The following is a 53743-nucleotide window of genomic DNA, read 5'->3' on the forward strand; positions in this document are numbered from 1 at the left end:
AGTTGTAAAGGATAATAAAACGTATTTTGTTATTAGAGATTACGCTAAATTAAGAGTTTTATTTGGCGATTTATTGCGTGAAATTCAACGTATAAAATCTGAAGGAGATTTTGAAGCTGGAAAAGCGTTGATTGAAACCTACGGAGTAAAAGTAGATCAAGCAATTCATAAAGAAGTTTTAGATAGAAATGCGAAATTTAAATCGGCTCCTTATAGTGGTTTTGTAAACCCAGTTTTAACTCCTGTAACTGACGCTGACGGAAATATTACTGATATTAAAGTAGTGCAACCAACTGATTTTGTTGAACAAATGTTAGATTATGCACAAAGATTTACAACGCTTCCAAACGAAAATTAAAAAATAGAATTTATCAATTTTTAAAATCCGTTTCAATTCTTTTTGAAGCGGATTTTTTTTTAGTGTAATGAAAAGGTTATTAACGTAAAAATGGCAATAATTAAAAACATTGCAATAATAACTATAAAGCTGTTTTTATAATACTTTTTATGAATTTTAATATCCTTTCTATAACTCCAAATCATTGCAATTGTAAAAGCAATTACAAATAAACCTGCAAAAATAAGTTGTCCTTTGCTAAACATTTTTATTGTGTATATTTACAGTAAAAGTACAAATTTTTTGTTATGAAAAGAGCATTAATTATAGGAGCTTCTTCTGGAATTGGAAAAGAATTAGCTAAAGTTTTAGTAACTAAAGGTTATAACGTTATTATCACAGGAAGAAGACGTACTTTATTAGAAGAAATAAAAAAATCAAATCCAGAAAATTACATAGTTAAAGAACAGGATGTTACTAATTTAGAAGGAAACATTCAGTTTTTTAACGAATTAAAAACTCAATTTAAACATATAGATTTAATAGTGTATAGCTCAGGAATTGGTGACGCTAACTACACATTAAATTGGGAACAAGAAAATAATGTTATTCAAACAAATGTAGTTGCGGCAACTCAAATTTATGGATTAGCCTATAATTTTTTCAGAAAGCAAGGTTATGGTCATTTGGTAGGTATTTCATCTATCGCATCAATAAGAGGAAACAGACACGCACCTTGCTATTTTGCCTCTAAAGCATTTCAAGCTAATTATTTAGAATCCTTATACATGAAGGGCAAAAGAAGTAAAGCTAAAATTATGGTTACCGATATTCAGCCAGGTTTTGTGGATACAGCAATGGCATTGGGCGAAACTTTTTGGATGGCTTCGGTAAATAAAGCAACAACACAAATTTATTCGGCAATAAAAAAGAAAAAAAGAAAAGCATATATTACTAAAAGATGGGCTTTAATAGCTTGGGTTTTAAAATTTGCACCAACATCATTACTCTATAAATTTTCTTAGAAAAAAAATCTACTCACAAAAAATATAATTTAAATGAAGAATAAAATAAAAGCTGTACAAGAATTTCATGAAGCGTTTGGTTTAGGAGTTCAACAAAAACCAATTGCAAATTTGGATGAAAACAAACTTCAATTGCGGTTTGATTTAATGGCTGAAGAAAATGAGGAATACCTTGAAGCTGCTAAAAATAATGATATTGTTGAAGTTGCCGATGCTTTGGGTGATATGTTGTATATTTTATGTGGAACAATTTTGGAGCACGGAATGCAACATAAAATTGAAGCGGTTTTTAATGAAATTCAACGTAGCAATATGAGCAAACTAGGTGCAGACGGAAAACCTATTTATAGAGAAGACGGAAAAGTAATGAAAGGCCCAAATTATTTTAAACCTAATATTTCTGATATTATTTATAAATAATAAAAATGTATTACAGAAAATCTATATTGTAAAATCCTCCTCTATTTTCTTTCCTAAATTTTGAAAATTGAGTAATTAAATATGCTGTTGTAATTAAATTACGAAGTTCACATAAATCTACTGAAAGTTCAGAGTGATCGTATAATCGTTTGTTATCTTCATATAAAACGCGCAATTTTCTTTCTGCTCTTAATAAACGTTCATCAGAACGAACAATTCCAACATAATTGCTCATAATAGTTTTTACTTCATTTCTATCGTGAGTAATTAATACTTTTTCCATATTTTTTACAACACCGCTATCATTCCATACTGGTACGCTTGTAGGTGCTTTAATTTTAGAAAATCGTTTTGATAAATTTTCAACTGCTCTATGAGAAAACACAAGACCTTCTAATAATGAGTTGGAAGCCAATCTATTTGCGCCATGAAGCCCTGTTCTGGTTACTTCACCACAAGCATATAAATTTTTAATAGAAGTTTTTGCTTTTTTATTCACGTTTACACCTCCACAAATGTAATGTTGCGCTGGACAAACCGGAATAAAATCCTTTCTTACATCAATTCCTAAACTTTTACACTTTTCAGTAATATTAGGAAAATGTTTTTTAAAAGCCTTATAATCAATATGTGTACAATCTAAATAAACATTTGATGTTCCACTTTTTTTAAGTTCACTATCAATAGCTCTTGCAACAATATCTCTTGATGCTAATTCCTCACGTTCATCATATTTATGCATAAAGCGTTCCCCATAATAATCTCTTAAAATAGCACCTTCACCTCTTACGGCTTCAGATATTAAAAATGCAGGATATTCTCCAGGGTTGTATAACGCTGTTGGGTGAAATTGTATAAATTCAACATCAGAAATTTCAGCTTTAGCTCTATACGCCATTGCAATTCCATCACCCGTCGCAATTACTGGATTTGTTGTAGTTACATACACTTGACCGTTTCCTCCAGTAGCAAGCATTGTTACTTTTGCTGAAAAAGTTTTAACAATGTTTTTCTTTTCATCTAAAACATACGCTCCAAAACAAGTAATTTTTTCTTTTCTTTTTGTCTCTTGCTTTTTTACTTGGTGCTCAGTAATTAAGTCAATTGCATAATGATACGTTAAAAAATTAATATTTTCAGCTTTCTCAACTTGTTCAATTAAGGTTCTTTCTATTTCTGCTCCGGTTATATCTTTATGATGTAAAACTCTATCTTGTGAATGTCCACCTTCTCTTCCTAATGAATAATTACCATCTGCGTCTTTATCAAATTGTGTTCCCCAATTTATTAATTCTTGAAGCCTTTCAGGAGCATCTTTAACTACCATTTTAACTACTTCTTCATCGCAAATTCCATCCCCAGCAATTAATGTGTCTTTTATGTGTTGTTCAAATGAATCGACTGTTTTATCCCAAACTGTAGAAATTCCACCTTGTGCATACTTTGTATTACACTCGTTTTTTTCATTTTTAGTAACTATAGTAATTCTCGCATTTTTAAATTTATTTGCAGTTTTTAATGCAAATGATAATCCTGCAATTCCAGACCCTATTACTAAAAAATCTGTTTTGTGAATTTTTTTTTCAGCGTTCATTTATTTTTTATTTAGATAGCTCTAGCATTCTTTCAATTGAAACTAGCGCTTTTTTGCTTAATTCTTTATCTACTTCAACAAAAGGAAGTTCATGTTTTAAGCATAAGTATAATTTTTTCATAGTGTTCATTTTCATATAAAAACATTCACTACAATTACAACTATCGTCTTCAACAGGTGCAGGAATTAATATTTTATCTGGAGATTCTTGTCGCATTTTATGTAAAATACCTACTTCAGTGGCTACAATAAAAGTTGTTGCTTTACTTGTTTTTACATAGTTTAATAATCCTGAAGTTGATCCAACATATTTTGCAACTTTTAATAAGTGTGCTTCAGATTCTGGGTGTGCAATAATTTCGGCTCCTGGATTTTCAGCATATAACGTTAATATTTTATCAATAGAAAATGCCTCGTGAACCATACAAGCACCATCCCACAATACCATATCTCTTCCGGTTTTTTTAACTAACCAAGCTCCCAAATTTCTATCTGGAGCAAAAATAATTGGCTGGTCTTTTGGTATAGAGTTTATAATTTTTTCGGCGTTTGATGAAGTACAAACAATATCAGTTAATGCCTTAATTTCTGCCGAAGTATTTACATAAGAAACTACTATATGATTTGGATGTTTCTTTTTGAAAGCTGCAAATTCTGAAGGTGGACAAGAATCTGCCAAAGAACAACCCGCTTTTAAATCTGGCAATAATACTTTTTTAGTTGGATTTAAAATTTTAGCGGTTTCTGCCATAAAATGTACACCAGCAAACACAATAATATCAGCGTTTGTAGTGGCTGCTTTTTGTGCCAATGCTAAACTATCTCCTACAAAATCTGCAATATCCTGAATTGCATCTTCTTGATAATAATGTGCAAGAATTATTGCATTTTTTTCCTTTCTTAATCTGTTAATTTCCTCAACATAATTTATGTTTTTTGGTGTTTCAACATCTAAGAATCCCTTTTCCTGTAAGTTTTTTTTAGCTTTTTCAAGTAGTGTCATAAATTATTTTTATTTGATGAGGACAAATAATATGCCAAACAATCGGATTATGAGTCCGATTGTTTAAGCAGGTGCAATTTATAAAAAGTTATAGTTATAGACAAACAATACTTGATTGTTGAGTTTTATTGAATTTTATATCTCCAACCAAATTTATCTTCAGCTAAATTTCTTTGTATATCTGTAATACTTTTTTTAATAAAAGATGCGTAACTATTTTCAACTTTAGGAAGTTCAAATTTTTCGCCTTTATGTGCAAATCCTAAAATTGGGCTTATTACAGCAGCTGTGCCAGCTCCAAACATTTCAAGTAATTCACCTTTTTTAGCTGCTTCAACTATTTCTGAAACTTTTACTGGTCTAACTTCAACTTTAATTCCTTTGTCTTCAGCAAATTGAATGATACTTTTACGAGTAACTCCATCTAAAATACGCTCACTTGTTGGTGCTGTTAATAACGTGTCATTTACTCTAAAAAATACGTTCATTGTCCCAGCCTCTTCTAAATATTCGTGGGTAGAAGCATCTGTCCATAAAACTTGTTGGTAACCTTGTTGTGCGGCTAATTTTGCTGGATAAAATGATGCTGCATAATTTCCAGCAGCTTTTGCATAACCAACTCCACCATTAGCAGAACGGCTATATTTATCAGCAATTTCAACACGAACTTCACCTGCATAATATGCTTGAACTGGTGAACAAATAATCATAAACTTATAATTTGTTGACGATGATGCTGAAACACAATTTTCAGTTGCAATTACAAATGGACGAATGTATAACGAATTTCCTTCTCCTTTTTGTACCCAATCTTTATCTAATTTTAATAATTCTGTCAATCCTTCAAAGAAATATTCTTTTGGAAAAGCAGGCATATCCAATCTTTCAGCAGACTTATTAATACGTTCTTGATTTTGATCTGGTCTAAACAACCAAACGTCATTATTATCATCTTTATAAGCTTTCATTCCTTCAAAAACAGCTTGTCCATAATGAAAAACTTTTGCGGAAGGATCAAATGCAATTGGCTGATATGGTCTAATTTTTGGCGTTTGCCATTGTCCATTTTCATAATCACATTCAAACATATGATCTGTAAATATTTGACCAAATTTTAAATTGTTAAAATCAACAGATGATATCTTTGATTTTGTAGTTTTTTCAATATGTAAAGCCATAATTCATCTTATTTTAATTTAAACAAAATTACTTAATTTTTTTTATCCGTAATTTTGCTTTGTTGTAAGTGTACTACCTTATTTTTAATATATTTGGGTAAAAATATTCAATAAAATAATAAGATTAAAATAAAATTACATTATTAGTAGGTTTTAAATCTCTTTTTTTGATTTTAATATAAAAATTACATACATAAAAATAATTAAAAACCCTAATAATTAGTTAATTATAAATTTTACACTATTGGAAAGAAAAGTAATAATTACTGACGATGGATCTTCAACAATTTATTTAAGTGAATGGAATGAAAATTACCATTCTAAACACGGTGCAATTCAAGAAGCAAAACACGTTTTTATAAAAAGTGGTTTATCACTATTTTCAAATGCAGATGTTTCAATTTTAGAAATTGGCTTTGGAACTGGTTTAAATAGTTTTATTACTTTTTTAGAAGCTCCAACATTTAATTTAAAAATTGATTATATTGGCGTTGAAGCTTATCCTGTTTCAACTGAAGAAATAAGTTGTTTAAATTATGTAGAACAGTTAGAAGCAAAAGAATTTGAAACTGTTTTTGAGCAAATGCATCAACAAAATTGGGAAATTAAAAATGAAATTTCTTCTGATTTTTCACTCACCAAAAGGCAACAATTTTTTAATGAAATTGATGATATAAATACATTTAATTTAATTTATTTTGATGCTTTTGGAGCGAGAGTTCAACCAGAATTATGGACTGAAGAAATTTTTCAAAAAATGTATAATTCATTAAAAACTGATGGTATTTTAGTTACTTACAGCGCTAAAGGTAGCGTTAGAAGAGCCTTGCAAACTGTTGGCTTTTTAGTTGAAAAATTACCAGGCCCTCCAGGAAAAAGAGAAATGTTACGTGCAACCAAAAAATAATAAAGCAGTATGGAAAATAGATTTAAAAAACGTAAAAAACCGAATTACAAACGTGGTATAATTTTAGTATTGGCACTTTTTTTAATATTATACTTATGGCTAAATGCAGAAACTATAATTACTGCTTTGTTTGATAAAAAATAGCTATTTTTTATAGACTCGTCCTTTCCATTCATATTTTTTAAAGGTTGAAAAAAGACTAACAAAAAGGATATAAAAAGGATATAACAAACTTGTAATTGGAACAAAAATTAGCGATTTCCTATTTTTTAAAAATTTTGATGTCTTTTCAATTAATAAAAAATCAACAAACATTTTTTGGATAAAAATGATAAAGAAAGCTTTCCAATGAATTGGATTTATTAATGTTGTAATTATAACAGTAAAAATCATTAAGTTTTCTAAAAAAACCATAATTCCAACAAATTTAGCAAAATTGTTTTTGTAAGATGTTGATTTTGAAGCCCAACGTATTTGCTGATTAAAAAACTGTTTCCAAGTTAGCGCTGAGTTTGTTAAAACAACACTTTCTTCCGATTTTAAAAAGAGCGTTTTATTAGGGTGTTTTTCAATCATTTTTTCTAATAAAAAAATATCGTCACCGCTTGCAATAGTTTCATTTCCAACAAAACCATTAATTTCATTAAATATTTTTTTTGAGTAACATAAATTTGCTCCGTTGCACATAAAAGGTTTTTTTATTCCAAAACCACCAATGGTACTTCCAATTAAACTTATAAAATTTAAGTTTTGAAAATGAAATAAAAAGGAAGCTTTCTGTTTAAATGAAACTGGAGCACTTATAAATAACGGTTTTTTATCTTCAATAAATTCATTAAAAAGAGTCAACCAATTTTTTGGCACTTCACAATCAGCATCAGTTGTCACAATCCAATCAAATTTTGACTGCTGAATTCCTACTGAAATAGCATCTTTTTTAGGAGAATTTGATGTTCTTTTATTGTTTAATAAAACAATTGTAAGTTGTGGATATTGTTTTTTAAAACCTGCAATAATTGGTTCAAATGCATCGGTAGAATTATCATTAACTAAAAGTATTTCAAACAAATTAGCTGGATAATTTAAATTGGATAGCGATTGTAATAATTTGGGTAAATTTTCAACTTCATTTCTAAAAGCAACAACAATTGTAAAGGTGTTTTTTGGTGAAGTTTCACGACTTTTAAAATTTTTAAGATAATTGAAACCGCTAATAAAAGCTATAATTAATATTGTATAAATAACAGATATTACAATAACAATGTAAATCATTCGCTTTTTTTAAGTTTAAAATTCAACACAAATATACTGCCAATAATTGCTGGAATCGCAAAATTCAACAGCCACATTATTGTTGTAATCGTCAAAATAGTAATTTCATTTACACCAACAAAACTAAACAACCAAACTGCAATTGATCCTTTTATTGCCCAGTCAAAAATGGCGATACTTGGTATTATTGAAGCTAAAAAATACAGGCAAAACAATAAATTTAAAGCTGTGAAATAATCAATCTCAACAGAAAATAAATGTAATAAATATATAAATTGATGCGAGAAAAACACATACCGCAAAAATGAAAGTCCAACTATTTCAACATATATTTTCTTTGAAATACTTTTAAAATACGCTCCAATTTTATATAGCTTCAACTTTTTTCTGAATAAAATGGCGATTACCAAAATACCAACAATCAAAACTATTTTTAAAACATTAATTTCTGGATATTGAAAACTGTAATTTTTTATTAAAAAAAACAATCCAAAAACTCCAAAAGTAATAGTAATTAGTAGTTGACTTAAATTTCCGATAAGGTTTAAAAGCATTATTTGCTTTCTTTTCCCTTTTTCGAAATAAATAGATTTTGCGCCATATTCTCCAATTCTATTAGGCGTAATTATGGATGAAGTTAACGATGCAAAACATTGCTGATAAGCTTCAAAAAATGATATTTTATTTTCAATACTTGCTAATTTTTTCCATTTAAAAATTTCTAACAACCAATTGGCATCTGTAAAAAGCAATAAAATTAAAATAACAAATATTCCTTTAGAACCAACTATTGAAAGTTGTTCCAAAAATGCTTGAAAAGGCAAACCCTTATTATTGGCTATTTTTATATATAAAAAATAAAAAGCACCGACAACTATTACTAGCTTAGTAAGTAAAAAAAAGATGCGTTTATATTTGTTCAAGATATTGTACATTTGGTTTTACAAATAAACAACTTATTGAGTTCAGAAAAAATCATATTAGGCATAGATCCTGGAACCACAATTATGGGTTTTGGTTTGATAAAAGTGGCAAATAAAAAAATGGAATTAATTGTTTTAGACGAATTAATTCTAAAAAATTATGATGATCATTATATAAAATTAAAATTAATTTTTGAACGTACCATTCAATTAATTGAAACATACCATCCAGATGAAATTGCAATTGAAGCTCCTTTTTTTGGTAAAAATGTACAATCCATGTTAAAATTAGGACGCGCACAAGGTGTTGCAATGGCTGCAGGATTATCTCGTGAAGTTCCAATTACTGAATATTCGCCAAAAAAAATTAAAATGGCAATTACTGGCAACGGAAATGCTAGTAAAGAACAAGTGGCAAAAATGCTTCAAAATTTATTAAAAATTAAAGAATTACCTACAAATTTAGATGCAACAGATGGTTTAGCCGCTGCTGTTTGTCATTTTTATAACAGCGGAAATGTTACCTTAGGAAAAAGTTATACCGGTTGGTCGGCCTTTGTAAAGCAAAATGGAGATAGAGTAAAAAAGTAATTAAATTACCACATCACACTCATAAAATTCATATTTTTTCTCAATTATTAATTGACGGTGTTCTCTAAATAAATGGTATTCTTTAGAGTTTTCCATTTTAACTCTATCTTCTTTAGAATTCCAAAATTCTACTAAAAAATATCTATTTGGCTCATTTCTATCTTTAAAAATATGAAAATGATCTAATCCCGCAGGCTTAGCTTCTGTCAATTCTTCAAATTTTTGAAGTTCAACAAACGTTATCCCTTCCCCTTCCTTAACTTTAAAAGAAACAATATAAGTATACATAATAGCTGTCGTTTTATCAAATTTACAACACCATATTGGTAAAAAAGGTAACAAAAATCACCTTTCATGTTTTTTTTTAAATGTGTACATTTATAACACTCAAATTTTTTTATTTTGGCTGGAATATATTTACATATACCGTTTTGTAAACAAGCATGTTACTACTGCGATTTTCATTTTTCTACTTCTTTAAAAAGAAAAGACGAAATGATTCTGGCTTTAAAAAATGAATTACTTTTAAGAAAAGATGAACTAAAAAATGAGTTTGTTGAAACTATTTATTTTGGAGGCGGAACACCTTCCCTTCTTAACACAGAAGAATTACAGTTACTACTTAATACTATTTATTGTAATTATAATGTAAATTCTAATCCTGAAATTACGTTGGAAGCAAATCCTGATGATTTATCGGAAGAAAAAATCATTGAATTATCAAAAACGCCTATAAATAGATTAAGCATTGGAATTCAATCTTTTTTTGATGATGATTTAAAATTTATGAATCGTGCGCATTCTGCAGAAGAATCTAAAAAATGTTTAAAGGTTGCGTTACAATATTTTAATAATATTACAATTGATCTTATTTATGGAGTACCAAATATGACAAACAAAAAATGGGTAAAAAACCTAAAAATTGCTTTTGATTTTGGTGTGCCTCATATATCTAGTTACGCTTTAACAGTTGAGGAAAAAACAGCATTAGATACTTTTATTAAAAAAGGAAAAGTTCCTCCAGTTGATGAAAACTTAGCTCTAGAACATTTTAATATTTTAACTGAAGAAACTGAAAAACAAGGATTTATACAGTATGAAATTTCAAATTTTGGCAAACCAAACTTTTTTTCAAAACATAACACTTCATATTGGTTGGGCGAAAATTATTTAGGAATTGGTCCATCGGCACATTCATTTAATGGAGCAGAAAGAGCTTGGAATGTTTCAAACAATGCAAAATATATAAACTCAATAAACGAAAATAAATTACCAATTGAAATAGAAAAGTTAACTGGAAACAATAGATTTAATGAATATATTATGACTGGTTTAAGAACCATTTGGGGCGTTTCATTTGAAAAAGTTGAAAAGGAATTTGGTGCTTTACGATTAGAATTATTGAAAAAAAATAGTGAACCATTTATTAATAAAGGTCTGTTAGAAGTTCAATTAAGCACGTTTGCAAGTCCAACGTTAGTAACTACAAAAAAAGGTAAATTTTTGGCTGATGGAATTGCAAGCGACTTGTTTATTATTTAAAATACTTAAAATGAACATTGAAGAATTTAGAGAATATTGCTTGTCAAAAAAACATGTAACCGAATGTTTTCCTTTTGATGAACAAACCTTGGTATTTAAAGTAGCTGGTAAAATGTTTGCTTTATCTGGTTTAGAAAAACATCCATCTACAGTTAATTTAAAATGCGATCCTGAAAAAGCTATCGAATTACGTGATGCACATCACGACATTATTGAAGGTTTTCATATGAGCAAAAAACATTGGAATACCATCATTATTGAAGGAGGTTTATCTAACCTATTTATTAAAGAATTAATAGATCATTCATACAATTTAGTAGTACAAGGACTCACAAAAAAATTGCAAAAAGAACTTGGTTTTATATAAATTAAATTAGTGTTTCTTTTTATATTCCGAGGGTGTTACACCTTTAACTGCTTTAAATTTTCTATTAAAATTTGCCAAATTATTAAACCCCGATTTGTATGAAATTTCAGTAATACTTAAATCGTTATTTTTTGCTAACAATTTACATGCGTTTCCAATTCTAACGTCAATTAAAAAATTAACAAAAGTTTTTGTAGTTCGTTGTTTAAAATACCTGCAAAATGCATTCGGAGTCATATTTGCAATGTCAGCAACTTCATTTAGGGTAATTTCTTTATGAAAATTATCCATTGTGTATTTAAAAATATCACTCATTCTTTTCCCTTCATCACCAGCATACTTTTTTAAATTTATCATTGATGATAATTTTCTTTTTTGTGCAGAAGAAATGATATTTAAAATTTCTAAAAATGAAGTAAACTGTTCGTATTTAGATAGTGATTTAATATTATACAGCAATAAATTCAATTCTTCTTTATTACTTAATACTTCATACCCTAAAATAGCATTATTAAAAAAATTTTGGAAATGTTCAAATTCAGGTAAATCAAAAAAGTGTTCACCATAAGAATTTTTAGAAAAAAACACAGTACTCATTTCACACTGCTGCTCAAATGCATCATCTCTTTTAAAAACGTGCGGTAAATTTTCACCAATCACAAAAATATCGCCTTCTTTAAATTCACCAACACAATCGCCAATTATATAAGTACCTTCCCCAACAATTACTGAACTTATTTGAATTTCTTTATGTTGATGTAATTTTTCGTAAAAAGTTTCACCTTTATATTGTTCCGTATATAAAGTAACATTTTCAGGTTTTGGTATTGTAAATGGTAAAACTTTCATTCAAAAAAAATATAAATCAAAATTAATCATTTTTTTTCAAAAAAATCAACAATTAAGGTAAAATAATACTATTATAAGTTAGAAATACTGATAAATTCATTAAAAACTTCTTATAAATTTGTATAAATCGAAAATTATGAAAATAAATTGGGAGGGCGTTATGCCAGCAGTTACTACTAAATTTAAAGATAATGACACACTAGATATCAACACTTTTAAAAAAAATATTAATGCTCAATTGGCCGCAGGTGTGAGCGGAATAATTTTAGGAGGAACACTTGGTGAAGCAAGTACCCTTACAAGTGAAGAGAAAAAAACTTTAATTTTAACCACCGTTAAATTAGTAAAGGGTAAAATACCTGTAATAATTAATATTGCCGAACAATCTACAACCAATGCCATTGAGGCTGCAAAAAAAGCAGCAGAATATGGAGCAAACGGTTTAATGATGTTACCTCCTATGCGATATAAAGCTGATGCCAGAGAAACTGTCACTTATTTTAAAAAAGTTGCCAACAGCACTTCGCTGCCAATTATGATCTATAACAATCCCATAGATTATGGAATTGAAGTAACCATTGATATGTTTGAAGAATTGTCCGAATGCAAAAATATTGAAGCGGTAAAAGAATCAACCAGAGATATTTCTAATGTTACAAGAATGAGAAACCGTTTCGGAAACCGTTTCGCTATTTTATGTGGCGTTGACACCTTAGCTTTAGAAAGTATTTTAATGGGTGCTAATGGTTGGGTTGCTGGTTTAGTTTGTGCATTCCCTGCAGAAACTGTTGCAATTTACAAACTTGCTAAAGCAGGTAAAATTAATGAAGCTCAAAAAATATACAGTTGGTTTTTGCCTTTGTTAGAATTAGATATAAGTACTAAATTAGTACAAAATATTAAATTGGCCGAAGTTGCAACAGGTCTTGGAACAGAAAATGTAAGAGAGCCTCGTTTACGTTTAATTGGCGAGGAACGCAAACGTGTATTAGCTATAATAAAAGATAGTTTAAAAACCCGACCAACTTTACCAAATTATAAAAATTTATAAATAGTTAATTTGGGTGTTTCCGCTAGCGGTCGTGCTTTCGGTTAAATCTTTTTTTGCAAAAATGCAAAAAAAGGATACCACCTCAATCACTAACACAAAACAAAAAAATCAAGAATGATTACAGGAAAAAATTATATTGGAAACCTTCTTTCTTCAATTGGAGATATCACTTTTCAAACATTTAATCCAAAAACCAATACCGAAAATACAGCTGTTTTTTATGAAGCATCTACAATAGAAATTGAAAAAGCAGCAGAATTAGCAACTAAAGCATTTCAAACATTTAAAAATACTTCTGGCTTAAAAAAAGCAGCATTTTTAAATGAAATTGCAAATGAAATTGAAGCTTTAGGAAACGAATTAATTGAAACATACTGTGCCGAAACAGGCTTACCAGAAGCAAGAGCAATGGGCGAACGAGGAAGAACACTATTTCAATTGCGTAGCTTTGCAAATTTAGTAAGCGAAGGCTCATGGCTAGAAGCCACCATAGACACCGAAGATTTAAACCGTCTCCCTATTCCCAAAGTAGATCTTCGAAAAATGTTAGTACCCATTGGTCCAGTTGTAGTTTTTGGAGCAAGTAATTTTCCTTTAGCATACTCTACAGCTGGTGGAGATACAGCTGCAGCTTTTGCAGCTGGTTGCCCGGTTATTGTAAAATCACATCCAATGCATGCTGGAACAGGAGAATTAGTAGCTTCTGCAATTATTAAAGCTGCCGAAAAAACAAATATGCCAAATGGTGTTTTTTCAAATTTAAATAGTAGCGGAATTGAAGTTGGTGCTACATTGGTTAAAAACCCTAATGTTAAAGCTGTTGGATTTACCGGAAGCATTATTGGCGGAAGAGCCTTATATAATATGGCAGCCGAACGACCTGAACCAATTCCAGTTTTTGCTGAAATGGGAAGTGTAAATCCAGTTATAATTTTACCAAATGCCGCCAAAAATAATGGTATAAATTGGGCAAAAACCTATGCAAGTTCTATAACTATGGGAGCTGGACAATTTTGCACAAATCCTGGTTTAATTTTAGGAATTAAAGGAACAGATTTAACAAATTTTATAAAAAAATTATCCGAAGAAATTTTACAAATTGAACCAACGTGTATGTTGCATCCTAAAATTATTGGCGCTTATGAAACAAACAAAGTAAAAATGCAAAATCAGAAAGGGCTGCAAACAACTGCCAATTTTGAAAATGAAACTTCACAAAATTATGGAAAGCAAATAATAACAACAGTTGAAGGAAATACTTTTTTAAATAATACAACATTACATCAAGAAGTTTTTGGTCCATTTTCAATGGTTGTTCAATGTGAAAATTTTCACCAATTAGAAGAAATTATTTCAAAATTAGAAGGACAATTAACTGGTACTATTTTAGCTGAAAATGGAGAATTAATGGCATACTCTAACATTATAAATGCACTTCAAAATAGAGTTGGACGTATTATATTTAATGGAGTTCCAACAGGTGTTGAAGTTTGTCCCGCAATGACTCATGGAGGTCCTTACCCTGCTTCAACGGATAGCCGATTTACTGCTGTTGGAGTTAACTCTATAAAACGTTGGGTTCGTCCGTTTAGTTTCCAAAATTGGCCTAATGAATTGTTACCTAGCGAACTTAAAAACGAAAACCCTTTAGGAATTTCGCGTTTAATAAATGGAGAAAATACCCGTAAACCAATAAACTAATTAATGAGTAAAAAAACATTTTTTTGCATTGACGCTCACACTTGCGGAAATCCAGTTAGGTTGGTAGCTGGAGGAATTCCTAATTTATTAGGCAAAAACATGAGTGAAAAACGTCAAAATTTTCTAAAAGAATTTGACTGGATTCGGAAAGGATTAATGTTTGAACCTCGCGGACATGATATGATGAGTGGTAGCATATTATATCCGCCAAATGATCCCGAAAATGATTTTTCTATTTTATTTATTGAAACTTCAGGATGTTTACCAATGTGCGGACATGGAACAATAGGAACGGTAACTATTGCGGTAGAAGAAGGTTTAATTACACCTAAAATTCCTGGAAAAATTAAAATGGAAGCGCCCGCTGGCATTATAGAAATTGAATATCAACAAACAGAAAAAAAGGTTGATTGGGTAAAATTAACCAATGTAAAAAGTTATTTAGCAGCAGAAAAATTAACTATAAATTGTCAGGAATTAGGAGAACTTAGTTTTGATGTTGCTTATGGCGGTAATTTCTATGCTATAATTGATCCACAAGAAAACTTTAGTGGAATTCAAGATTTCACTGCAAGTAAAATAATTCAATATTCTAACATTATTAGAAATCGCATTAACAAAAAGTATCCAAACTTGTTTATCCACCCAGAAAATGAAACTATTAGAGATGTAAGTCATATTATGTGGACAGGAAAACCAATTAATGCAACATCATCAGGTAGAAATGCAGTTTTTTATGGAGATAAAGCTATTGACCGATCACCCTGTGGTACTGGAACTTCGGCTCGTATGGCTCAACTATACGCAAAAGGAAAATTAAATATAGGTGAAGAATTTATTCACGAAAGTTATATTGGATCAATTTTTATTGGAAAAATTGAAAAAGAAACTACTATCAATGGAAATTTAGCAATTATTCCGAGTATTAAAGGTTGGGCAAAAATTTATGGCTATAACACCATAATTATTGATGATGACGATCCTTACGCACACGGTTTTCAAGTTTTATAAATTATGAGTAAAAAAGTTGTTGTAATTGGTGGCGGAATTATTGGATTATGTTCTGCTTATTTTTTAGCTAAAGAAGGAAATGAAGTTGTTATTGTTGATAAATCTGACATGTTAGATGGAGCTTCCTACGGAAATGCAGGTATGATTGTTCCAAGCCATATTATTCCTTTAGCGCAACCTGGAGTTATTCATAAAGGTATAAAATGGATGTTTAATCCAAAAAGTCCATTTTATATTAAACCAAGCGCTAATTCAGAATTGGTTAAATGGCTTTATAATTTCTATAAAAATTCAAATCAAACGCATGTAAACAATTCAATAAATCATCTAAAAAACATTTCATTTCTAAGTAAAGAATTGTATCAAGGTTTTGCAAATGAAAACAATTCTTTTCAATATGATGAAAAAGGTTTGTTAATGTTATTTCAAAATGAAAGAATTGCCGAAGAAGAAATTAAAGTTGCAGAAATTTCAAAAAAATTAGGCATTCATGTTGATTTTTTAGATAAAAATGGCATTAAAAACTTAGAAAAATCAACAACAATCAACGCAATTGGGGCTGTACATTATAAATCTGATGCACATTTATCACCCAATCTTTTTATAAGTTTTTTGAAAAAAGAACTCTTAAAAATGAATGTTCAATTATTAACAAATACTGAAATATTAAATTTTAAATTCGCTAATAATACTATAAAAGAAATCATCACTAACAATGGCATTATAAAAGCCGATTCATTTATTGTTTCCGCAGGTTCTTGGAGTGCTAAAATATTAAAAAAATTAGATATAAAACTGTTACTATTACCGGGAAAAGGCTACAGTTTTAATGTGCCAAAACAAGCCGAATCACCTTCTATTCCGTCAATTTTATGCGAAGGGAAAGTTGCAGTTACACCATTTAACACAAACATACGCTTTGGTGGAACTTTAGAAATCACCAACACTGATGACACTAAAATTAATTTTAAAAGATTGAATGGAATTGTTGAACATATCAATAGTTTTTACCCAAATTTAAAAATTGAAAATCCTAAACAAGAAAATGTTTGGCTTGGTTTTAGACCTTGCACTCCAACAGGACTTCCAATTATTGAAAGATCTAATAAATTTAATAATTTAGTTATTGCAACAGGCCATGCAATGATGGGTTTAAGTTTGGCTCCCGCAACGGGTAAATTAGTAAGTGAAATAGTTTCAAATAAAAAAACTACCATTGATATTTTGGCTTTTAAAACAAGTAATTAATTTTTATGTAATTTTGACACATGACTTTTAGTGATATTTTAATAAAATTACGCAAAATTGTTCGATCAATAAATTTAGAAAGTAAACGAGTTGAAAAAGAACAAGGAGTTAGCATTCCTCAATTATTATGTTTACAATTTTTAGCAGAGCAAAAAGATTATAGGACAAATGCTGCAAAACTTAAAACGTTTTTAAATTTAAACGCTAGTACTATTTCTGGAATTTTAAGACGTTTAGAAAAAAAAGGATTAGTTGCAAAACTACCTAAAACATTGGACAAAAGAGTTACGCTCATTTCTTTAACTGCAAACGGAATGGAGTTACTACAGTCTGCCCCTATTACTTTTCAACAAAAATTAAGTGAAAAATTACAAGCACTACCACCAGAAAAATTACAAATAATTACTGAAGGAATTGATTTGTTAACAAAACTAATGGAAGTTGAAGAAATTGATGCTTCACCAATTATTACAGCCGAAGAATTTGAATCAGAATAACTTCAAAATAACTTTTTAAATCATTCAATTTTATTTTTCATAATTCAATATGTTTCTGCAGAAACTAATTAAATATATTGAATTAAATAGCTATTAAACATATAAATTTATAAATAAATACGTATTTATGAGTTTTATCTATAATTTATTAAACACTGCATTAATTGTTTCTATAGAAACTATTTCGTATTTTAGCAAAAAACATACTAATTTAAAATACATAGATGCTAATAATACAAGTAAAAGATGGTGAAAATATTGAAAGAGCTTTAAAACGCTATAAAAGAAAAACCAGAAATACAAAACTTTTAAATCAATTAAAAGATAATAAACACTACACTAAAAAATCTATTAAAAAAAGAAAGCTAATAGACAAAGCTTCTTATAAACAATTTTTACAAGATCAGGAAAATAAATAAAATGAATAATTTTAAAGTATTTAATACTATAAACAAACCTCAAAAACAAGAAAAAGAAGAAATTGTAAACTTTTTATATCAACACTTAGATGAATATGGCGACACAAAAAGCGACATTTTAAAATGTTTAGACTTTGCTGTTCAAGATTCTGAAAATGCTTTAGGAGGTTTTGCTCTAATTTTAGAAGAAAACCAAGAAATTTTAGGCATAACTATTATAAACAAAACTGGAATGAAAGGTTATATTCCAGAGAACATTCTTGTTTACATTGCCGTACATAATAAAGCCAGAGGAAAAGGTGTTGGAAAAAGACTAATGAATAAAGCTATTGAATTAGCTGATGGCGATATTGCTTTACATGTAGAGCCAAACAATCCTGCAAAAAAATTATATGAAAAATTAGGTTTTGAGAACAAATACCTAGAAATGCGACTTAAAAAACAACACTAAAAAGTATGGCTTTTTTAGACATCATTGTTTTTGCTGTATATATGATTACAGTATTAGGAATAGGATTTTATTTCTTTAAAAAAAATAAAACTGTAACCGACTATTATATTGGTGGTGGCGAAATGAAAAGCTTGCACGTAGGGTTATCTGTTGTAGCAACTGATGTTGGTGGCGGGTTTTCAATTGGTTTAGGTGGATTAGGATTTATGATGGGTTTATCTGGATCCTGGATGCTATTTACAGGACTTATTGGGGCTTGGTTAAGCGCTGTTTTTTTAATTCCAAAAGTGGTAAAACAAGGTAATTTACTTGGTTTTTTAACATTTCCCGAATTTTTAAAACACAGTTATGGAAGAACGGTTGCTATGGCAGCTGGTATTATTTCATTTATTGGATATTTAGGTTTTACATCCTCTCAATTTTTAGCAGGTGCAAAATTAGCCGTTGGTACATTTCCATCACTTGATTTGAATCAAGCTTTGTTAATAATGGGTGGTATTGCACTTGTTTATACTGCATTTGGAGGTATGAAAGCAGTAATTTATACAGATACTTTTCAATGGATAATTTTAATGGCAGGCTTAATATTTGTTGGAATTCCATTTGCATACAGTTATTTAGGAGGTTATAAAGCTATCGTTGAAACACTTCCTCAAAAATATTTTTCATTACAAAATGTTTCATGGATTCAAATAGTAAACTGGTTTGTAATTATAGTTCCTATTTGGTTTGTTGGAATGACACTTTACCAAAGAATATACGCTTGTAAAGATGAAAAAACCGCAAAAAAAGCTTGGTTTATTGCAGGTATTTTTGAATATCCAATTATGGCATTTATGGGAGTAATTTTAGGATTATTTTCAAGAGTTGCAGCTGCAAAAGGAGTTTTTATTTCTGATGGATTTGAAACGGAATTAGGGATGGATCCTGAAATGGGAATGCCCTTGCTTTTAAAACATGTATTACCTATAGGACTTATGGGATTAATGTTATCGGCATATTTTTCAGCAATAATGTCTACAGCAGATAGCTGTTTGTTGGCAGCATCAGGTAATTTTGTAACAGATATTTTAGGCATTAAACATCTTAATAAAAAGAATATAACAATTTCACAAATTATCACTTTTATAGTTGGAGGAGTTGCAATAATTATTGCAACTACCATGAAAAGTGTATTAGAATTAATGTTATTATCATATTCATTTATGGTTTCAGGGCTTTTAATTCCAGTTTTAGGAATATTAATATCTAAAAAATCAAAGCCAAAAGCAGCTTTATCTTCAATGATTGTAGGAGGATCTTCTACATTAATTTTAACATTCATTGGAGTGGAAATTCCATATGGTTTTGACCCGATATTAATAGGAATTTCATTGTCTTTATTAACATATTTAGTCGTAAAAAAATAAGCGACAACAAAATTATCATGGAAAAAATAGTGACTATTGAGGAACTAAATTATTTAACAAATTTTAGAAAAAAATTACATCAATCTCCTGAACTATCCGGTTTTGAAAAACAAACAGTGCAAGCCGTTGTTGATGAATTAAAATTATGCAATCCAACAACTATTATAACCGAACTTGGAGGGCATGGAGTTGCTGCTGTTTTTAAAGGCAATTTAAAGGGAAAAACGGTACTTTTTAGAGCAGAATTAGATGCCTTACCAATTCAAGAAGAAAATACTTTTAATCATAAATCTAAATATTCTGGAATTTCACATAAATGTGGGCACGATGGTCATACTACAATATTAATAGGTTTAGCCAGAACGTTAAAAAACAATCCACTTTTAAAAGGTGAAATTATTTTATTATTTCAACCAGCAGAAGAAAATGGAGCTGGTGCAAAAGCAGTTTTAGAAGATGAAAAATTTAAATCGCTTCAACCCGATTTTGTTTTTGCATTACACAATGTACCAGATTATGATAATGGCACAATTATAATAAAAAACAATTCATTTACACCATCTGTTACAAGTTTAAAAATTACTTTAAAAGGAAAAACGGCTCATGCTGCAGAACCAGAAAACGGTATCAATCCAGATTTAGCTTTGCAAGAGTTAATTTTTGCTATTAAATCTATGGGAGATAATAATTTAGAAAGTGAAACATTTTCAGTAATTACAACGGTATATGCTACATTAGGTTCTAAAGATTATGGTATTTCAGCAGATTATGCTGAACTGCATTTTACAATTCGATGCTGGACAGCTAATCAATTAAATGATTTAAAAAAAATAATTTCTGCTAAAATAAAAAGTATCAGTGAAAAACATCAGCTTAAACATACGTTAGAGTGGATTTTTGAATTTGATTCAAATAAAAATAATGATGAAGCTGTTGCATCTATATTAAAAGCCGCAGAATCTAACTCATTTAAAGTTATAAAAAAACAAACACCTTTTAAATGGGGTGAGGATTTTGGCACATTTACCCAACAATATAAAGGCGCCATGTTTGCACTGGGTTCAGGAAAACAAACACCAGCATTGCATAACCCTGACTATGATTTTCCTGACGAAATAACACCTTATGGAATACAAATGTTTAACACAATAATTAAATTAATGTATGTATAATTCTGTTATTCAAATAAATAAATCAGCATTAAAAAACAATATAGATTTTATAAAATCATTAATTGATAAATCTGTAACCTTATCATCAGTTGTAAAAGGCAATGCATATGGTCATAGTATTTTAAAAATGATTCCTTTATTACAAAAATTAGAAGTAAATCACTTTTCTGTATATAGTTCTTTTGAAGCAAAACAAGTATTTAAAGTTGCAAAAAACAATTTTACAATACTAATTATGGGAGATATCAATAATACTGATGAAGATTGGATAATTGACAACGCTATAGAGTTCTTTGTTTTTAATATTAGCAGATTAAATCAAATGCTGTCAAAAGCAAAACAAAAAAAGAAAACTATAATTATTCATATTGAGATTGAAACTGGAATGAACCGAACTGGATTTAATGAAGAAGATTGGATTCAGATTATTCAGTTAGTAAATGCAAATAAAAACTTTATTAAAGTAAAAGGCTTGTGCACACATTTTGCCGGTGCGGAAAGTTTAAATAACTATGTTAGAGTTAAACAGCAACAAAAAAAATTTAAAAAGGCAATTAAGTTTTTTAAAACTCATGAAATTGTACCACAACAAATTCACTGTTCTTGTAGCGCTGCAGTTTTAGCATTTCCAACTAAAAATTATGATATGGTTAGAGTGGGAATTTTACAATATGGTTTGTGGCCAAGCAGAGAATCGTTTATTAAATATATATCTAAATTGAATATTAGCACCAATCCATTAAAACCTGTATTAAGTTGGAAATCATATATTATGGATATCAAACGTGTACCAAAAGGCGAATTTATTGGCTATGGAAGCTCTTTTTTGGCAGAAAACGAAACTGTTGTTGCATCTGTTCCAATTGGCTATGGTTATGGTTACAGCAGAAGTTTAAGTAACTTAGGAAGAGTTATAATTAATAACGTCAGATATAGTGTAATTGGCACTATTAATATGAATATGTTTCTGGTAGATATAACTTCAAGTAATACAATTGCTATAAATGATGAAGTTATTTTAATTGGGTCAAGTACAGATTTAGACATTCCATTATCTTCATTTTGTAATAATACCGATCAACTTAATTACGAGGTTTTATCAAGAATTGACAAGGATATTCCACGAACTATTACTTTATAATTATTACACAACAGAGCTAAAAAAGGGAAATGACAAAAAGAAAATTAATATTATTTAAATATGGCGGAAATGCCATGACAAATCAAAACCTAAAATCAAAGATATTAGAAAATATATGCGCTTTAAAAAATAAAGGGTTTCAAATTATAATTATCCACGGCGGAGGTCCTTTTATTAAAGAAACTCTTAAAGTTGCCAATATAAAATCCGATTTTATTGATGGGTTACGCAAAACTACCCCTGAAGCAATGGAATATGTAGAAATGGCTTTAAAAGGAAAAGTAAACGGAAACCTTGTTTCAATTATAAATAAAATGGGACATAAAGCTGTGGGATTATCAGGAAAAGATGGGCAAACTGTATTAGCTAAAAAACACCTACATACACACAAAAAAAACGGTAAAAAAGAACTTGTAGATTTAGGACAAGTTGGCGATGTAGAAAGCATTGACACAACTTTAATAGATTTATTATTAGAAAATGATTTTATCCCAGTAATCACTTGTATTGCTTCTGATAAAAGTGGAAATAATTATAATATTAACGGTGATATTTTTGCAGGAAATATTGCCGGAGCACTTTCCGCAGAACAGTATATTATTTTAACAGATGTTGATGGATTAATGCTTGATAAGGATAACCCTACTTCCATTATTCATGAACTTAAAGTAGCCGAAATAAATCATTTAAAAGAAATAAAATGTATTCAAGGAGGAATGATTCCTAAAATTGACTCTTGTGAAATTGCGCTAGAAAAAGGAGCAAAACTGGCAAGAATTATCAATGGAACTGTTCCTGAGCAGATTTCAGCACTTTTTGAACATCAAAAAATAGGAACTATTATTTCTGCATAATTTAAGAACTTAAAACATGATACAAAAAAATAATAAAACATATAATCAACTTGATCAAAACTATTATTTACAAACTTTTAAACGTTATCCAATAACATTTGACTACGGAAAAGGTGCAAATATTTGGGATGTTGAGGGTAATAAATATATAGATATGCTTGCTGGTATTGCTGTTAATAGCGTTGGTCATTGCCATCCAAAAGTGGTAAAAGCAATTCAAGATCAGGCAGCAAAATTAGTACATATTTCAAATTTTTATTTAAGTGAACCACAAGTAATGCTCTCAAAAAAACTGGTTGAATTATCAGGTCTGAATCGAGTGTTTTTAACAAATAGTGGAGCAGAATCAGTTGAAGGCGCCATTAAAATAGCACGTAAATATGCACATAGTATTGGACGCGGAGGAAATATCATTTCATTTGAAAACTCTTTTCACGGACGTACTTTAGCAACAATTGCTACAGGAAAAAAAGCCTATCAAAAAGGGTTTGAGCCAATTCCGAAGGGGTTTTTACAAGTGCCTTTTAACAGTATGGAATCTGTAGAAAAAGTGGTTGATAACAATACGGCTGCAATCATTATAGAACCAATTCAAGGGGAAGGTGGTATAAATATAGCTAACAAAACCTTTCTTAAAGCATTAAGAACTTTTTGTGATGAAAAACTTATTGTACTAATTTTTGATGAAATTCAGACTGGTATTGGTAGAACCGGAAAAATGTTTTCCAAAGAACATTTTGGAGTTGAACCAGATATTATGACGTTGGCTAAAGCATTAGGAAGTGGTGTTCCAATTGGCGCCATTCTTTCAAATGAAAAAGTAAGTTCGGCAATAGAATTTGGTGATCACGGAACCACTTTTGGAGGAAATCCATTAGTATGCGCAGCAGCACTGGCAACTATAGACGTTATTGAAACAGAAAGTCTTATGGAGCAGGCTGAAGAAAAAGGCGCTTGGCTAAAATCGGAAATTGCAGCAATGAAAAACCCAGCTATTAAAGATATTCGTGGAAAAGGATTGATGATAGGTGTAGAATTTAATTTTGGAACAAAACCTTTGGTATTAAAAATGCTTGAAAAAGGTGTGTTGGCAAATGCTACTTCCGATACTGTATTACGTTTAGTACCACCTTTAAATATAAGCTATAAAGATTTAGAAAAGGTAATGGAAGTATTAAAAAAATCATTAAAAGAACTAAAAAACAATGGCTAAAAAGAAAATAGGAATTATTGGCGCAACAGGTTATACTGGATCAGAATTGGTGCGTATTTTAACTAACCATCCGGATATTGAAATTACCATGATTACTTCTGAAACTAGAAAAGGAGAATTATTTTCTGATGTACATCCTTTTTTACAAGGAATTGCCAATCAAAAATTGGTATCAATCAATGACATAGATAAATACGAACTCGATCTTGTTTTTCTTGCATTGCCACATGGTGTTTCAATGGATTTTGTAAAACGCTTTAAAGACAGTTCTTTTAAAATTATTGATCTTTCTGGCGATTTTCGTTTAAATTCAAAAGAAGTTTATGAAAAATGGTATAAACTAAGTCATATTTTTCCTGAAGGTATTGAAAAAGCAGTTTTTGGTTGTCCTGAATTATATTTCGATAAAATTAAAGATGCAAATTTAATTGCAAATCCAGGTTGTTTTCCAACAACAGCTATTTTAGGGCTAGCACCTTTATTAAAAGCAAATCTAATTGAAGAAAATCAAATTATTGTAGATTCAAAAACAGGAGTTACAGGCGCTGGAATAAAAGCAAAAAATGTAAATCTTTATTCCAATGTAAATGATAATTTTAAGGCATACGGACTTAAATATCACAGACATACTGTAGAAATTCAAGGAATATTAGATGATGTTTCAGGGAAAGAAACACTTATACAATTTACACCGCATTTATTACCTGTAGATAGAGGAATTTTAACCACTATATACATACGCCCTAAAGAAAAAATGAACGAAATAAAACTTAAAGAACTTTACAAAACTTTTTATGCAAAAGCACCTTTTGTGCGTTTAAGGAAACAAGAACCAGCAATAAAAGATGTTAGGGGTACTAATTATTGTGATTTATTTGTAACTTATGACAAGCGAACCAATATGGTAATAGTTATTAGTGTAATTGATAATCTTATAAAAGGAGCAGCAGGACAAGCAGTTCAAAATATGAATATTATGTTTGGACTTGATGAAACAACTGGGCTTAATTTAATACCGTTAAACCCATAATTTAGAATAAAATTAATAAGCAATACTATAGATTGAAATGATTAAAAATATAACAAACGTAAGAGGAATAACTTGTTGGGGAGCACATACTGGTGTTAAATCTATGAAAAGAGATTTAGCCATTATTTATTCAAAAGTACCAGCAAGTGCGGCAGCAGTGTTTACACAAAACCAAGTTGTTGCAGCTCCAGTTACGGTATCAAGAAAACATATTGCAGATGGCAAAGCACAAGCTATTGTAATTAATGCTGGTAATGCAAATGCCGCAACAGGAAAACAAGGAATGGAAGGTGCTGAAGCTATGACAGAATCGTTAGCTGAAGAATTAAATATTGATAAAAATTTAGTGTTAGTTGCTTCCACTGGAATTATTGGTGTAAAATTCCCAACTACTGAAATTGTAAAAGGTATTCAAGAAAACGCAAAAAACTTAACCAACAGATCCAATGCAGGCTCTTTTGTTGCAAACGCAATTTTAACCACTGACACCTTTGCAAAAGAAGGTTTTATTGAATTTGAAGTAGACGGTCGTGAAATTAATATGGGAGGAGTAGCAAAAGGATCCGGTATGATTCATCCAAATATGGCTACAATGTTGGCGTTTATTGTTACTGATATTGCAATTGAACCTAAATTTTTAAAAACAATTGTGAAAGAAACCGTTGATAAATCATTTAACATGATTACAGTGGATGGAGATACATCTACCAATGATATGGTTATTGTATTAGCTAATGGTTTGGCTCAAAACGATATTATTAAATCAAAAAAAGATAAAGGCTACACTGTTTTTAAAAAGAATCTTGAAGAAATGATGGTGCATTTAGCACAACTTATTGTTTCAGATGGTGAAGGCGCTTCAAAGTTTATTGAATATGAAATAGTGAATGCTCCAACTGAAACTTATGCAAGAACAATGATTCGAAAAATTTCAGATTCTGCACTTGTTAAAACAGCTATGTTTGGGCGCGATCCAAATTGGGGAAGAATTATTAGTGCAGCTGGTAATGCTGGACTTCCGTTTGAATATGAAAAAATTGATTTATACATTGGTTCTGAAGTAAAAACCATAAAGGTTTTAGAAAAAGGAATTCCATTGGAATACGATCCATATTATATAAAGAAATTATTAAAGGAATCACACCTTAAAATTGTTTTGGATCTTCATAATGGCAAAGCCAAATCTAAAGGTTGGGGAACAGATTTAACTACAGATTATGTGTTATTTAATTCGGTATATACAACGTAATAACTTAAAGTGTTTAATATTTTTAAAGATTAAATAATTATGGCATATATTACTTTAAACAGAAAATCATTAAAAATAAATTACAATTATCTTCAACAATTGTTTAAAAAAAACAATATTGAATGGGCTCCTGTATTGAAAATGCTTTGTGGAAATAAAACCTATTTAGAATATGTTTTATCCTTAGGAGATGAACAAGTTTGTGATGCTAGATTATCAAATTTAATAAATATAAAATCTATAAATCCAAACAAAGAAACTATTTACATAAAACCACCCGCAAAAAGAAGTATTTCTAAAGTGGTAAAATATGCCGATGTTAGTTTTAATACCGAGTTTACAACCATAAAATGGTTATCTGAAGAAGCCGTAAAACAAGGTAAAGTTCATCGTATTATTATTATGATAGAATTAGGAGATTTACGAGAAGGTATTTTAGGAGAACATTTATTAGATTTTTATCATAAAGTTTTTGAATTACCAAACATTAATGTCACAGGAATTGGTGCAAATTTAAATTGCTTAAGTGGTATAATGCCTAGCAAAGACAAGCTAATTCAGTTAAGTTTATATGCGCAATTGATTGAAGCTAGATTTGGAAAAAAAATTGATTATGTTACTGGAGGTTCTTCGGTTATGATTCCTCTTTTACTAAAAAAACAAATTCCTAAAGGTATTAATCACTTTAGAATTGGTGAAACATTGTTTTTTGGTATAGATTTATTTAGCAATAAAACCATCACAAAAATGAAAGATGATGTTTTTTTATTGAATGCTGAAATAATTGAAATTACAGAAAAACCAATAGTTCCTTATGGTGAGATAGAAAAAAATCCATCAGGCGAAATTCTTGAAATTAATCCTGAAGATTATGGAACTACACATAAAAGAGGAATTTTAGATATTGGTTTGTTAGACATTGCTACAACTGATTTTTTAGAACCCGTTGATAAAAAAATTACATTTATTGGAGCTAGTTCGGATATGTTAGTAGTAGATTTAAGTGAATCATCAAAAAAGTATCAAATTGGAGGTGTTGTTTCATTTAAAATGAAATATATGGGAGCTTTGCGAATTATGAATTCTAAATATATAGATAAAAAACTTCATTAAATAACAACGCTTGATTTTAATGCATCAACTTTACACAAATACAAAGTATATTTTAAAAAATTCATTAAATTTAAACTTCTTTAATTATAGAAAATTTTAAATAAAAAAATGAAATTTTACAAATCCCTACTTCTATTTGTTGCAATTACTTTTTCGGTTACTGGTTGTAAAACTATTAAATTAGAACCTGTAGAAATATTAACTTTTAAACAAAAGTTAGAACAACTTTTTCCAAACTCAGAAATAACTGCATTAAGTGAAACTGAACATTTTAAAAAAGCATATCAAATTGTTTTAGAACAACCTTTAGATCATAAAAAACCAGAAGCTGGTACTTTTAAACAATATGTTTATCTTTCTCATATTGATGAAACTAAACCAACAATTTTAGTAACAGAGGGCTATAATGCAATTCCAAAAACATATGAATTAACTGAAATTTTTAAAGGAAATCAGGTTCAGGTAGAATATCGTTTTTATGGAAAATCGCGTCCAGATTCTATTCCATGGCAATATTTAAAAAATAATCAAGCCATCGAAGATTATCATAAAATTGTAACAAAATTAAAACGTATATATACTGGAAAATGGATTGCTACAGGAATTAGTAAAGGAGGTGAAACAGTTTTAATTTACAAAAGTAAATATCCTTGGGATGTTGATGTTGCAGTTCCTTATGTGGCACCATTAATTAACTCTCAAGAAGATCCTAGAACACAAATACACATTAACACCATTGGCAGCAAGGAATGCAGAGAAAAAATAACCAACTTTCAACGGCTTCTATTAAAAAACCGAACAACAGTTTTAAGTGAAATATCTAATTATGCAAATGCAAAAAAAATGAATTTCACAGAACTTTCCACAGAAGAGGCTTTAGAATATGCTACATTAGAGTTTCCGTTTTCTTTTTGGCAATGGGGAGGTTTATGTGAAGAAATTCCAAACGAAACAGCCACTCCAAAAGAATTATTTAATTATTTAAATAAAATTGTTGGCATTAGCTTTTATAATGATATTACATATTATGATTTATTACCATCATACTACCAACATATGACAGAATTAGGTTATTACGGTTTTGACATTACTCCTGTAAAAGATTTATTACAAATTGTTCATAAACCAACTAACTTACGCTTTGCTCCAAAAAATGTAGATTTAACTTACAATCCAAATTACATAAAAGAAGTACAAGATTTTGTGGAAAATAAAGGAAAAAAAATATTATATATTTATGGAGAATACGACACTTGGGGCGCTTGTGCTCCAAACCCAAAACCACATGTTGATGCTTTAAAAATGATTTTAAAAGGTGGCTCACATAGTACAAGAATTAAAAATTTTTCAACTGAAGACCAACAAATAATATACAATAAATTACAAAACTGGTTAGGTTACAGTGTTACAATTTATCCTTTAGAAAACTAGCTAATTATTTTTTGCTGACTTTTATAAAATGCATCAGCTTGCATTTGTAAAATTTCTCGAGCTTTTTGTTTTTTATAATTATACAATGCTTCTTCTTTAGACAACTCATTGTAAATAACTTTATTTAATTCAGAGTCTGTATTTACTACATTTTTTCTCTGATTTTCTTTTTGAGTAACCCAAGTTTTTACAGCATTTTCAATATCCTGAATTTTATAATCGTACTCACCTTTTGGCGCTATTAATTTTGAAAAAATTGGAGAAGTTTCAATAGCTAAAAATAATAGAAATATAAAAAATGAAGGTAACCAAGGTAACTCATTTAAAGCATTTATTCTTGCCATTAAACCATCAAAACCATCTATTATTGGTTGTGATTTAACAACTTGGTTGTTTTGCTGTTTTACTAATGCTGCAATTTGAGTTTCTTTTTCATTAATTTTTATTTTATTGTCAATTTTTAATTGTTGTAACTCTAATAAAGTGGCATCATGTTTTTCCCTTTTTTCTTTATAAACAGGTCCTTTTCCTAATAATTTTGTTCCAGCTGTTCCTTCCGCTTCAGAAATATACGTATCATACAAAGCATTTGATTCGGTTTCTTTTGCGTCAATTTCTTGTTTTAATTGACTGATTTCATTTTGTAAAGCAGTAATTTCAGGAGAAAATTGATTTGCTATTTGATTTTTATTAGCGAGTGTTAATTCATTTTTTTGAGTTAGTAAAACCTGATTAATTTCCTTTTCAAATATTTTCATTTCTAAAGGTTTAGATATAACTATGGCAATAATAATTGCTAAAATTATACGTGGTGTAGCCTGCCAAATTTCTTTCCATTTATTATCTTGCTTTTTTATTGTTGAAACAATAAACCTATCTAAATTAAAAATTAACAGTCCCCAAATTAACCCAAAAAAAACAGCGGTATAATAATTATCAAAAACGGTATACAGCGCATAACTTGATGCAATAAAAGCCATAACAGCAGTAAAAAATACGGTACCTCCTATTCCTACAAATTTAATTTGTTCGGACTTTGAACTTGTTTTTAAAACATCGGTATCTGCACCAGAGCACATCCAAAAGAAATTTTTAAGCATAACATAGTAGTTTGTTATGCAAATAACGGAACTATTTAAAGTTTATTATATTAAAATATTCTTAATTTAACATAAAACTTACAGTACCATATTTTATTGCGTTAGGGATAAAAGTGAAAAGCCCGCAGCAATAGCGAGGACTTAAAACGTATAGCCCGACCGAAGGTAACGCCCAAATTATTGAAATTAAAAGAAGTTGTGATACCAAATTTTAAATGTATTTTTGCATTTCTAAAAAACAAATAATGAGTTTATCAAAAGAATTATTAGTACGCAGTGAAAATAAATGTGAATTATGTGGCGCTACTGAAAACTTAAATGCCTTTGAAGTTGCACCAACTACAGAAAACATTGTTGCTTGTGCTACCTGTATTGACCAGATTGAAAATGAAGAAAATGTAGATGCAAATCACTGGAGATGCTTAAATGACAGTATGTGGAGCCAAGTTCCTGCTGTTCAGGTAATGGCTTGGAGAATGTTAACACGTTTACGCTCTGAAGGTTGGCCTCAAGATTTATTGGACATGTTGTATTTAGATGATGAAACGTTAACTTGGGCAAAAGCAACGGGCGTTGGAGAAGACACATCGAATAAAGTTGTACACCGAGATAGTAATGGTGTAATTTTAGAAGCTGGAGATTCGGTTGTATTAATTAAAGATTTACCTGTAAAAGGTTCAAGCATGATTGCAAAAAGAGGAACTGCTGTTAGAAGAATTTCATTAGACCACGAAAATGAAGAATATATTGAAGGAAAAGTAGATGGACAACAAATTGTAATTATTACAAAATTTGTTAAGAAAATTGGATAATTTAATTTTTAAATATAAAAAAAGGCTCAAAATTAATTTTGAGCCTTTTTTTATACTTCTTGATATCTAAAACAGTCTTTTATATGATCATTTACCATACCTGTTGCTTGCATATGAGCATAAATTACCGTTGAACCAACAAACTTAAATCCTCTTTTTTTTAAATCTTTTGAAATAGTGTCAGACAAAACTGTTGTTGCTGGAACATCACTCATTGAATTCCAACTATTTTTAATCGGCACATTATTTACAAAACTCCATATATAAGTTGAAAATGATCCAAATTCATTTTGAATTTGCATAAATGCCTGAGCATTTGTTATGGTTGCTTTAATTTTTAACTTATTTCTTATAATCCCTGCATTCAGCAATAATTCATCAATTTTAGTTTGATTGTAATTTGAAATTAATTTGTAATCAAAATTATCAAGTGCTGCTCTAAAATTTTCTCTTTTTCGCAATATGGTAATCCAACTTAAACCTGCTTGGAATGTTTCTAAAATTAAAAATTCAAATAATTTAGCATCTTCATAAATTGGAACGCCCCATTCAGTATCATGATATTCTATATAAAGTGGATCTGTTCCACACCAATTACAACGCTTTTTTTCCATTATTTTATAATTTAATTGCCTACTAAAATACTTAAATTACAACAAATAATGGTATAGTTTTTGTATCTTTAAAAGTATAAAAACCAATTAATTATGAAAAACACACTTTATTTTATTGTATTTTCACTATTTGTAATTAGTTGTGGATCTTCAATAAAACCAGTTACAAATCAAACCTCAGATTTACCCGAAGGGGCTGTAAGAATAGCTAATGATAGTCTAGAATATGAAATTATTATTTTAGATATTGGCTTTGAAACATATTTAAATACAATTGCAAAACCTGCTAATTTTTATTCACAACAGTTTTATGAAACAAAAAATAAATATTACGTGACACAATGGAATATTAGAGCCAGCAATCCTTTAAAATATAATAGTTCAATTTACGAAAATATCATAAATTATGATTTTAATATAGATTATGGATTAGATGTAAATTACAAATTGTATAATTATTTCAAATTTGTAGAGTACAAATACAAACAACATTTTTAAACAAAAAGGTTAGCTGTAAAGCTAACTTTTTTTGTTTGCTAACTGCCCACAAGCAGCATCAATATCTTTACCTCTACTCCGTCTAACATTCACAATAATATCATTCATTTCAAGAATGCTAATATAATCGCTTATAGCTTGTTGATTTGCTTGTTGAAAATCTCCATCATCAATAGGATTATATTCTATTAAATTTACTTTACAAGGTATGTATTTACAAAATTTAACCAAAGCATTTATTGCTTCTTTACTATCGTTAATACCTTTCCAAACAACATATTCATAGGTTACCCTGCTTTCAGTTTTTGCGTACCAATATTCTAAAGATTCTTTTAAATCTTTTAATGGAAAAGCTTTACTAAATGGCATAATTTCAGAACGCACTTCATCAATTGCTGAATGTAACGAAACGGCCAAATTAAATTTCACCTCATCATCGGCTAATTTTTTAATCATTTTTGGCAATCCAGAAGTTGAAACGGTAATTCTTCTTGGTGAAATTCCCAAACCTTCAGGTGATGTAATTTTTTCAATGGCCTTTAATACATTATTATAATTCATTAAAGGTTCACCCATTCCCATAAAAACTATGTTGGATAATTTATGATTGTAGTACAATAAACTTTCCTGATTTATGGCTGCAACCTGATCAAAAATTTCATCAGGATTTAAATTTCGCATCTTTTTTAAACGAGCTGTAGCGCAAAAATTACAATCTAAACTACAACCAACCTGACTAGAAACACACGCTGTTGTTCTGGATTCTGTTGGAATTAAAACCGATTCTACAATTAATCCATCGTGCAATTTTACAGCGTTTTTTACAGTTCCATCAGAGCTGCGCTGCATATGATCTACTTTTATATGATTGATTACAAAATTATCTTCCAGCATTTTACGCGTTTCTAAAGAAATATTTGTCATATCTTCAAATGAATGCGCGCTTTTACTCCACAACCATTCATAAACTTGGTTTCCTCTAAAAGCCTTGTCGCCTTCGGAAACAAAAAATTCTCTAAGTTCTGTTTTTGTTAAAGCTCTTATGTCTTTTTTTTCACTCATAATTTAGATTCAAGTTTATAAAAAGATTCCCGCATTGGCGGGAATCAAACTTTAAAATATTTTGTTTTTTATTAGATGATTAACATCGCATCACCATACGAATAGAATTTGTATTTTTCTTTTACAGCTTCTTCATACGCTTTCATTAAAAAGTCGTAATCAGCAAATGCGGCAACCATCATCATTAATGTAGATTTTGGTGTATGAAAATTTGTAATCATACAGTTTGCAATACTAAAATCGTAAGGAGGGAAAATAAATTTATTTGTCCAACCATTAAATGAATTTAAACGATTATTTGATGACACAGAACTTTCAACAGCACGCATTACAGTTGTTCCAACAGCACAAACTCTTCTTTTTTTATCAATAGCATTATTAACAATTTCTGTAGTTTCTTCAGTAATTATTGCTTGTTCAGAATCCATTTTATGTTTTGATAAATCTTCTACTTCCACTGGACTAAAAGTTCCCAAACCAACGTGCAAAGTAACTTCGGCAAAATCTACTCCTTTAATTTCTAAACGTTTCATTAAATGTTTAGAAAAGTGCAAACCTGCAGTTGGTGCAGCTACAGCGCCTTCGTGTTTTGCATAAATTGTTTGGTAACGCTCTTCGTCTTCTGGCTCAACTGGTCTGTTAATATATTTTGGAAGTGGAGTTTCTCCTAATTCTTCTAATTTTTTTCTAAATTCTTCATAAGAACCATCGTATAAAAAACGTAAAGTTCTACCTCTTGATGTTGTATTATCAATAACTTCGGCTACTAAACTTTCATCATCTCCAAAAAATAATTTATTTCCAATTCTTATTTTTCTAGCCGGATCTACTAATACATCCCACAATCTGCTTTCTGCATTTAATTCTCTTAATAAAAAAACTTCAATTCTTGCACCTGTTTTTTCCTTTTCACCATACATTCTTGCTGGAAAAACCTTTGTATTGTTAACAATCATTAAATCTCCTTCATCAAAATAATCAATAATATCTTTAAATAATTTATGTTCAATAGTTTTTTCTTTTCTATTTAAAACCATCAAACGAGACTCATCTCTATGTTCTGCTGGACGTACAGCCAATAATTCTTCAGGTAAATCGAATTTAAAATGTGATAATTTCATGTATTATTTTTATTAATTGTGCGCAAATATACAACATCGGCATAGGCGTTGTCAAGTGTTTAGCAATAAAACTTTGTTTTTAAGGTTTTTATAGGGTTACTATTTCAAAATCTTCCCAAAATGATGGATAACTTTTTGAAACAACATCGGCATCTTCTATTACAATTGGAACCTTTAAAGCCAATGGTGCAAATGCCATTGCCATTCTATGATCGTGATAAGTAGCAATACTAATATTCTCTTTTATTGTTGCTGCTTTTTTTAAGTGTAATGTTTCGTTTGTTATTTCTACTTCACCGCCTAATTTTTCAATCTCGGTTTTTAATGCTACCAACCTATCTGTTTCTTTTATTTTTAACGTGTGCAAACCTGTTAAAAAACATTCAGTTCCTAAACCAAAGCAAGTAGCTGCAATAGTTTGGGCAATATCTGGTGCACTAATTAGGTTTAAATTTAAAAGATTAATGTTTGAAATTTCTTTATTTTTTAAGGTAATTGAGTTTTCTCCAAAAGTAGTTTCAACTCCAAAATGTTCATATATTTTTGCTAAAACAGCATCGCCTTGTATACTTGTTTGTTTATAGGATGTTAATGTAATTTCTGAATTTGGACTCAATGCACACAAACTATAATAATATGATGCAGAACTCCAATCCGATTCTACCACAATAGTTTTAGACGAAATTATTGGTTTGGGATGAATGGTAATTAGATTATTTTCCCAAGAATATGCAATACCAATTTCTTCTAATAATTGCAAGGTCATTTTAATATAAGGTACCGAAGTTACATCACCTTTAAATTTTAATTTCAATCCGTTTTGCAATGTTGGTGCAATTAATAATAATGCAGAAATATATTGACTACTTACATTTCCTTCAATTTCAACAAAACTTTTTGTTAGTTTCTTTCCCGTAATTTTTAATGGAGGAAATCCTTCATTTTCAACATATTTAATGTCTGCCCCTAATGAAATTAACGCATCAACCAAAATTTTTATTGGTCGTTCTTTCATTCTGTGCGAACCTGTTAAAATAATTTCTGAATTTTCTTTTACTGAAAAATAAGCAGTTAAAAATCGCATTGCTGTTCCGGCATGTCCAATATTTATTTCATTTGATGAACTTTCCAATGCATTTTTCATTAAAATAGAATCATCCGAATTTGATGCATTTTCAATTGTTAAATTTGGATAAAACTGTTGTAAAATCAACAATCTATTTGTTTCACTTTTAGATCCAGTAATTTGAACTTTTCCTGATACAATTTTTTCTATTTTATTGATCTTCAACGAATTCATATATGTAAAATTTGTCGCTTTAAATAAATTTATTTTTAATAGCTTTACTTTTCAGATTATTTCTCAATCAATTCAATCAAAATCATGAAAAAACATCTTTTTTTTATTTGCTGCTTCTTGTTTTTATCAGCGCACAAAGTTAACGCTCAAAAAATAGTAACCAAATTTAGTGAAGAATTTTACAAATCTATAGAATGGCGTAATATTGGTCCGTTTAGAGGTGGAAGAAGTGCTGCTGTAACTGGCGTAACAAACAAAGCTAATTTATACTATTTTGGTGCAACAGGTGGCGGCGTTTGGAAAACAACAGATGCAGGAAATACTTGGAGCAACATTTCTGATGGATTTTTTGGCGGATCAGTTGGTGCAATTGCTGTGAGCGAATCTGATACTAATGTAATTTATGTTGGCAATGGTGAAGTTACTGTTCGCGGAAATGTTTCTTCTGGTGATGGAATGTGGAAAAGCGTTGATGCAGGAAAAACTTGGCAACATATTGGTTTAGAAAAATCGCGTCATATTCCAAGAGTGCGTGTTCATCCAAAAAATTCAGACGTTGTTTTTGCAGCAGTTTTAGGAGATTTATACAAATCATCAGAAGAAAGAGGTGTGTACAAATCTATTGATGGTGGAAAAAACTGGAAAAAAGTATTATTCTCAAATGCTGATGCCGGCGCCGTAGATTTAATTTTTGATCCAACAAATCCACGTATTTTATATGCATCCACTTGGAATGTTAGAAGAACTCCTTATAGTTTATCTAGCGGAGGTGATGGTTCTGCAATTTGGAAAAGTACTGATGAAGGCGAAACTTGGGTTAACATTTCAAGCAATGAAGGATTACCAAAAGGTATTTGGGGCATCAGCGGTATTGCAGTTTCACCCGTAAATTCAGATATTATTTGGGCTTTAATTGAAAATAGCGATGGTGGTGTATACAAGTCTGTTGATGCTGGTAAAACCTGGAAATTGGTAAATAGCGACAGAGCTTTACGTCAACGCGCTTGGTATTATACACGCATTTATGCTGATACACAAGATGAAAATACGGTTTATGTGGTAAATGTTAGTTATCATCAATCTAAAGATGGTGGAACAACCTTTAAATCGTTTAACGCGCCTCATGGAGATCATCACGATTTATGGATTGCTCCGGAAGACAATCAACGCATGATTATTGCCGATGATGGTGGTGCACAAACAAGTTTTGATGCTGGTGAAAATTGGAGTACAATGATGAATCAACAAACAGCACAATTTTACCGAGTGGTAACTGATAATTATTTTCCGTACAGAATTTATGGCGCACAACAAGATAATTCAACTGTTCGAATTTCTCATAGAACAAATAGCGGAACCATTGGTGAAAGCGATTGGCAAAGCACCGCTGGTGGAGAAAGTGCGCATATTGCAATTGATCCGTTAAATAATGATGTTGTTTATGGCGGCAGTTATGGCGGTTTATTAACGAGAGTAAATCACAAAACCGATGAAAGCAGAGTTATTAATGTTTGGCCAGATGACCCAATGGGATACGGAGCAGAAGATATGAAATATCGTTTTCAATGGAATTACCCAATTTTCTTTTCACCACATAATAAAAAGAAATTATACACAGCCTCAAATCATTTACATGTAACTTATAACGAAGGACAATCTTTTGAAGTAATTAGTCCGGATTTAACAAGAAACGACCCAAAAACATTAGGAGTTTCGGGCGGACCAATAACAAAAGACAACAGTGGTGTAGAATATTACGGAACTATTTTTGCTGCCGTAGAGTCTCCTTTTGAAGAAAATTTGATTTGGACAGGATCTGACGATGGATTGGTTTACATTACAAAAGATGGTGGCAAAAACTGGGAAAATGTTACGCCTAAAAAAATGCCTGAATGGATGCTGATTAATTGTATTGAAGTAGATCCTTTTACTGCTGGTGGCGCTTATATTGTTGGAACACGCTACAAAATGGGTGATTATGCTCCATACATTTACAAAACCGAAGATTATGGAAAATCTTGGAAACTACTAATAAATGGTATTGCTGAAGAACATTTTACAAGAGTTTTAAGATGTGATCCAAATAGAAAAGGATTATTATATGCCGGCACTGAAAATGGCATGTACATTAGTTTTGACGATGGTGCCAATTGGAGCAATTTCCAACTAAATTTACCAATTGTTCCCATTACAGATTTAACTATAAAAAACAATAATTTAATTGCTGCAACACAAGGAAGATCTTTTTGGTTAATTGATGATTTAACTCCGCTGCATCAAATTAATAATGAAATTATTTCAAAAGAAGCTTTCCTATACAAACCAATGGATAGCTACAGAATGGGTGGAAGTAAAAGAACATCAAAAACTGCTGGGCAAAATCATCCTGGTGGTGTTATTGTTAATTATTATGTAAAAAATATTTCGGAAAAAGACACTATTTCATTGGCCTTTTTTGAAGCGGATGGGAAACATATTAAAACATTTTCAACAAATCCAGATGAAGATCAAAATGAAGAAAAATTAAAAGTTAAAAAAGGTTCAAACGTATTTAACTGGAATATGCAATATCCTGATGCTGAAAAAGTGAAAGGAATGATTTTATGGTGGGCTTCATTAAACGGTCCTAAAGCATTACCAGGGAATTACAAAGTACAACTATCAATAAACAATACAATTTCTTCTGAACAAATATTTACATTGTTAAAAGACCCAAGAAGTTCTGCTACTGATAAAGATTTACAAGAACAATTTAATTTTATTATTGAAATTCAGGAAAAATTGACTGAAATTCATAAAACTTTAAAAAATATTACAAAAGTTAAAAATCAAATTGAACAACTAAAAAAATCTATTTCAGATAAAGAAAAACACAAAGAAATTATAGCTTTGGCAAACAGTATTGTTAAAAATTTGACAACACATGAAAATGAATTGTATCAAACAAAAAGTAAGAGTAACCAAGATCCGTTAAACTTTCCAATTAAATTAAATAATAAATTAGCACATTTAAATTCGTTAAGTTCTATTGGAGATTTTAAACCAACAGACCAATCGGTTGAATTTAAAAATGAAATCACTAAATTAATAGATGTTGAATTGTCTAAAATTTATGAGATTTTTGAAAATGATGTAAAAACACTCAATAAAAAAGTAAAAGAAAGTGATATTGAGTTGATAAATTTAGATTAATAAAAGAAGTTGTTTTAAAATAATATTTTCGTTAACCCGAACTTGATTCAAATTCTCATAATGTTTAAAAATCAATGTAATGAGATTCTGAATCAAGTTCAAAATGACATTTTATTTTGTATTATTTTTTTATAAACTTATACCACCCAGCCATAAAAACTCCGTAAAAAGTTGACATAAAACCAATTCGTTTTACAAAATACTGCCATTTTCCATCTGAAAAAATATGTTCAACCATAATGGAAAAACTCATATTTTTTAAAACAGAAAAGCCCACTTCAAAAACTGTAACTAATACCAAAAAAACAATTGCAAACCTAATTGCTATTTTAAAAAATGATTGTGATTTATATTTATTCATTTATTTTAATTTCTCATTATTTTGATGACGATCGTGATCGCGTTTTGTTTTGATATCCATTTTTTTATCAAAAGCGGCTTGTAAATCTATTCCTGTTTGGTTTGCCAAACATAAAACTACAAAAACTACATCCGCTAATTCTTCACCTAAATCTTTATTTTTATCGCTTTCTTTTTCACTTTGTTCACCGTAACGTCTGGCAATAATACGAGCAACTTCACCAACTTCTTCGGTTAATTGTGCCATATTTGTTAGTTCGTTAAAATACCGAACTCCATGTTCTTTTATCCATGTATCAACAACTAATTGTCCATTTTTTAAATCCATTTTTCTAACTTTTAAAGTTCAAATATACTGAACTAATCATACTTTATCCTTTTAAATATTTCAAAAAGTCTACTCTTGAAATTTCACGAGCGCCCAAACTTTCTAAATGTGTATTATACACTTGGCAATCTAATAATTTATAATTTTCTTTTTCTAATTTTTGAACCAAATATATAAATGCCAGTTTAGAGGTATTACTTATTTTACTAAACATACTTTCTCCACAAAAAATATGACCTAAATCTATTCCATATAAACCACCAACTAACTCATTTTCAAGCCAAACTTCAACAGATTTTGCAACGCCTAATTTATGTAATTCCAAATAGGCTTGTTCCATTTTACTGGTTATCCAAGTTCCGCCTTGCCCTTCTCTATAAATATTTTTACAATTTGAAATTACTTCCGCAAAATTTTGATTGAACGTAATTTTAAATTCATCTTTTTTGAGAATTTGGCGCATACTTTTTGAAATTTTTAATTCGTTTGGAAACAACACCATTCTTTCTTTTGGGCTGTACCAAATAATTGGTTCACCCTCATTATACCAAGGAAAAATTCCACTTTTATATGCTAATAGTAATCTTTCAACCGATAAATCTCCACCAATTGCTAAAATACCATTTTCATCAGCTAAATGAACTGGAGGAAAAATTATCTCTTTTGGGAGTAAATACACTTTTAACTTTTTTACAAATATAATGAAACAAAAAAAGAGAAAAACAGCTGTTTTTCTCTTTTTAAAATATTGTAATTACCTAAAATTAAAAAGGTAAATCGTCTGGTTCACTATCATCAATATTAGAAGTAGTTTCAAAACTTTCTATTGGTGCCGGAGGAGCTCCTGCACTACCTTCAGGTTGAGCAGCTTCAACTCTCCATCCTTGAATAGAATTAAAATAAACAGCTTCACCTTGTGGGTTTATCCATTCTCTACCTCTTAAATTAATAGAAATTTTTACATCTTGTCCAACTTGGTAATTATTTAATAAATCGCATTTATCTTGCACAAACTCTACTAATAGCATTTGTGGATATTGCTCATTTGTAGTAACAACCATTTCTCTTTTTCTAAAACCACTTGCTCCAAAAGTTTTAGTTTCATCAATTTTTTTAATTTTTCCTGTAATTTCCATTTTTCTAATTATTTCATTAAAAGCGCTTTCCAAGCGCTAACAACATCATTTTTTTCTAAAAGTGATTTCACAAATGTATGTTTTTTTAAAGAATCAATCCCAATAAATTGCGCATGTTCTTTTGCAAACTTATTAACATCTTCTTTTAAAGGTATTGCTTCTACATTTCCCAACAAACCTAAATCATTTCCTGTTAAAACTTTACTATTTCTATATTCTAAAGGAATTGCATCAACACCAACTCCTAATGTAGATAATGGTTTAGGGATTTCAAAAAAACCTTCTTTTGCTCTTGAATAGTAATTACCTCCAGCCCTAGCAACCAAATCTAATTTATGTTGATTAATAACACCTTTTTCATCTAAATATTTTTCATTAATATGAATTTTAACAACTTCACAAATAACCAAATTTCCAGCACCACCTTCAGTGCCAAGTTCAATTATGTTGTTTACCTTACATTCTAGTTGAATTGGAGATTCACCAACTCTAAAAGGTTTCACTTTTTCTGATGAAACCATAGAAAATCCCGCTTTTTCAAATTCATTTACGCCTTTGGCATATTCAGTACTTGAAAGCGACATTTGTTGCACCATTTCAAAATTTACTGTATTAATTACTACTTCTTTAGTGGCTTTTACATTTTGTAAAGTATGTTTAATAGTATTATTACGCACTCTTCTTGCTGGTGAAAATATTAAAATTGGAGGTTGTGTACTAAACATATTAAAAAAACTAAAAGGCGATAAATTCGGGTTTCCGTTTTCATCAATAGTGCTTGCAAAAGCTATTGGCCTGGGCGCAACTGCACATTGCAAATACGTTTGTAATTTTTCAACAGAAATATCTGAAGGATTGATACTTAACATAATCTTGTTTTTAAACAAAAGTAATTATTTCAACTTTAAAATAATATCAATTTAAATTTTAAGTTATTACTACATATATTTTATATTTGACTAATGGCTTCACAAAAGAACATACAACTTATTAGATGGGCTGTAATTATAGTATCATTTATAATTGTTGCTGCTATTTTATGGAATACATATGCTTTTTTTCAAAAATTTAAAAATGAAGAACGTGCCAAAATGGAAATATTGGCTGGTGCATATGAACGCTCTAGTAGTGCAGATTTAAATGCAGATTTTTCTTTAGAAGATAAAATTATTGGTAAAAACCATAACATACCAATGATTATTACCAATGAAAAAGATAGTATTACAGCTTGGGCAAATTTAGATTCTATAAAAACACTAAAAAATCATTATCTGCTTAACCAGCTAGAAATTATGAAAAATCAAAATCTTCCAATTTTGGTGAGCCATAAACGAAGTAATGTAAAACAATTTATTTATTACAGAGATTCTGATTTACTAACAAAACTAAAATATTACCCCGTTGCATTAATCCTTATATTATTTTTATTTGCAAGTGTTATTTATTTATTTTTTAAATCTAATAAAGTTGCTGAACAAAATAAATTATGGACTGGAATGGCAAAAGAAACAGCACATCAAATAGGAACTCCTTTGTCATCATTAATGGGTTGGGTTGAAATTTTAAGATTAGAAAATACTGATGAAAATACAGTTGCTGAAATAGAAAAAGACGTTGAAAGATTAAACACAATAGCCGAAAGATTTTCTAAAATTGGTTCTAATCCAATACTTAAAAAGAATAACATTGTTGCAACCACAAAAAACTCATTTCTGTATTTACAATCTAGAAGTTCAAAACAAGTAGAATTTAAATTTCAATCTATAAAAGAAACTATTTCAGTACGCTTAAATATTCAATTGTACAGTTGGGTAATTGAAAATTTAGTAAAAAATGCCATTGATGCTATGGAAGGAAAAGGGAAAATTTCACTTTCAATAACAGAAAATGACAAAGATGTTTTAGTATTAATTACTGATAATGGTAAAGGAATACCAAAAAGTTTACAACAAAAAATATTTACACCAGGTTTTACAACCAAAAAACGTGGTTGGGGTTTAGGTTTATCTTTAGCCAAACGTATTATAGAAGATTACCATAATGGTAAAATAAACGTTCAAAAATCAGAAATTGGAAAAGGAACTACTTTTATAATTTCTTTAAAAAAATAGTTTATAAATTAGATGAAATTGCTTTAGCAATAGCAACAAATTCATCGGATTCTAATTTAACTTTTTTATTAAACTGAATATCTTCCATAGCTTGTAAAGGAATTAAATGCACGTGTACATGTGGCACTTCTAAACCAATTACAGCCATTCCAACTCTTTTACAAGGCACTGCTTTTTCAATTGCAATTGCAATTTTACGAGCGTAACTCATTAACGCATTGTACAAATCTTCCTCTAAGTCAAATAGCTTATTCACTTCTTTTTTTGGAACAACTAAAGTATGTCCTTTTGCATTTGGATTTATATCTAAAAAAACAAAAAAATCGTCATTTTCTGTTATTTTATAAGAAGGAATTTCTCCATTGATGATTTTGGTAAATATTGAGCTCATTTGTTATTTTTTATCAAAAATAGAAAACCCTTTTCAATCCGCAAACTGAAAAGGGTTTCATTAAATGCTTTTTTATTAAATTATCTTGAAATATCTAAAATTTCAAAAGTCATTATTCCATTTGGTACTTGAATTTCAGCAACATCTCCAACTTTTTTACCTAATAACCCTTTTCCAATTGGTGAATTAACTGACAACTTACCTTCTTTTATATTTGTTTCAGAATCTGCAACTAAAGTGTATTTAAACTCCATGTTATTGGCAGTATTCTTAATTTTAACTATTGAATGAATTAGTATTTTTGATGTATCTAATAATTTTTCATCTATAATTCTAGCATTAGAAACAACTTCTTTTAGCTTCGCAATTTTAAGTTCTAAAAGTGATTGTTCTTCTTTTGCAGCATGGTATTCAGCATTTTCACTCAAATCTCCTTTATCTCTTGCTTCAGCAATATCATTACTAACTCTTGGACGCTCAACATGTTCTAAAAAATCCAATTCTTCTTTTAGTTTTTTTAATCCTTCTTCTGTGTAATACGAAATTTTACTCATAAATAATTAATTTTTAAAGACAAAAAAATCTCAAAACTGTCACCCAGCATGAGATTTAACACAAATGTACAAAATATTTGTAAATTGCAATCGTTTACCATTAAACTTGATATTACAACTATGCAAAAGCTATTTTTATTGTTAATTTTAGTTACTTTTTTTTCGTGTGAAAAAAACAATACGGATGATTTTCTACCAACCACTAGTGTAGATGTAACTCTTAATTTAAATTTGCCACAATATCAAGACCTTTTAATACCAACGGGCTGGGTTTATATTGAAAAAGGAGCTAATAAAGGACTTCAAGGAATATTAATACAAAATACTGGTTTAACACCAAAGTATAAAGCCTTTGAAAGAGCTTGTCCTAATAACGATTGTAATTCTCCAATGACGTTTGACGGTAGCTTAAAAATGAAATGTAGTTGTGATCAAAGTGAGTACAGCATTATTGATGGAGCGCCTCAAACTTCTGGAAATTCACATTTTGCCAGAGAATACAGAGTATTAGTTTTAAATAGTTCAACCATAAATATTACCAATTATTAAGTTACTATTTAAAAACAGATTACTATTTTTGTCCGAAACCTTTAAAAAGTGAAAAACTATTTCTCATCAAATTTTAAATTAGGCGTTTTAGGCGGTGGTCAATTAGGTAAAATGCTATTGACCGAAACACAAAAATTCGATATTTATACCAGTATTTTAGATGCAGCAAAAGATGCGCCTTGCGCACAAATTTGTAATGAATTTCATGTTGGAAATTTATTAGATTTTAATACTGTTTACAATTTTGGAAAAAAAGTAGATTTATTAACCATTGAAATTGAACACGTTAATATTGAAGCTTTATTAAAATTAGAACAAGAAGGTTTAGAAATTTATCCGCAACCAAACGTTTTACAAATAATACAGCATAAAGGAAAACAAAAAGATTTTTTTGTTTCTCATAATATTCCAACATCGCCACATAAAAGATTTAACAATTTACAAGCCTTAAAAAAGGAAACTTTAAAATATCCATTTGTATGGAAATCGGCGCAATTTGGCTATGATGGAACTGGTGTAAAAATTGTTAAAACAAAAAATGATTTAGAAGTTTTAACTGATACTGAGTGTATCATTGAAGAATTAATTCCTTTTAAAAATGAATTGGCTGTAATTGTTGCTAGAAATAAAAACGGAGAAATAAAAACCTATCCAGTTGTTGAAATGGAATTTCATCCGGAAGCAAATCAGGTAGAATATGTAATTTGTCCTGCAAGAATTTCTGATGACGTTGCTTTAAAAGCAAGAAACATTGCATTAAAAGTAGCAGAATCTTTTCAGCATATTGGGCTGTTAGCTGTTGAAATGTTTCAAACAGCAGATGACCAAATTTTAGTGAATGAAGTAGCGCCAAGAACCCACAATAGCGGACATTATAGTATTGAAGCTTCATACACAAGCCAGTTTGAACAACATTTAAGAAGTATTTTAAACTTACCTTTAGGAAATACTGACAGTAAAGTTGCTGGAATTATGGTAAATTTGGTTGGTGAAGAAGGTTTTTCGGGTGATGTTGTGTATGAAAATATGGAAGAAATTTTAAAAATGGATGGTGTTACGCCACACATTTATGGAAAAAAGCAAACCAGACCTTTCAGAAAAATGGGCCATGTTACTGTAGTTAACAACAATTTAGCTGAAGCCAGAAAAATTGCCGAAATAGTAAAAAATACCATAAGAGTAATCAGTAAATAATTAAAGTATGAGCAAAGTAGGAATAATCATGGGAAGCGCTTCAGATCTTCCAATAATGCAACAAGCCATTGATATTTTAAAAAGTTTTGAAATTAAAACTGAAGTTGATATTGTTTCTGCACACAGAACGCCAGAAAAATTATTTGATTACGCCAAAAACGCTCACACAAGAGGGATTTCAGTGATAATTGCCGGAGCTGGTGGCGCCGCACATTTACCAGGAATGGTAGCATCTATGAGTCCGCTTCCTGTAATTGGTGTTCCTGTAAAATCTAGAAATTCTATTGATGGTTGGGATTCAGTTTTATCAATTCTTCAAATGCCTGGCGGAGTTCCAGTTGCAACCGTTGCACTTGATGGTGCATTAAATGCTGGTATTTTGGCTGCTCAAATAATAGGTAGTTCAAACCCATCCATTTTAGCTAAAATTGTGGAGTACAAAGAAAATTTAAAATCTAAAGTTTATAAATCTTCAGAAGAACTTAAAAAATAAGTTATAAAGGAATATTTTTACTAACAGTTACATTTTGCCCTTTTTTATTTACATACTTAAATTTAGGCATTATCGTATTTATTGGTAATTTGTTATTTTTATTCATGTTATTTTTTTTAAACTTCAAACTGTTGTCTTTTTCTTCTAAAATTAAAGTTTCCATTTTACTGTAATTTTGTATTTTATTAACGATGGTTGTATTAATAAATTATTTGAACAGAACTATTTTTTTAAATTTATTTATTTATCACTTTTAATATTATGACACTTAAGCACTATTTTAGTCACTACATAATAATATATTTGCATTAAAATAATTTATTTAAAAAATAATATGAGTAATCCTCTTTTAAAAAAATTTACAACATATAACGAAACGGCACCGTTTTCACAAATAAAAACCAAGCATTTTAAACCTGCTTTTATTGAAGGTATCAAAAATGCAAAAGCTGAAATTGATGCAATTACCAATAATACAAATGTTCCTACTTTTGAAAACACAATTGAAGCTTTAGAATTTAGCGGACAACAATTAAATAGAATTTCAAGTATATTTTTCAACTTAAATTCAGCTGAAACTACGGATGATATTCAACAAATAGCACAAGAAATATCTCCATTATTAACAGAATTTTCAAATGATATTACTTTAAATGAAGTTTTATTTAAAAGAGTTAAGTTAGTTTATCAAATTAAAGATGATTTAAATTTAACTCCAGAACAAGACATGCTTTTAACAAATAAATATAAAAGTTTTGTTAGAAATGGCGCAAATTTAAATGAAGATCAAAAAACAGAGCTTAGAAAAATAGATACAGAACTTTCTAAATTAAAATTAAAATTTGGTGAAAATGTTTTAGCTGAAACACACGATTTTGAATTACACTTAACTAACAAATCACAATTAAGTGGTTTGCCAGAAGGCACAATTGAAGCTGCAGAATTAACCGCCAAACAAAAAGAAAAAGATGGTTGGGTGTTTACCTTAGATTATCCTAGCTATGTTCCATTTATGACCTATGCCGATGATAGAAACTTAAGAAAACAACTAGCAATTGCTTTTGGTGCAAAAGCTTTTAGAAACAATAAAAATGATAATCAACAAATTGTATTAGATATAGCGAACTTAAGATACAAAAGAGCAAATTTATTAGGCTATAAATCGCACGCACATTTTGTTTTAGAAGAACGCATGGCTGAAACTCCTGAAAATGTTATCTCTTTTTTAAATGATTTATTGGTAAAAGCTAAACCTGCTGCTATTGAAGAATTTAATAAAATTGAAACATTAGCAAAAAAAGATAGCATCAATCATTTAGAAAAATGGGACAGTGCTTATTATTCTGAAAAATTAAAGAAAGAATTATTTGACTTAGAAGAAGAAAAATTAAAACCTTACTTTAAATTAGAAAATGTTATTGAAGGTGTTTTTCAAATTTCAAAAAAATTATATGATTTACAATTTGAAGAAATAACCACTATTGAAAAATATCACGAAGAAGTAAAAACCTATAAAGTAACCGATACTTCTGGAAATTACGTTTCTATTTTATATGCAGATTTTTTTCCAAGAAAAGGAAAAAGAAATGGCGCTTGGATGACTTCTTTTAAAAATCAATGGAAAAAAGATAACGAAAACTCAAGGCCACACATTTCAATTGTTTGTAATTTCACAAAACCCACAAAAACAAAACCATCACTGCTAACTTTTAATGAAGTTACCACACTTTTTCATGAGTTTGGACACGCATTACACGGAATGTTAGCCAACACAACATACCCAAGTTTATCGGGCACTAGTGTATTTTGGGATTTTGTAGAGTTACCAAGTCAGATTTTTGAAAACTGGTGTTACCAAAAAGATGCACTTAATTTATTTGCCAAACATTACGAAACCAATGAATTGATTCCTATGGAATTAATTGATAAAATTAAAAAATCTTCTAACTTTTTAGAAGGAATGCAAACTTTACGACAACTAAGTTTTGGTATTTTAGATATGGATTGGCATAGTAAAAACCCTTCAGAAATTAAAAACGTAAAAACATTTGAAACTGCATCTTTTAAAAACACACAATTATTTTCTGATGTTAAAGAAAATTGTATGAGTACTTCTTTCTCACATATTTTTCAAGGCGGATATTCTTCTGGATATTATTCTTACAAATGGGCTGAAGTTTTAGACGCTGATGCATTTTCTTTATTTTTAGAAAAAGGAATTTTTGATAAAGAAACTGCTTTAAAATTTAAAGCTAATATTTTAGAAAAAGGAGGTACTGTAAAACCAATGGACTTATACACTAAATTTAGAGGACAAAAACCTACAAACGAAGCTTTATTAAAACGTGCAGGTTTATTAAAATAACAATAAAAACTCCACAAAAAAAGGGCAAAATTATTAAAGAATTTTGCCCTTTTTTAGTTTTATATATCATTTACAAATTGTTTTAAACAATAAAAACAACTTTCTAAAAATTGAAAATATAACAAACTGAAAATCTGACGAATGTCATATTTTTAAAACAAACGGTTCGTTTTTATAAATAAATGGTAATTTTTTTAGTTTTTTATTTTTTTTATTGTTTTTTATATGTACATTAGCAGTGTTAAAATTTCATTAACCCCAACAATTTGTTTGACATTTTGATAAGATTATTAATAATCTGTTTGATTTCCCTAAACGGAAAACTAAAATCACCAAGTTTAAATAAAAAAACTTGGTGATTTTAAATTAAAAAAAGTAAAATTAAAAATTAACATAAAAAATAATTCGCTTTAAATACGAATTTTAATAAATATATCAACCCCAAAAAACCCCAAAAAATGAAATCAATAACCCCAAAATTATTATCGATACTTCTTTTTACTGTTTTTTTATTTTCTTGCTCTCAAGAAGATGATGGTATATACTTTAACGAATCAAGTGAAACTATAAATACTACTGTAACATATTCTGAAATTGAAACAGAAATATTAACCTTAGTAAATGAATACAGAGAAAGTAAAGGTTTATCAAGTTTAATTACTTTAAATATCATTTCAGGAGTTGCAGATGGCCACACAAACTATATGATAACTACAGGTCAAGTAAATCATGATAACTTCAATTTAAGAGCCCAAAACTTAATTGATAATGCCGCTGCAAAAAGCGTTTCGGAAAATGTGGCTTATGGCTATAGCACAGCTCAAGGTGTGGTAAATGGATGGTTAAATAGTGATGAGCACAGAAAAGCAATTGAAGACCCAAAAAATACTCATTTTGGTATTTCAACAGAATCTAATAGTGCTGGAAGAAATTATTTCACACAAATATTTATTCAAAAATAATAAACTGAAAATCCTTCTAAGTAATAAAATATTAAAGAGTAAAATAAAATAGTAGTTTAATTTAAATCCCAAATTATGAACTCAACCCCTCAAATTTTAGAAAAAAAGAACCTTCATTTAAAAGTTGTAAAAAACTCTTTAAAAAGAAATATTGAAACAAATAGAATATACATTAATACATTATTTCCAAATTTTAGCTATAGAAATCATTTAGGTGAAACTGTTTCTAATCCTGAGAAATGCGTAATGCTTTAAGATACAAGTTAGTTAGAATTTTAGTTAAGTTAATTATAAGTAAATTACTTGAGTAAATCGTCCCCACACGGTAGGTCAAGTTTTTAATTTTAAGCAAATTTTTATATCGCCATTTAAAAATAATTTGAGTATTTGCTTAAATTTATAGTACACATCAAATCTTTGGTAATTGTTTAAAACAAAAAAATCAATAATTTACTTTATTGATTTTTTTGTTTTAAAAAGAAGCAGCCGTAAATTACTTGAGAAAATTGTCGTCCCCACAACGGTAGTATGTCAAGTTTTATATTTTACGACTGCTATTTTTTTTATTTCATTTTAACTATAATAAATTCTGTTCTTCTATTTAATTGGTGTTCAGCTTCAGTACATTTTACACCATTTGAACATTTATTAACTAACTGAGTTTCACCAAAACCTTCATATTTTGTTATTCTTGCTGGATCTATTCCTCTAGAGATAATATATTCATAGGTTGATTTTGCTCTTCTATTTGATAGATCTATATTGTATTGATCATCAGCTCTACTATCAGTATGAGATTCCATTCTAATAACCATTCCTGGATATTTATTCATTAAACTAACAACCTTGTCTAATTCTAACGCAGCATCAGGTCTAATATTTGATTTATCTAAATCAAAATAAATAATATCTAAATCTGCTAATATGGCTACATCTTCAATTGGCGCTAAATTAAGATCTAAATTTACTATAAGTTCTTTCTCTTTTTCTAACCCAAATGAATTAAATGCATTTTGTATTGAGTTATATTTTTCTTTAGAGCCCTTTAATACAAATTCTTTGTCTCTTTCAATTAAATGTTCATAATAACCATCTTTACCTGTAATAAAATAAGCAAGTTCTTCACCATTATTTCTGGCAAGTACAACTTTTGCTCCTTCAATTGGCTCATTATTTACAGCGTCTCTAATTTGACCTTTTAAAGTTAAAGGTGGTATTCTAGTGAATGCATAAATATCATCTCCACCAACTCCTCCTTTTCTGTTTGAAGAAATATATCCTGAAAACCCTTCTTTAGATAAAAAGTAACCAAAATCATCGTATTTACTATTTATAGGTTCTCCTAAATTTATAACATTTACTATTTCATCATTTTCATTTTTAACAGTTGCAAAAACATCTAATAAACCTAAACCAACATGACCGTTAGAAGAAAAATATAAACTATTTTCCTCTTCGTAAATAAACGGGAAGGATTCATTACCTTCAGTATTTACAATTGGACCTAAGTTTTTTGGAGTAGCTAATGAACCATCTTCATTTACATCACTAACATAAATATCAGTTCCGCCAAATCCACCTGGCATATCAGACGCAAAATATAACTTTTTACCATCACTGCTAATTGTAGGGTGATACACAATATAATTAGGGCTGTTTAAGTTGGAAGGTTTTATATTTACCCATTTTCCATCAACATAATCTGCAGTATAAATTCCTAAGTGCATAACACCTTTTTGATCTTCAATTTTTTTATCGTTATAATAATTATTTCTTGAAAAATACATTTTGGTTCCATCAGCATTAAATACAGCAGGGCCATCGTGTTGAATTGAATTTACATCTCCTTCTATTTTAGTAGTTGCTTCTACAGAAACATTATTTAAAGGCACTTGAAAAATATCAATAAACGGTTGTGCGTCCCAGCCATACAACCTTTTAATAGAAACACCTTCATCTCTTGATGATGCAAATACTATATTATCATTTAATTCTACAGCCCCAAAATCATTATATTTTGTGTTTAAATTTAATGTTTTAATGGTGTTTTTTTCTGAGACATTAAATATTGCACTTGCTAAATCATCATTTTTAAAGAATTCTTTTACTCTTAAATCGTCTTGATTTCCAGCTTCTTTAAATTTTTTCATCCATTTCTTCGATTCATCATATTTTCCATTTGCTCTTAATGTTTGAGCGTAAAATAAGAAATATTCAGAAGGAACGTTTTTTTGTTGAACTACTTTTGCATAAATCTCTAATGCCTTTTCTGGTTGACGTAACATAATGTATGCATCTCCCAACTTTCGCATGGCATAGTTTTTATTAAAGCTAGTATCTATTAGCTTTTCATATGTTTTAATTGCCTTTACAAACGAAAAGTTATTAAATTGTCGTTCGGCTCTTTTTTGTTTAACTGTTTGACCAAAAGAGGAAGCACACATTAAAACAAGAGCAATAAGTATTAATTTACTATTTTTCATAATCTTCATCATTATTTGGTTAGAAATATCTAGGAGATTTTAATTTGTTTTTCATAAATCTGAATTCATACATCAACAATATTTCGTGTGAACCAGATGTATATGGTCTAATTTCTCCAGTTGGAATTTCATAAGTGTATCCAACTCTAAATTGATCGGTAACTTGAAAATCAACTAAAGCACCTATATCTCTTTGATCTCCGTTAAATCTATACGAGCCTCCAAGCCAAAATTTTTCATTAAATAAAAAGTTTGCAGATAAATCGGTTGAAATTGGAGCTCCCTCAGTATATTTAAATAAAAAGGATGGTTTTAATTTTATATTATCACTTAAATCAAATACATACCCTCCAATCCCATAAAAATGAACAGTCTCCAATGCTGCATATTCAGTTTTATTATTTAAATCATGATTAATCATTTTTGGAACAGATAACCCAAAATACCATTTATCTGAGTGTAAAAGAATACCTACTCCAAAATTGGAATTCCATCTATTTAATCTTTCATCAAAGTAAGGATCTTGGCCTGCTTCTGCTGAGTTATACAATTCTTCTGCTAATTTATAATAGGTCATCCCTCCTTTTATTCCAAAACTCAACTTTGTTGCATCATCCACATCAATAGTATAAGAAAAATCTGCATACACATATGTAAAGTTTTCAAATCCAGTTTTATCATTTATTAAAGATAAACCTAAACCTACTTTTTCATTTCTAAGTGGTGAATGAATTGACAATGTTTGGGTTTGAGGACCTCCATCAAAACCAGCCCATTGATTTCTGTTCAATGCAACAATGCTTAACGCTTGTCTACTTCCTGCATAAGCTGGATTTACTGCTATTGTATTATACATATACTGTGTAAACTGAGGTAATTGTTGTGCATTCGAATATTCAAATCCAATAACAAACATTACTATAATAATAATTAATCGCTTCATAGTTTTTGTTTTTAGTGAGTCCCTAAATATATATATCCCGTAATTGGTTTGTATCCACTACCAATTATTTTAACTATATAATAATAAGTTCCTGTTGGTAATTTATTATTTGTATTAAAGGTTAATCCTGAATTATCGTGATATCCTTTCCAATTGTTTTGATAATTGGTAGATTGATATACTATTTTTCCCCATCTATTAAATATTTGAACTTCGGCAGTAAATCCACAAGATGCAACATCTGAAATTGTAAATGCATCATTTACACCATCATCATTTGCTGTTACAACTTTAGATATTTCAATTGTTCCTTCTGTAGAACAAGGTAATACTATACAGTCGTCATTTACATTTACATATACTGTAATCTTTCTACCACAATCTCCTGGCTCAGTATAGGTAAATTCATAATCTCCCAGGTTAACAATGCTAGGATCGAATAATTCACCTACTAAACCACCGCTATTATTATCATCCTTCCAATTTCCGCCTTCAACATAACTCTCAACCAACAAATCTTTTAAACTAAATGGAACCTCAGATATACACAATGATATAGACTTACCGTCTAGGTCTTGAGTTCCATAGTTTGAAACAACATTTATAGCAGCTATACTTGTTGAACAACCATTATTGCTATCCCTAACCGTAACTGAATAAACTCCCGGTTGCGTAACAGTTATTGAAGATGTAGTTGCCCCAGTATTCCATAGGTAACTTGCTGTTCCTTGAACAATTGAATTACTTGCATCTAGTATAATTGATGTTCTTGAACAAGTTAACTCTTGATTACCGCTAATATTTACTATTGGTTTTACAATATCTTGAGTAACTTTAAAAGTTGCCGTATCAGAACATCCATTAGTTCCAACTGAAACTACTAAGTAATAATCACCTGGCGCGGTCACCTGAATTTGAGGAGTTGTTGCTCCTGTACTCCATAAGTAGGTTGCATTACCTGTAAATACTGATGAACTTCCATCTAAAACTACACTGGTTGTTATACAACTTAAATTACCACTGCTTTTTATTTCAGCTTGAACTACTGATTTATTTTCTTTAACTACTATTGAAGTTGTTGCTGAACATCCATTATCACTGTCTGTTACTGTAACCGTATAATCACCAGGCGCTATAACGTCAATACTTGCTGTTGTTGCTCCTGTATTCCATAGGT

The 53743-nt window shown here is 29.5% G+C and carries 57 protein-coding genes (1 of these 57 only partly in view); 33 read left to right on the forward strand and 24 right to left on the reverse strand.

Annotated elements, in window-relative coordinates:
* A protein-coding gene (locus BM335_RS08535; RefSeq protein ID WP_090225445.1) for a dipeptidyl-peptidase 3 family protein crosses the window boundary here: on the forward strand, positions 1–358 show its 3' portion. It extends 1661 nt beyond the left edge of the window; 358 of the gene's 2019 nt are visible here — the last part of the coding sequence; its start codon lies off the left edge, out of view; its stop codon occupies positions 356–358.
* Between the two features lie 59 nt (positions 359–417).
* Here BM335_RS08535 and BM335_RS08540 read toward each other — a convergent pair whose 3' ends face one another.
* Positions 418–603, reverse strand: coding sequence for a hypothetical protein (locus BM335_RS08540; protein ID WP_090225447.1), 186 nt, complete (start codon positions 601–603; stop codon positions 418–420).
* A 42-nt stretch (positions 604–645) separates the two neighbouring features.
* On the opposite strand from BM335_RS08540, the gene BM335_RS08545 reads away from it, so the two are divergent.
* Together BM335_RS08545 and BM335_RS08550 are read left to right on the forward strand one after the other, a co-directional pair.
* The gene (locus tag BM335_RS08545; RefSeq protein ID WP_090225449.1) at positions 646–1362 is read left to right on the forward strand and encodes an SDR family NAD(P)-dependent oxidoreductase; all 717 of its coding nucleotides are present in this window, start codon (positions 646–648) and stop codon (positions 1360–1362) included.
* Between the two features lie 33 nt (positions 1363–1395).
* On the forward strand, positions 1396–1782 hold the full coding sequence (locus tag BM335_RS08550) for a pyrophosphohydrolase domain-containing protein (RefSeq protein WP_090225452.1): 387 nt from the start codon (positions 1396–1398) through the stop codon (positions 1780–1782).
* Between the two features lie 10 nt (positions 1783–1792).
* Here the strand turns inward: BM335_RS08550 and nadB are convergent, their stop codons facing one another.
* The 3 genes from nadB to BM335_RS08565 form a co-directional block, all read right to left on the reverse strand.
* Positions 1793–3376 carry an L-aspartate oxidase gene (gene nadB / locus BM335_RS08555; RefSeq protein ID WP_245780645.1) on the reverse strand — a complete coding sequence of 528 codons (1584 nt, stop codon included), beginning with the start codon at positions 3374–3376 and terminating at the stop codon, positions 1793–1795.
* 7 nt (positions 3377–3383) lie between these two features.
* Positions 3384–4379: a quinolinate synthase NadA gene (nadA, locus tag BM335_RS08560; RefSeq protein ID WP_090225457.1), complete on the reverse strand. Its 996-nt coding sequence runs from the start codon at positions 4377–4379 to the stop codon at positions 3384–3386.
* Between the two features lie 125 nt (positions 4380–4504).
* Positions 4505–5557: a branched-chain amino acid aminotransferase gene (locus tag BM335_RS08565; protein WP_090225460.1), complete on the reverse strand. Its 1053-nt coding sequence runs from the start codon at positions 5555–5557 to the stop codon at positions 4505–4507.
* Positions 5558–5801: 244 nt separating this feature from the next.
* Between BM335_RS08565 and mnmD the strand changes: the two genes are divergently transcribed.
* Positions 5802–6464 (forward strand): tRNA (5-methylaminomethyl-2-thiouridine)(34)-methyltransferase MnmC2, encoded by a 663-nt coding sequence (mnmD, locus tag BM335_RS08570; protein WP_090225462.1) that lies wholly within the window; start codon positions 5802–5804, stop codon positions 6462–6464.
* A 144-nt stretch (positions 6465–6608) separates the two neighbouring features.
* On the opposite strand, the gene BM335_RS08575 is transcribed toward mnmD, so the two are convergent.
* Entirely contained in the window at positions 6609–7736 is a 1128-nt protein-coding gene (locus BM335_RS08575) for a glycosyltransferase family 2 protein (protein ID WP_090225465.1), read from the reverse strand.
* Positions 7733–8542 carry a hypothetical protein gene (locus BM335_RS08580; protein ID WP_245780646.1) on the reverse strand — a complete coding sequence of 270 codons (810 nt, stop codon included), beginning with the start codon at positions 8540–8542 and terminating at the stop codon, positions 7733–7735. Before BM335_RS08580 ends, BM335_RS08575 begins: the two co-directional genes overlap by 4 nt.
* Positions 8543–8695: 153 nt before the next feature.
* Here BM335_RS08580 and ruvC point away from each other — a divergent pair, with 153 nt between their 5' ends.
* Positions 8696–9250 carry a crossover junction endodeoxyribonuclease RuvC gene (gene ruvC / locus BM335_RS08585; RefSeq protein ID WP_090225614.1) on the forward strand — a complete coding sequence of 185 codons (555 nt, stop codon included), beginning with the start codon at positions 8696–8698 and terminating at the stop codon, positions 9248–9250.
* Here the strand turns inward: ruvC and BM335_RS08590 are convergent, their stop codons facing one another.
* Positions 9251–9538 (reverse strand): putative quinol monooxygenase, encoded by a 288-nt coding sequence (locus BM335_RS08590; RefSeq protein ID WP_090225468.1) that lies wholly within the window; start codon positions 9536–9538, stop codon positions 9251–9253.
* A 114-nt stretch (positions 9539–9652) separates the two neighbouring features.
* Between BM335_RS08590 and hemW the strand changes: the two genes are divergently transcribed.
* On the forward strand, positions 9653–10792 hold the full coding sequence (gene hemW / locus BM335_RS08595) for a radical SAM family heme chaperone HemW (RefSeq protein ID WP_090225471.1): 1140 nt from the start codon (positions 9653–9655) through the stop codon (positions 10790–10792).
* A gap of 10 nt (positions 10793–10802) precedes the next feature.
* Entirely contained in the window at positions 10803–11159 is a 357-nt protein-coding gene (locus tag BM335_RS08600; protein ID WP_090225616.1) for an MmcQ/YjbR family DNA-binding protein, read from the forward strand.
* 6 nt (positions 11160–11165) lie between these two features.
* On the opposite strand, the gene BM335_RS08605 is transcribed toward BM335_RS08600, so the two are convergent.
* Positions 11166–12008 carry an AraC family transcriptional regulator gene (locus BM335_RS08605; RefSeq protein WP_090225473.1) on the reverse strand — a complete coding sequence of 281 codons (843 nt, stop codon included), beginning with the start codon at positions 12006–12008 and terminating at the stop codon, positions 11166–11168.
* Between the two features lie 136 nt (positions 12009–12144).
* Between BM335_RS08605 and BM335_RS08610 the strand changes: the two genes are divergently transcribed.
* The 16 genes from BM335_RS08610 (at position 12145) to BM335_RS08685 (ending at position 28998) form a co-directional block, all read left to right on the forward strand.
* Positions 12145–13059 carry a dihydrodipicolinate synthase family protein gene (locus BM335_RS08610; protein WP_090225475.1) on the forward strand — a complete coding sequence of 305 codons (915 nt, stop codon included), beginning with the start codon at positions 12145–12147 and terminating at the stop codon, positions 13057–13059.
* Positions 13060–13173: 114 nt separating this feature from the next.
* Entirely contained in the window at positions 13174–14760 is a 1587-nt protein-coding gene (locus BM335_RS08615) for an aldehyde dehydrogenase (NADP(+)) (RefSeq protein ID WP_090225477.1), read from the forward strand.
* Between the two features lie 3 nt (positions 14761–14763).
* Positions 14764–15771: a 4-hydroxyproline epimerase gene (locus BM335_RS08620; RefSeq protein WP_090225480.1), complete on the forward strand. Its 1008-nt coding sequence runs from the start codon at positions 14764–14766 to the stop codon at positions 15769–15771.
* Between the two features lie 3 nt (positions 15772–15774).
* Positions 15775–17019 (forward strand): NAD(P)/FAD-dependent oxidoreductase, encoded by a 1245-nt coding sequence (locus tag BM335_RS08625; protein ID WP_090225483.1) that lies wholly within the window; start codon positions 15775–15777, stop codon positions 17017–17019.
* 20 nt (positions 17020–17039) lie between these two features.
* Positions 17040–17516: a MarR family winged helix-turn-helix transcriptional regulator gene (locus BM335_RS08630; RefSeq protein WP_090225486.1), complete on the forward strand. Its 477-nt coding sequence runs from the start codon at positions 17040–17042 to the stop codon at positions 17514–17516.
* Between the two features lie 224 nt (positions 17517–17740).
* Complete coding sequence (rpsU, locus tag BM335_RS08635) at positions 17741–17935, forward strand: 30S ribosomal protein S21 (protein WP_090225488.1); 195 nt, start codon at positions 17741–17743, stop codon at positions 17933–17935.
* 1 nt (position 17936) lies between these two features.
* Positions 17937–18386 (forward strand): GNAT family N-acetyltransferase, encoded by a 450-nt coding sequence (locus BM335_RS08640; protein WP_090225491.1) that lies wholly within the window; start codon positions 17937–17939, stop codon positions 18384–18386.
* Positions 18387–18391: 5 nt separating this feature from the next.
* Positions 18392–19795, forward strand: coding sequence for a sodium:solute symporter family protein (locus tag BM335_RS08645; protein ID WP_090225494.1), 1404 nt, complete (start codon positions 18392–18394; stop codon positions 19793–19795).
* 17 nt (positions 19796–19812) lie between these two features.
* Entirely contained in the window at positions 19813–20967 is a 1155-nt protein-coding gene (locus BM335_RS08650; protein ID WP_090225496.1) for an amidohydrolase, read from the forward strand.
* The gene (gene alr / locus BM335_RS08655) at positions 20960–22108 is read left to right on the forward strand and encodes an alanine racemase (RefSeq protein ID WP_090225498.1); all 1149 of its coding nucleotides are present in this window, start codon (positions 20960–20962) and stop codon (positions 22106–22108) included. The genes BM335_RS08650 and alr overlap by 8 nt, the downstream gene beginning before the upstream one ends.
* A gap of 29 nt (positions 22109–22137) precedes the next feature.
* On the forward strand, positions 22138–22962 hold the full coding sequence (gene argB, locus BM335_RS08660) for an acetylglutamate kinase (RefSeq protein WP_090225500.1): 825 nt from the start codon (positions 22138–22140) through the stop codon (positions 22960–22962).
* 16 nt (positions 22963–22978) lie between these two features.
* Positions 22979–24175 (forward strand): aspartate aminotransferase family protein, encoded by a 1197-nt coding sequence (locus tag BM335_RS08665; RefSeq protein ID WP_090225503.1) that lies wholly within the window; start codon positions 22979–22981, stop codon positions 24173–24175.
* Positions 24168–25205, forward strand: a complete 1038-nt coding sequence (gene argC / locus BM335_RS08670) for an N-acetyl-gamma-glutamyl-phosphate reductase (protein ID WP_090225505.1) — start codon at positions 24168–24170, stop codon at positions 25203–25205. Before BM335_RS08665 ends, argC begins: the two co-directional genes overlap by 8 nt.
* Positions 25206–25242: 37 nt before the next feature.
* Positions 25243–26454 (forward strand): bifunctional glutamate N-acetyltransferase/amino-acid acetyltransferase ArgJ, encoded by a 1212-nt coding sequence (gene argJ / locus BM335_RS08675; protein WP_090225508.1) that lies wholly within the window; start codon positions 25243–25245, stop codon positions 26452–26454.
* A gap of 39 nt (positions 26455–26493) precedes the next feature.
* The gene (locus tag BM335_RS08680; protein WP_090225511.1) at positions 26494–27567 is read left to right on the forward strand and encodes an alanine racemase; all 1074 of its coding nucleotides are present in this window, start codon (positions 26494–26496) and stop codon (positions 27565–27567) included.
* 108 nt (positions 27568–27675) lie between these two features.
* Positions 27676–28998 carry a S28 family serine protease gene (locus tag BM335_RS08685; protein ID WP_090225513.1) on the forward strand — a complete coding sequence of 441 codons (1323 nt, stop codon included), beginning with the start codon at positions 27676–27678 and terminating at the stop codon, positions 28996–28998.
* Here BM335_RS08685 and BM335_RS08690 read toward each other — a convergent pair.
* Entirely contained in the window at positions 28995–30098 is a 1104-nt protein-coding gene (locus tag BM335_RS08690; RefSeq protein WP_090225515.1) for a DUF4407 domain-containing protein, read from the reverse strand. The two genes, BM335_RS08685 and BM335_RS08690, sit on opposite strands and share 4 nt — an antisense overlap.
* 245 nt (positions 30099–30343) lie before the next feature.
* Here BM335_RS08690 and BM335_RS08695 point away from each other — a divergent pair, with 245 nt between their 5' ends.
* On the forward strand, positions 30344–30910 hold the full coding sequence (locus BM335_RS08695) for a PhnA domain-containing protein (RefSeq protein ID WP_090225518.1): 567 nt from the start codon (positions 30344–30346) through the stop codon (positions 30908–30910).
* Positions 30911–30960: 50 nt separating this feature from the next.
* Here the strand turns inward: BM335_RS08695 and BM335_RS08700 are convergent, their stop codons facing one another.
* Positions 30961–31524 carry a DNA-3-methyladenine glycosylase I gene (locus BM335_RS08700; protein WP_090225521.1) on the reverse strand — a complete coding sequence of 188 codons (564 nt, stop codon included), beginning with the start codon at positions 31522–31524 and terminating at the stop codon, positions 30961–30963.
* A 93-nt stretch (positions 31525–31617) separates the two neighbouring features.
* On the opposite strand from BM335_RS08700, the gene BM335_RS08705 reads away from it, so the two are divergent.
* Positions 31618–32022, forward strand: a complete 405-nt coding sequence (locus tag BM335_RS08705) for a DUF6146 family protein (protein ID WP_090225527.1) — start codon at positions 31618–31620, stop codon at positions 32020–32022.
* A gap of 21 nt (positions 32023–32043) precedes the next feature.
* Here the strand turns inward: BM335_RS08705 and rlmN are convergent, their stop codons facing one another.
* The 3 genes from rlmN to BM335_RS08720 form a co-directional block, all read right to left on the reverse strand.
* Complete coding sequence (gene rlmN / locus BM335_RS08710; protein ID WP_090225530.1) at positions 32044–33087, reverse strand: dual-specificity RNA methyltransferase RlmN; 1044 nt, start codon at positions 33085–33087, stop codon at positions 32044–32046.
* A gap of 68 nt (positions 33088–33155) precedes the next feature.
* Complete coding sequence (queA, locus tag BM335_RS08715) at positions 33156–34205, reverse strand: tRNA preQ1(34) S-adenosylmethionine ribosyltransferase-isomerase QueA (RefSeq protein ID WP_090225531.1); 1050 nt, start codon at positions 34203–34205, stop codon at positions 33156–33158.
* Positions 34206–34293: 88 nt separating this feature from the next.
* Positions 34294–35505 carry a 3-phosphoshikimate 1-carboxyvinyltransferase gene (locus BM335_RS08720; protein ID WP_090225533.1) on the reverse strand — a complete coding sequence of 404 codons (1212 nt, stop codon included), beginning with the start codon at positions 35503–35505 and terminating at the stop codon, positions 34294–34296.
* 84 nt (positions 35506–35589) lie between these two features.
* On the opposite strand from BM335_RS08720, the gene BM335_RS08725 reads away from it, so the two are divergent.
* The gene (locus tag BM335_RS08725; protein ID WP_090225536.1) at positions 35590–38697 is read left to right on the forward strand and encodes a VPS10 domain-containing protein; all 3108 of its coding nucleotides are present in this window, start codon (positions 35590–35592) and stop codon (positions 38695–38697) included.
* Between the two features lie 121 nt (positions 38698–38818).
* On the opposite strand, the gene BM335_RS08730 is transcribed toward BM335_RS08725, so the two are convergent.
* From BM335_RS08730 to BM335_RS08750, 5 genes are all read right to left on the reverse strand, one after another.
* Complete coding sequence (locus BM335_RS08730) at positions 38819–39058, reverse strand: hypothetical protein (protein ID WP_090225538.1); 240 nt, start codon at positions 39056–39058, stop codon at positions 38819–38821.
* A complete protein-coding gene (locus tag BM335_RS08735; protein ID WP_090225540.1) occupies positions 39059–39385 on the reverse strand; it encodes a nucleotide pyrophosphohydrolase in 327 nt (108 codons plus the stop codon).
* 43 nt (positions 39386–39428) lie between these two features.
* Complete coding sequence (gene aat, locus BM335_RS08740) at positions 39429–40064, reverse strand: leucyl/phenylalanyl-tRNA--protein transferase (protein ID WP_090225543.1); 636 nt, start codon at positions 40062–40064, stop codon at positions 39429–39431.
* A gap of 85 nt (positions 40065–40149) precedes the next feature.
* Complete coding sequence (locus BM335_RS08745) at positions 40150–40521, reverse strand: DUF3127 domain-containing protein (protein WP_090225618.1); 372 nt, start codon at positions 40519–40521, stop codon at positions 40150–40152.
* 8 nt (positions 40522–40529) lie between these two features.
* On the reverse strand, positions 40530–41390 hold the full coding sequence (locus tag BM335_RS08750; RefSeq protein ID WP_090225546.1) for a flavin reductase family protein: 861 nt from the start codon (positions 41388–41390) through the stop codon (positions 40530–40532).
* A gap of 93 nt (positions 41391–41483) precedes the next feature.
* Here BM335_RS08750 and BM335_RS08755 point away from each other — a divergent pair, with 93 nt between their 5' ends.
* Complete coding sequence (locus tag BM335_RS08755) at positions 41484–42632, forward strand: sensor histidine kinase (protein ID WP_090225549.1); 1149 nt, start codon at positions 41484–41486, stop codon at positions 42630–42632.
* A gap of 1 nt (position 42633) precedes the next feature.
* Here BM335_RS08755 and BM335_RS08760 read toward each other — a convergent pair whose 3' ends face one another.
* Both BM335_RS08760 and greA read right to left on the reverse strand, forming a co-directional pair.
* Entirely contained in the window at positions 42634–43023 is a 390-nt protein-coding gene (locus BM335_RS08760) for an HIT family protein (RefSeq protein ID WP_090225551.1), read from the reverse strand.
* An 80-nt stretch (positions 43024–43103) separates the two neighbouring features.
* Complete coding sequence (greA, locus tag BM335_RS08765) at positions 43104–43577, reverse strand: transcription elongation factor GreA (RefSeq protein WP_090225554.1); 474 nt, start codon at positions 43575–43577, stop codon at positions 43104–43106.
* Positions 43578–43625: 48 nt separating this feature from the next.
* On the opposite strand from greA, the gene BM335_RS08770 reads away from it, so the two are divergent.
* From BM335_RS08770 to purE, 3 genes are read left to right on the forward strand one after another with little or no spacing between them, the layout of a single operon-like run.
* Entirely contained in the window at positions 43626–44126 is a 501-nt protein-coding gene (locus BM335_RS08770; protein ID WP_090225556.1) for a hypothetical protein, read from the forward strand.
* A gap of 48 nt (positions 44127–44174) precedes the next feature.
* Entirely contained in the window at positions 44175–45320 is a 1146-nt protein-coding gene (locus tag BM335_RS08775) for a 5-(carboxyamino)imidazole ribonucleotide synthase (protein WP_090225559.1), read from the forward strand.
* Between the two features lie 7 nt (positions 45321–45327).
* Positions 45328–45813, forward strand: coding sequence for a 5-(carboxyamino)imidazole ribonucleotide mutase (purE, locus tag BM335_RS08780; RefSeq protein ID WP_090225561.1), 486 nt, complete (start codon positions 45328–45330; stop codon positions 45811–45813).
* A gap of 1 nt (position 45814) precedes the next feature.
* On the opposite strand, the gene BM335_RS15735 is transcribed toward purE, so the two are convergent.
* Entirely contained in the window at positions 45815–45976 is a 162-nt protein-coding gene (locus BM335_RS15735) for a hypothetical protein (protein ID WP_177219185.1), read from the reverse strand.
* A 171-nt stretch (positions 45977–46147) separates the two neighbouring features.
* Here BM335_RS15735 and BM335_RS08785 point away from each other — a divergent pair, with 171 nt between their 5' ends.
* The 3 genes from BM335_RS08785 to BM335_RS08795 all read left to right on the forward strand — a co-directional run bounded on the left by BM335_RS08785 (position 46148) and on the right by BM335_RS08795 (position 49395).
* Positions 46148–48178, forward strand: a complete 2031-nt coding sequence (locus tag BM335_RS08785; protein ID WP_090225563.1) for a M3 family metallopeptidase — start codon at positions 46148–46150, stop codon at positions 48176–48178.
* A 458-nt stretch (positions 48179–48636) separates the two neighbouring features.
* Positions 48637–49140 carry a CAP domain-containing protein gene (locus BM335_RS08790; protein WP_090225567.1) on the forward strand — a complete coding sequence of 168 codons (504 nt, stop codon included), beginning with the start codon at positions 48637–48639 and terminating at the stop codon, positions 49138–49140.
* Positions 49141–49215: 75 nt separating this feature from the next.
* Positions 49216–49395, forward strand: a complete 180-nt coding sequence (locus BM335_RS08795; RefSeq protein WP_090225570.1) for a hypothetical protein — start codon at positions 49216–49218, stop codon at positions 49393–49395.
* 308 nt (positions 49396–49703) lie between these two features.
* On the opposite strand, the gene BM335_RS08800 is transcribed toward BM335_RS08795, so the two are convergent.
* The 3 genes from BM335_RS08800 to BM335_RS08810 form a co-directional block, all read right to left on the reverse strand.
* The gene (locus BM335_RS08800; protein ID WP_245780647.1) at positions 49704–51623 is read right to left on the reverse strand and encodes an OmpA family protein; all 1920 of its coding nucleotides are present in this window, start codon (positions 51621–51623) and stop codon (positions 49704–49706) included.
* A 19-nt stretch (positions 51624–51642) separates the two neighbouring features.
* Positions 51643–52566: a PorP/SprF family type IX secretion system membrane protein gene (locus tag BM335_RS08805; protein WP_090225572.1), complete on the reverse strand. Its 924-nt coding sequence runs from the start codon at positions 52564–52566 to the stop codon at positions 51643–51645.
* Between the two features lie 11 nt (positions 52567–52577).
* A partial coding sequence (locus BM335_RS08810; RefSeq protein WP_143102404.1) for a T9SS type B sorting domain-containing protein occupies positions 52578–53743 on the reverse strand: 1166 nt, incomplete at its 5' end.

The sequence above is a fragment of the Lutibacter maritimus genome (assembly GCF_900116115.1).
In the GTDB taxonomy this organism is placed as follows: domain Bacteria; phylum Bacteroidota; class Bacteroidia; order Flavobacteriales; family Flavobacteriaceae; genus Lutibacter; species Lutibacter maritimus.

What these genes read in the sequence shown, in the direction of transcription:
- BM335_RS08540 (WP_090225447.1), bottom strand. Translation starts at nt 603, where the DNA reads ATGTTTAGCAAAGGACAACTTATTTTTGCAGGTTTATTTGTAATTGCT.
- BM335_RS08545 (WP_090225449.1), top strand. Translation starts at nt 646, where the DNA reads ATGAAAAGAGCATTAATTATAGGAGCTTCTTCTGGAATTGGAAAAGAA.
- BM335_RS08550 (WP_090225452.1), top strand. Translation starts at nt 1,396, where the DNA reads ATGAAGAATAAAATAAAAGCTGTACAAGAATTTCATGAAGCGTTTGGT.
- nadB (WP_245780645.1), bottom strand. Translation starts at nt 3,376, where the DNA reads ATGAACGCTGAAAAAAAAATTCACAAAACAGATTTTTTAGTAATAGGG.
- nadA (WP_090225457.1), bottom strand. Translation starts at nt 4,379, where the DNA reads ATGACACTACTTGAAAAAGCTAAAAAAAACTTACAGGAAAAGGGATTC.
- BM335_RS08565 (WP_090225460.1), bottom strand. Translation starts at nt 5,557, where the DNA reads ATGGCTTTACATATTGAAAAAACTACAAAATCAAAGATATCATCTGTT.
- BM335_RS08575 (WP_090225465.1), bottom strand. Translation starts at nt 7,736, where the DNA reads ATGATTTACATTGTTATTGTAATATCTGTTATTTATACAATATTAATT.
- BM335_RS08590 (WP_090225468.1), bottom strand. Translation starts at nt 9,538, where the DNA reads ATGTATACTTATATTGTTTCTTTTAAAGTTAAGGAAGGGGAAGGGATA.
- BM335_RS08600 (WP_090225616.1), top strand. Translation starts at nt 10,803, where the DNA reads ATGAACATTGAAGAATTTAGAGAATATTGCTTGTCAAAAAAACATGTA.
- BM335_RS08605 (WP_090225473.1), bottom strand. Translation starts at nt 12,008, where the DNA reads ATGAAAGTTTTACCATTTACAATACCAAAACCTGAAAATGTTACTTTA.
- BM335_RS08610 (WP_090225475.1), top strand. Translation starts at nt 12,145, where the DNA reads ATGAAAATAAATTGGGAGGGCGTTATGCCAGCAGTTACTACTAAATTT.
- BM335_RS08615 (WP_090225477.1), top strand. Translation starts at nt 13,174, where the DNA reads ATGATTACAGGAAAAAATTATATTGGAAACCTTCTTTCTTCAATTGGA.
- BM335_RS08620 (WP_090225480.1), top strand. Translation starts at nt 14,764, where the DNA reads ATGAGTAAAAAAACATTTTTTTGCATTGACGCTCACACTTGCGGAAAT.
- BM335_RS08625 (WP_090225483.1), top strand. Translation starts at nt 15,775, where the DNA reads ATGAGTAAAAAAGTTGTTGTAATTGGTGGCGGAATTATTGGATTATGT.
- BM335_RS08630 (WP_090225486.1), top strand. Translation starts at nt 17,040, where the DNA reads ATGACTTTTAGTGATATTTTAATAAAATTACGCAAAATTGTTCGATCA.
- rpsU (WP_090225488.1), top strand. Translation starts at nt 17,741, where the DNA reads ATGCTAATAATACAAGTAAAAGATGGTGAAAATATTGAAAGAGCTTTA.
- BM335_RS08640 (WP_090225491.1), top strand. Translation starts at nt 17,937, where the DNA reads ATGAATAATTTTAAAGTATTTAATACTATAAACAAACCTCAAAAACAA.
- BM335_RS08645 (WP_090225494.1), top strand. Translation starts at nt 18,392, where the DNA reads ATGGCTTTTTTAGACATCATTGTTTTTGCTGTATATATGATTACAGTA.
- BM335_RS08650 (WP_090225496.1), top strand. Translation starts at nt 19,813, where the DNA reads ATGGAAAAAATAGTGACTATTGAGGAACTAAATTATTTAACAAATTTT.
- alr (WP_090225498.1), top strand. Translation starts at nt 20,960, where the DNA reads ATGTATAATTCTGTTATTCAAATAAATAAATCAGCATTAAAAAACAAT.
- argB (WP_090225500.1), top strand. Translation starts at nt 22,138, where the DNA reads ATGACAAAAAGAAAATTAATATTATTTAAATATGGCGGAAATGCCATG.
- BM335_RS08665 (WP_090225503.1), top strand. Translation starts at nt 22,979, where the DNA reads ATGATACAAAAAAATAATAAAACATATAATCAACTTGATCAAAACTAT.
- argC (WP_090225505.1), top strand. Translation starts at nt 24,168, where the DNA reads ATGGCTAAAAAGAAAATAGGAATTATTGGCGCAACAGGTTATACTGGA.
- argJ (WP_090225508.1), top strand. Translation starts at nt 25,243, where the DNA reads ATGATTAAAAATATAACAAACGTAAGAGGAATAACTTGTTGGGGAGCA.
- BM335_RS08680 (WP_090225511.1), top strand. Translation starts at nt 26,494, where the DNA reads ATGGCATATATTACTTTAAACAGAAAATCATTAAAAATAAATTACAAT.
- BM335_RS08685 (WP_090225513.1), top strand. Translation starts at nt 27,676, where the DNA reads ATGAAATTTTACAAATCCCTACTTCTATTTGTTGCAATTACTTTTTCG.
- BM335_RS08690 (WP_090225515.1), bottom strand. Translation starts at nt 30,098, where the DNA reads ATGCTTAAAAATTTCTTTTGGATGTGCTCTGGTGCAGATACCGATGTT.
- BM335_RS08695 (WP_090225518.1), top strand. Translation starts at nt 30,344, where the DNA reads ATGAGTTTATCAAAAGAATTATTAGTACGCAGTGAAAATAAATGTGAA.
- BM335_RS08700 (WP_090225521.1), bottom strand. Translation starts at nt 31,524, where the DNA reads ATGGAAAAAAAGCGTTGTAATTGGTGTGGAACAGATCCACTTTATATA.
- BM335_RS08705 (WP_090225527.1), top strand. Translation starts at nt 31,618, where the DNA reads ATGAAAAACACACTTTATTTTATTGTATTTTCACTATTTGTAATTAGT.
- queA (WP_090225531.1), bottom strand. Translation starts at nt 34,205, where the DNA reads ATGAAATTATCACATTTTAAATTCGATTTACCTGAAGAATTATTGGCT.
- BM335_RS08720 (WP_090225533.1), bottom strand. Translation starts at nt 35,505, where the DNA reads ATGAATTCGTTGAAGATCAATAAAATAGAAAAAATTGTATCAGGAAAA.
- BM335_RS08725 (WP_090225536.1), top strand. Translation starts at nt 35,590, where the DNA reads ATGAAAAAACATCTTTTTTTTATTTGCTGCTTCTTGTTTTTATCAGCG.
- BM335_RS08730 (WP_090225538.1), bottom strand. Translation starts at nt 39,058, where the DNA reads ATGAATAAATATAAATCACAATCATTTTTTAAAATAGCAATTAGGTTT.
- BM335_RS08735 (WP_090225540.1), bottom strand. Translation starts at nt 39,385, where the DNA reads ATGGATTTAAAAAATGGACAATTAGTTGTTGATACATGGATAAAAGAA.
- BM335_RS08745 (WP_090225618.1), bottom strand. Translation starts at nt 40,521, where the DNA reads ATGGAAATTACAGGAAAAATTAAAAAAATTGATGAAACTAAAACTTTT.
- BM335_RS08750 (WP_090225546.1), bottom strand. Translation starts at nt 41,390, where the DNA reads ATGTTAAGTATCAATCCTTCAGATATTTCTGTTGAAAAATTACAAACG.
- BM335_RS08755 (WP_090225549.1), top strand. Translation starts at nt 41,484, where the DNA reads ATGGCTTCACAAAAGAACATACAACTTATTAGATGGGCTGTAATTATA.
- BM335_RS08760 (WP_090225551.1), bottom strand. Translation starts at nt 43,023, where the DNA reads ATGAGCTCAATATTTACCAAAATCATCAATGGAGAAATTCCTTCTTAT.
- greA (WP_090225554.1), bottom strand. Translation starts at nt 43,577, where the DNA reads ATGAGTAAAATTTCGTATTACACAGAAGAAGGATTAAAAAAACTAAAA.
- BM335_RS08770 (WP_090225556.1), top strand. Translation starts at nt 43,626, where the DNA reads ATGAGATTTAACACAAATGTACAAAATATTTGTAAATTGCAATCGTTT.
- purE (WP_090225561.1), top strand. Translation starts at nt 45,328, where the DNA reads ATGAGCAAAGTAGGAATAATCATGGGAAGCGCTTCAGATCTTCCAATA.
- BM335_RS15735 (WP_177219185.1), bottom strand. Translation starts at nt 45,976, where the DNA reads ATGGAAACTTTAATTTTAGAAGAAAAAGACAACAGTTTGAAGTTTAAA.
- BM335_RS08785 (WP_090225563.1), top strand. Translation starts at nt 46,148, where the DNA reads ATGAGTAATCCTCTTTTAAAAAAATTTACAACATATAACGAAACGGCA.
- BM335_RS08790 (WP_090225567.1), top strand. Translation starts at nt 48,637, where the DNA reads ATGAAATCAATAACCCCAAAATTATTATCGATACTTCTTTTTACTGTT.
- BM335_RS08795 (WP_090225570.1), top strand. Translation starts at nt 49,216, where the DNA reads ATGAACTCAACCCCTCAAATTTTAGAAAAAAAGAACCTTCATTTAAAA.
- BM335_RS08800 (WP_245780647.1), bottom strand. Translation starts at nt 51,623, where the DNA reads ATGAAAAATAGTAAATTAATACTTATTGCTCTTGTTTTAATGTGTGCT.
- BM335_RS08805 (WP_090225572.1), bottom strand. Translation starts at nt 52,566, where the DNA reads ATGAAGCGATTAATTATTATTATAGTAATGTTTGTTATTGGATTTGAA.